Source organism: Corallococcus sp. AB011P (genome assembly GCF_003611605.1).
Classification (GTDB): Bacteria; Myxococcota; Myxococcia; order Myxococcales; family Myxococcaceae; genus Corallococcus; species Corallococcus coralloides.
Map to the genome: position 1 here is coordinate 1 of NZ_RAVX01000009.1, position 56,372 is coordinate 56,372.

Below are 56,372 nucleotides of genomic sequence, written 5' to 3' on the forward strand. Positions count from 1 at the left end.
ATTCGCGCCAACGCCCAGAAGGTGGGGATGAAGCCCGTTATCCATCCCCATCCCAGCCGGAAGCAGCCTCCTCCTCTGGACCGCACCCTCTATCGGCTTCGCTACCGGGTGGAGTGCTTCTTCCACGACCTCAAACGCTTTCGCGCCGCGGCCACCCGTTACGACAAGACAGCGACCTGCTACCTCGCCGTCCTGCACGTCGCCTCCATGCTTCTCTGGCTGCGTTAATCAGGGACAGCCCCTAGGGCAGCATGGTGATGCGATTGAGCGCGGGGGCGGGCAAGGGGCTCGCCTGGCTGCTGTGTGCCTTCAGGTATGCCTCCAGCGCGTCGCTGTCCACGGCGCCACCCAGCCGGTTCGTCCCCTCGGCGAACCCCTGGAAGCCATCACCCCCACTCGCGATGTAGTTGTTCGCGGTGACGCGGTAGTTCGCCGCCGGGTCCACCGTCACGCCGTTGATCCGGATAGACGCCGGGTCGACGCGGCTTCCGACGGGCGCCGACGCGCTGAACGCATAGGTGAAGCCCGCCGACGGAAGCAGCATGAGGGTGGCTCCCGACGGCCGCCACTGCTGCTCCAGCAGTTGCTCGATTTGCGCGCCCGTCAGCGTCAGGGTGACCAGGCTGTTGCCGAACGGCTGCGTGGTGAAGGCCTCGCCGTAGGTGACCTCGCCCTGGGCGATGTCCGCGCGCATGCCGCCCGGGTTCATGAAGGCCACCTGCGCCCCACCCAGGTTCGCGGGCTTCGTCGCCTCCAGCTGCGAGTCCGCGATGACGAAGCCCAGGGTGGACTGGCCCACGGAGTCCGACTGTGTCCTGAGCGTCTGCGACACCCAGCCGATGACCCGGTTGGCCCTCGGCGTGACGAGTTCCTGGTACTTCGTCACCAGCTCCTTCACCGCGCCGACCTCCTGCACGTCGCGAGTGACGATGATGTTGTTCGCTCGCGCCTCCACGACGTCGCCCGTCGCCTTGCTCAACGTCAGGTCGATGTCCGTGACGAGCCGCCCCATCGACGAGGCACTCGTGACGACCTTGCCATCGATGACGCAGTTGTAGGCCTGATGCGTGTGGCCGCTGACGATGACATCCACCGCGTCGTTGAGGCCCTTGGCCACGCCCACGATGGCACCTGAGATGAGGCCGTCCGCACCCGCGCCCTTGCATTCGTTCACCAGCGAGCCCGAGGTCGGAATTCCGCCCTGGTGCACCACCACGATGATGGCTTCGATGCCCTGCCGCCGCAGCTCCGGCACCAGCGCGTTCACCGTCTGCACTTCGTCCTTGAAGGTGAGCCCCGCCACGCCCGTGGGCGTGACGCTTTCCGGCGTGGCCTCCAACGTCATGCCGATGAAGGCCACCTTCACGCCCTCGAACTCGCGCACGTCGTAGCGGGGGAACAGCGTGCGGTCCACGCTCGTGGCCACGTTGGCCGCCAGGAACTTGAACTTCGCTCCCGGGAAGCCATCCCCGTCCAGGCAGCCATCCACCGGGTGGCAGCCGCCCGACTGCATGCGCAACAACTCCGTGCTGCCCTCGTCGAACTCGTGGTTGCCCACCGCGACCAGGTCCAGGCCAATCAGGTTCATCGCCTCGACGGTGGGCTCGTCGTGGAAGAGCCCCGACAGCAGCGGGGAGGCGCCGATGAGGTCTCCCGCCGCGACCACCACCGTGTTCGGATTGGCGGCCCGCAGGGCCGCGATGTGCCGGGCGAAGTACGTCACGCCGCCCGCGTTCACCCGCACCGGTCCACCGTCGGGGGCCACGCCCGTCAGAATCTGGCCCGTGGGCTCCTCGAGCTGCCCGTGGAAGTCATTGAACGCAAGCACCTGCACGCTCACCGTGGTGGGACCCGAGTCGGGAGTCCCCGCGTCGAATCTCCCCGCGTCGGGCGTCCCCGCGTCCGTGCCGGAATCCGGGGGCGGCAGCTGGACGGAATGCTGCTCACAGCGCTTGTCCTCGCAGATCCACTCCGTGTTCGAAGCCGGCAGTCCCTTGTCTTCACGGCAGTCGGCGGCGTCCTGGCACTCGTCACCTCCGCAGCCGCCCTGGGCGAAGAGGAACATGCCGGTGACGAACGCTCCGGCGAGCAGGAAGACGCTGGGACGCGCTTCCAGAAGTGACGAGCGCGGTGTGGCTTGTGGCATCGACGGAACTCCACCGAACAGGGAGGGAGAACCTACTCTGGTTCGTGGACGATGGCGCGACTTCATGGCGGCACGGTGAAGCTCGCGCCCCGACTTCGTCTCGACACGGGTCTGCGGCTGCCGCCCGTACTCATGGCGCGGATGGCGGCGCTTCGTTGCCACACAGCAGCAACTCCGCGGGACCTCCGGTGCGACCCACCAGGACGGCCACCTGACCGTGCGCGCGGCCTCCCTGCTCCACATGCTCTCCGACGACTTGTCGAGCTGAGAGAAGTCTGCGGGGGCTCGACGCGTACTCACTCCCTGTTGTTCGCCGTGCTAGCGACCCTGCATGGATTCGACCCTGTCAAAGAGGGGCGCCAGCGCGCGTTCCATGGCGTTGGCGGTCGCATCGCCGCTCTGGTTGGTGATGATGAACACCCCCAACTGATACTTCGGCACGAGGTAGAGATAGCATTGCGCGCGAGGCACGCCGCCGTGATGCACGTAGTGGGTACCCAACTGGCTGCTCTGGCCGATGTTCCAGAAATAGCCAATGCTGAAGTCCTCCGCGAAGCGCACCAGCGGCTTGTGTGACTCTGTCACCGCGGGATGGTTGCTCAACTGCAAGCGCAAGTACTTCACCATCTCCGGCATCGTCGCCTTCAAGGCTCCCGCCGCGCCCCAGGGCAGGAGTGGCATCGGCGTGGTGCCGACCGGGTTGTCGCTGTGGTAGCCAGGAGCCAAGCGGTTGGCGTCCTGGGCACGCAGGCGCAGCCACGTGTCGTGCATACCTGCTTCCCGCGCCAGGAACTCCGCGAGCAACGACTCGTAGGGAGCCCCGTGGATCTTCTCCAGGGTGTGCGCGACCAACTCGGTGCCGGCGCTCGAGTAAGCATAGTCCTTGCCGAGCGGGCCCTTGATGCTGACGGTGTGCAGGTCCTGCCAGAACTGCGGCTGCCCGTAGTCCGCATAGGCGGCATTGAGCTTTGCCGGAGTGGCATGCGCAGTGAAGTCCCTCAACACCTCATTCACTTGAAGTGGCAACATCCCCGGCATGCCGCTGGTGTGTGTGACCAGATGGCGCAGACGGATCGGCCCGCCGTCTGACTGAAGGTTCGGATAGGCGGACGGCAGATACTTTTGTATCGGGTCGTCGAGGGTCGCCTTGCCTTCGAGGACAGCGTTTGCCAACAGCAGGCCGACGAAGGTCTTGCTGACCGACCCTATCTCATAGAGGGTCGAATCATCGGGCGGATTGGACTTGCCGGTCTCCAGCTCACCCCGATGCAGGATGAACTCCTCGCCGCGATAGACCACTGCGATCGACGTTGCGTGCAGCAGTCGTGACTGCAGCAGGGTCGTCGCGGCTTGGTTCATTGCCGTGGGGATATCGCGAGCGGGTGCAGGGCCCGTCGTCTTGCAAGCGGCCAGCACCAGCATCATTCCAGCAATGGCTACGGAGAGTTTGTTCATCAGGCGCATCGTCCAAAGGGGTTGGGCACTCTCGCACGCCCCCCAGGTCGGAGCCAGACACGCGAGGCCCCATGCCCAACAGCAGGGCCACTTCGCGCGCACCCGTCCCCATTCGGTGCAACCGCACCAACTCGCTCAACCTGTCCATGTCGACTCTCCGGTAGCTCATCCTCCACCTCCCAGCCGCGTTTCTTCCAACTGTCTTCAGCGTGGAACGGACCGCCGTCCCGATTGCTCCAGCTCAAGGTCCGCTTGGCCGACCCCAGGGCGATCCGCTTGGCCGACCCCGCTACGAACAGCTTGGGTGACCCGCCTGCGATCCATTACCCCGGTCCGTTACAGCCGCTGGCGGCGCTTCCTGGCGGACCGCCTGTGCCTACCCAAACTTCGGTCGCGGAGTCATGCGGACGTCAAAAGCGAGTGAGCGCGACGCGTAGGGGACCAGCCATCGAGCGCCTGTAGCGGCGAAGGGAGAGGTGGAGCACCGGGGGGCGGCAACGGGGCGTACCAGTCTGCTGCTGCGCGCGGCCTTGGCTCGACACCGCCTACGAAGGCCTGCCCTCGCAGGCCGTGGACCGCTGCCGGGCGGGCCGCGGTTGACCACGGGAGCTCCAGGCCAAGGCCCTCGCGCATCCCAGGTCCCGCGCTCGCCTCGAAGCATGCGATTTTCACCTACCTCAGCGCGTCGCCCGCGAACTCACGCGCGTCGCCGCCACACACTCCTTGTGAAGCGGGCGTCGCGAGGATCAACACCCTGGATGGGAGGTCACCCACCGTGTAGTTTGCGGACATTCAATCGGCCCCCGATGGAAGGGCTTGCCCCTACCCCTCTTTGAGAACACTGGATATCACTCGGTTTTCGGCCCGCAGAGAGTTTGAGTCCTCTCAGAGAAACACAGAGAACGAGTTCGCGCAGGGCCTCACTCGGGGAGCAAAAAAAGAAGGCCCTGCCCTAAACCGGCAGGGCCTTTTTGCTTTTCCACGGCCCTCGCGATGAACATCGCGGGGCCTTCGTGCTCAAGCCCCTGAAGCACAGACGATTTTGGCTCGCGGTGCTGATGAGGGCGCTCTCGGCTCTCTCTACCCCGTAGAGCGGGATGCCCCCCTGTTCTCCGCCGCCGGTTGGCCTCCTGAGAGCGCCGTGATGCTTGCGGCAGTCGAGGCAGTGGCACACGCCGACGCGGCACGGCCGTCCCGACGCGACGATGCGGACGCTGCCGCACAGGCAGCCGCCGGTGAAGCACTCGGATCATTCCACGCTCATCCCGCTTTGCGACGGAAGTGGAGCGCCTGCACGCCGGACTTGAACCGCTGCGTCGAGAGGAGCTCGAGATGCCGCGCGCTCGACAGGCCATGAAACAACGTCGGCCCGCGGCCACTGATGATGGGATGAACGACGAGGCGGTACTCGTCGATGAGCCCCAACTCCTCGAGCGCAGCCGCGAGCTTGGGCGCTCCGACGAGGACACCCCGCTCGGTCTTCGCTTTCAGCGCCGAGATCGCCTCGCGAAGGTCACCCTCCACCTTGATCGTGTTCTGCCACGGAAAGTCGCTCCGCGAGCCTGACACGACGTACTTCGCCTTCGCCTCGAGCTTCTGTGCCCACTCGCGCATCGCGCGCGGCGCCTTTTCGTCGCGTGCCACCGCGGGCCAGGCTCCCTCCATCAGCTCGTAGGTGTTGCGCCCGAAGAGCATCGCCCCGCTCTGCTCCATGAGCTGCGTCCAATAGTCGTGCAGCTCGTCGTCCACGATCCCCTGGGTGTGATCGATGCACCCGTCCAAAGTCACATTGAGACCGAAAGTGAGGAGGCCCATGGCGTGGGATTCTACGAAAAGCGCGCCCAGCGCGCAGCAGCCCGAGCCATCGACGCAATGCCCCATCCCCGGTGGGTATCGGCGCGCAGAAACTCGATACCCTCCAATCCATCACCCGGATCTGCTGCGCACCGCGCGCAGAAACCAGACCCCATCGCGGGCGATACTCCACGCGATTCGTCGAACGGGTACGGACTTCCAGCAGCAGGCAGCGACCGCTGTCTGGCAGGAGCGCCGCCGGCATCGGCATCGAACCACCCGTTCATCGTGTTCGCCTCGGCTGCTCGGCCGGGATGACCACGCCCTGGGGGCGAGAGCAGGCAGGACGCAGTGTCGTACACGGATGGATTCAAGTCCCAGAGGGTGAAGCGGAGTTACGCGCGGCCATGAGTCGCGCCGTCCAATCTCAGCGGAGGGCCTTCTCCAGCTCCTCGCGGCTGAAGTCCCTGGAGAGGTTGTTCGGGTCCCAGAGGGCGGCCAGCTCGACGATGGCCGGCAGCAGGGCCTGGATGCGGTCCTTGAGCCTGGCGCGCACGTGCTCCTTGAACCGCTGGTTCTTCATGCGGGCCAGCTCGCGCACCTCTTCCGGGACGCGGTTGACCAGGTCGTCGAGGGGACGCAGGCCCCGCTCGAGCGCGCTGTCAACCTCGCTCTGGAGGTTGCCCGGCAGGGCCTTGAGCCTGCCGGTGGCGTCCTTGCGAGTGATTTCCTCGATGTGCTGACGGAAGAGGTAGGACTCCGCGAGCTGCTCGATGGTCTCGCTGCCCAGGGACTGGACGAAGATGCCCTTGAACTTGTCGCGGAACTTGTTGTCGAGCTCCTCGGTGAGCCTCCAGTCGGTGTCGATGGCCGAGCACACCTTGTCCTTGAAGCTGGAGGCCTCGCTTCGCTGGGCCGAGCTGGGCACGCGTGAGGCCCAGTCGGAGAGGTAGCCCTTGGCCTGGTCGAGCATGACCTTCGCCTTCCCCAGGTCGTTCTTGTCACGGTACGTGTCGACCTCCGCCCGCGTCGCGTTGAAGAGCAGCAGGACGCTGCCCTTCTCCGCCTGCACCAGGCTTTGGTAGGCCGACACCAGGTTGCGGTAGTGGCCTTTCTGCACCTGGTAGACTTCGGAGCCACCCTGCACGGCGTCCAGCAGGTTGCGGTCGATTTCGTCGGGGATGTCGACATCGAACAGCGAGGCGACGAGCTTGGCCAGATCCACGCCCTTGCCGCCCAGGAGCTTGTCATCGAACTTGAGGGCCACGTCGAGCGACTTCGCGGTGGCGCGCGAGACGCCCTCGCTGGTGCGCTTGAGCACGCCCGGGGCGAGCTCGTCGACGATGGACTGCGCCATCCGTGAGACTTGCTGCACCACCTGACGCTGGTCGTTCTCGAAGATGACGTCCTTGGACAGCAGGAAGGTCCACTTGTCCCACAGCTCGCCCAGCATCTTGTTGAGCAGGTCCTGGTGGACGAGCAGGTCGTCGTGGAGCTGGGGCGTCTGCACCTTGGCCAGGGAGTCGAAGAAGGCCATCTCGTGCTCCAGCGCCTGGTACCAGAAGAACTGGAGGGCGGGCGAGAGCATGTTGTCCTTGGCGGCATCACCAAAGGCGCGGCTGATGTCGGCCGTGGCCGTGGCGCAGCGCTCCTGCCACTTGCGCTGCGTCCCCAGATTGCCGGCGCTGGTGCGCTCGCTGGCGTCGAGCATGGCCGAGAGGGCTTGATCGGCCGCGTTTCCAACCTTCACGATGGCGTCGCTCAAAGCCCGCTTCACCGTGTCGGGGGCGCCCTCCGCGGCGCGGTTCAACCGTTCGTTGAGTTCAGAGACGCGGCTTGAATACCAGCCCATGGAGTGCTCCTTACAGGCTCTGCTCGCTGGTGATGCGCCAGGGGCCACCGTTGCGGCGTTGGACCGTCCAGCGCCGACGCACGTCGACTGAGTTGAAGGTGCGGGTCTGGCCTTCGAAGAGGCCGACGTGGTCCAGCTCCAACTCGACCTCCTCGACGCGCGGCAGGCCCGGGGCCTCGTCGCCCCGGATGACGACCCGCACCTCGCCAATCCAGCGCACCCGCGCGTCGAGCACCTTGTCGAGGATGAGGCGCCGCGCGCGCACCCACTCGCTGTCGCGGCCGTTCCAGGTCCACACCGGGTAGTAGATGGGCCGGTCGGCGTCTGGCACGGCGCGCCAGTCCGCGAAGAGGCCGTTCCAGGTCTCCTGGTCACCGCGCTTCACGGCCGAAATCATCGCGGTGAGGACCTCGCGCGGGCTCGCGTCGTCGGCCGGAACGCCAAAGCTCTCCTGGCTGAGCGTCTCCTCTCCGGCGAAGCGCGGTGCGCCCTCGCTCGGGTCGCTGACATCGACGCAGACCACGCCGCCGACCAGAGCGGCGACGGGCTCCACCTCCAGGCCGGCGGCGGTGCGGCCCGAGCCCGCGAGCAGGCGGGGATCCGGAAGGATGCGGCCGAGCACGGCGATGTCGAGCCTCACCGACGGGGCAACGCGCTTCTGGTAGCGCTGCATGGCGGAGAAGACCTTGTTCATGGCCGGGGTGGTGGCGGGGCAGAAGACCCAGGCGCCGGACTGGTTCCAGGCCAGGTAGCCCTTACCTATGTCGACCAGCCACTCCCGTTGCGTCAGCGTCGGCAGTGAGACCAGCTTGCCGGTCACCGCCGAGCGGTCACCCCGGAAGGGGTCGACGACGGGGAAGGCGCCAAGTGTCTCCCCTGCACGCGCCTCCAGCAGGACCTTCCACGCCGCCGCGGCCTGGAGGCCGATGGCCTTCACCTGCTCCTCGCCCCGGGTGCGGAACTCAAGGGCATCCGCCGGGAGCGTGACGAGGTCTCCATCGAGACAGGCACGCACCGTCTCCCAGTCCTCGCGCATCGCCGTCGCGAAGGGGCCGGGATGATGCTCGACGAGGAAGTCGACGCGGGCCTTGTGTCCGAGGTGATTCGCGAGCTCCGCGCGCGTCCCTCGCGAGGTGCGCCAGGCGCCGAAGGAGCTATCGAGCAGGCGCTCCCAGTCGAAGACGCGCTTCTCGAGCCATGACATCCAGGCTTCGTCGAAGCCGTCGCGACCCATGCGCTCGGGTCCTCCCGGTCCGATGATCTGCCGCGTCGTATCGGCGATGCTCCAGGTGCGTTCATGGAGCAGGGCGCCGCTGAACTCGTGCTCCTCCCAGCCCTCGCCGGGCTCGCGCCGGCGAACGATTCGCACCTGGACCTTGTCACCCTCCTTTCGCCCCTGTTTGTCCCAGGTCTGGTTCTCGGCGTACTGGCCGAGCATGAAGGGCACGGTGCGCTGCGTGGTGGCCAGGTCGGGTGGCTTGACGACAGGCTGCCCGTCGATGGCGATGACCCGGTCGCCCACGCGCAGTCCCGAACCGCGGAAGCCGCTGTCCCAGGAGATCCACGCCACGTGGAGGTGGGGCGTCAGGGCGTCGAAGCGCGCGTCGAGCTTGAGGCCGCTGCGCAGGCCATCTTGGAGGTATTCCTTCTCGGCGCCACGTGGGTTCATGAAGGCGTTCCTGCCCTGAATCCCCGCCCCCTGCGGAGATGAGGCGTCATTCTCTATCTCGCGGGCCTCGGCGCTTCAAGGAAGGGGGACGCCGGAGCACCTTCGCCCGCTGTGCCTACCCAAAAATCGGCCGCTGCGTCATGAGTGCGTCAAAGATGCGTCAAAACGCGCGTCATGACGTGAGCGATTCGCATGACGAGCCGTGGGGCCTCCCTTCCAGTTGATAGAGGTCGGAATTACGCCCGGCGCAGACGCCTCAACACCTCACTCTGCCTGCGTGTGGACACTCCCTGCCCTTCCTGCGAACGCAGGTAGGCTGAGTGCAGCACGTGCGGGTCTACGAGGGTGTTGTTGGAAGGACCGAGACTCTACGCAGCGCGGCGCTCGTACCGGTGGTGGAGCCCGAAGACTTCCCGTAGCTCTATCACTTTGGCTCCGCGCTCCGGGCCCTGCACCTCACGCGTCTCGGGCGCATCCTTCCCGAGCGACAGGTGCGTCCGGCTCGCGTTGTAGTAGCGCTGGTACTCGCGCAGCAGGCGCCGAGCGTGGGCTTCGTTCAGGACGACGACAGGGTCCAGCAGCTCCCTACGTATCGAGCCGATGACTCTCTCCGCATAGGGATTCTGCCACGGACACCGTGCTGCACTCGGCACCTCGCGAATCCCCAAATGGGTAAGGGTGGCGCGAACGCCCTCGGAGTGGAGCTTGTCCCTATCTCGATGCAAGTACCTTGGAGCACTGGCCCAGGGAAAGCCCTCTCGCACCTGCTGCTTCGTCCATTCTTCCGTCGGGTGCGCTGTCACATTGAGGTGGAGGATTCGCCTGTCCCGGTGGCTCACAACCACAAATCCCAACAACACTCCAAACGTCGCAGTCGGAATGACAAAGAAGTCCATCCCCGCGGACTCCGCCAGATGCAAGCGCAAGAAGTTCCGCCATGTTGGTGATGGTTTCGGCGCTCCCCTTCTCGGTCTGGACATGTAACGAGCGACCGTTGTCTGACCTACCTCCATCCCCAACTTCAGCAACTCCCCGTGAATGCGCGGGGCACCCCACGTCGGGTTGGCATCGGCCATGCGCCGAATCAATGCGCGCGGTTCCGGAGTTGCCCGAGGCCGCCCCACCCGGCTCCGGGACTTCCAGCGCCAGAAGAGCCGAAAGCCCATCCGATGCCACTTCACCACAGTCGCCGGCTGAACCAGGCACAGTGGCCTGCGCCAACCCTGCCAGAGACGCTGGAGAACGACCCAGAAGACCCGGTCACGCCGGGCAAGCCTCGGGGTCCGAACGGCTCCGCAGGACCGAGCGCATCGACTCGACCAGCGCCTTCAAGAAGACCCGCATTTTGCCATTCCTGCCGACCGTAGCTGGCAGGTCAGAACTCGGCCACGCCCTGTCACGCGCCGCCTGGCGCAATATAGACAGCCCCGCACGCTCACCCACTTTCACCCCGTCTGTCTCCCATGCATTGGGTCCCTGAACTCATGGGGGCCATTCAAAGGACCGTGCATGAAATGACGCGTTCGCTAACGCACGCGTGGCACTGGACCCGAATTTCCGGTAGCCACAACGGCTGGCTGCTGTTCGGCGTCGTCGTGCGGTTGGGGTAGTCGTTCGTGGTGCCATCGCCCCGCTGGCCATAGAGGTTCTGTCCAAGGGTCCAGACGCGGCCCTGGACGTCGAGCGCGACGCTCTGGAAACCGCCGCCCGCCACGTCCTTGAAACGCAGCTCCGCGGGCAGGGCGATGTCGACGGGCGGGACCTGGTTGTACGGATTGGCGTGGCCGACGCCGAGCTGTCCGGCGCGGTTGGAGCCGATGCCCAACACCCGACCGTTCACCAGGTAGAACAACTGGTACTCGGCGCTGGCGATGCGGGTCAGCCCCGCGAGGCTGTCACCCGCGTCGGTGGCCCCCCCCGCGTCGGGCGGGCCCGCATCCTGAGTCCCCGCGTCGGGCGGGCCCGAATCAGCGGACGACGCGGAGCACCCCATGAGGACCACGGCGAGCGTGACGAAGAGCGTACGAAAGTGACATGTGGCTCTTGTCACTTAATTGCCGCAACGAAGGGAAGTCAGGTGGGGTGGACTCCGTCTGGATAGAGACGCTCGGGTGCGAGCGCGCGGATGTCCCGCACGTAGGACTCGAACCAATCGAGGAAGGTGTCGAACACGTGGCTGGGAGCGTGCCCTCGCTGTTCCCAGACGAAGCGGCGCGTGTCCTGGAAGCAGGCCCAGGCCAGCTCTCCCATGTGATTGAGCACGAGGGTGGGGGCCTTCAGGTCACCGCCGCTCGTGGCGATGCACCACTGGATGTCCCGGGGCAACAGGTAGGCCGCCGCGAAGGGGACCAGATGCGACGTGGTGATAGGGCGGTTGTCAAGGGTGACGCCCGACGGAATCCGCACCAGGGCGAGGGACTCCAGCACTTCGTCCGGTGAGTACACGCGGAAGTTGGCGGGCAGCGCCGTCCACACCGCTTGCTCGCCCTCCTCGGCGCGCGGCACCTCGACACGCGCGAAGGCGTGCAGCCGCCAGAACTCGCGCAGCCCGGGGGCAAGCGCGGAGCCTCCCGCTGGAGGTGGGCCCCCCAGGAGCTCCGGGAGCAGCTCCAGGTCTTCTTCCGACACGGGCGGGCCCAGCACGAGCCTTCCTCCAAATCCCTTCGCCCACTGCTCGACATCCGCCAATAGCGCCCGGTAGCGGGGCTGCACTGATTGCTCACTCATGCTCGCGAGCTTACCTGTCAGAGGGGAGACCTGAGGGTAGCCCAGTTCCGTGGCTCTCTCACACTTCGTGTGGTTCCCCTCGAAGGCGAAAGGGAGACACGGCGAGCTGCCGACCAGACTCATCCAGCAGGGAGGTCTGGTCTTGGGTCTGTCGTCATCCACGCCCCAGTGACGCTCCCCTCGGAGAGCGAGCGGCAGAACGGCCATTCGCGCAGCTTCCTCCTCGGGACACCCTCCACACAAAGTGCGGGAGCGCCACGAGAACGGATCAAGCCCACCCGGGCGAAGGCTCAGTACGGCTTCTTCCGGGTGTAGTTCTCGCCCAGGCGACAGACGCTCTCGAACATCGCGTGCGTCTTGCGCTGGGTGAGGATGACGATGGCCCGCTCCTGCTCCGTCAAGGGCCGGCCCTCGGCCTTGGCCGTCGCGTCGATGGTGTCCAGGAGCCCGTAGAGCGCGAAGACCTCGTTGTCGCCGGTGAAGAGCTCCCGGCGCATGTCCTCGGTCTGCTGGATGAACTCGTCCTCGCTCACTCTCTCGGAGTCGTCTGCCCACAGACACTTGTGCATGGAGTCCACCCCGGGGATGAACAGGCCCGTGGCCCAGTCCAGCTTGAGGATCTGTAGGCCCCCGTCCTCGAGCGGCACCCACTTCACGGTGCGGTTGCCGACGATGAAGTACCGCGTCGAGTCGTCCCCCCTCTTCGAATCCGTCATGTCCCCCCTCGTCGGGTTCCAGCCTCTCGCGTCGGGGCGGCGGGGAGGCCGTCTCCGCCTACCGCGCCTCGAGACGCGAGCGGCTGAGCCTAACCCCAAACTCGGTCGCTGCGTCACAGGGGCATCAAGGCGCGTGCGCGGCGCGCGGGACTGTTGAGTTCCTGCGCCGACGAGGCGTAGGCGGGGTCGCCAACGGCACAGGGCAACATTGAGGCTTGGGTTCCTGCTGTCCGCTACCCGTGAGAACTTCCGAAACCCTGCTGCGGTCGAGAGACTGCGTCCCAAGCCGCGTCAGTTCGTTCCAACCACGGCGCAGGGGTACCCTCGACCTGCCGACAGTGGAACAGCCCGCGATATCGCCGCTGGCGGCATAACGTTCCGCACAGGGCCAACAGCGCGGGCCTCAAGCAAGGCCCCCCATCGGAAGGTGGGAGCGTGAAGGCCATGAGGAATTGGCGTCTGTTCTTTTCCCTTCGGCACGGAGCCTTGCCTGCGTAGGGCGCCATCGAAACGCGTCCGCGGATCCACGGGACGGCTACCTCTTCGGCTCCGTGATCAATGTGCGGTGAATCCGCCATCGACCGGCAGGCAGACGCCGACCACGAAACTCGCGCCCGGACTGCACAGCCACAACACGGCGGCTGCAACCTCGTCAGCCCGACCGAGCCGTCCAATCGACTGCTCCTTCAAGATCCCCTCCATCGCGTCTGCCTGGCCCTTCAGCATGTCCTGCACCATCGGCGTGTCGATGGTACCGGGGCAGACCGCGTTGATGCGGATGCCGCGTGGCGCGTACTCAACGCCCGCGCTCTTGGTCATGCCGAGCACGGCGTGCTTGGAGCCATGGTACGCCGCGCGCTGCGGGAGTCCGACCAGGCCGCCCAGCGACGAGTTGTTCACAACCGTGCCAGTCCCCTGCTTACGCATGACGCGCAGCTCGTGCTTCATGCTCGCCCAAACACCGAACTGGTTGACCGCCGTAACACGATGAAAATTCTCCGCCGACTCCTCCGCGGCGTCACTCGGGGGGACCTGAATGCCAGCATTGTTGAACGCCATGTCGAGCCGGCCATACTCCGTCACTGCCCGATCGACCGCGGCGGCGACCTGCGCCTCGTCGGTGACGTCACAGGCCACACCGATGGCGATACCGCCTTCTTCGACGATCTTCGCTGCTTCCTTCGCGGCAAGATCCCCATCACGATCTGCCAGCACTACAGATGCTCCGCTCTGTGCGAAGGCTCGCGCCGTGGCGAGGCCCATTCCCATTGCAGCGCCGGTCACCAGGGCCACCTGCCCCTTGAAGTCATACGTCGGATTCATGTCTCATTCTCCAGATTGATATTGAAATACAGACCGAGAGGGAGGCCCTCGCGAACCTGCGGCCGCACGGCTACCAGGCGTAGGCTTCGGGCGCCTGGACTCCCGGCCCCGGCCAGATTCCATCCAGCCTCGTCATCGTTTCGCTGCCTTCCGGACTCAACATGTGCCCAACGCCCTTGATGCAAAAGGGCCCAGAAATGGATGCCTTGGTAACCTGAACTTGACAATCAAGGCCGCACGCGCCGAAGCAAGGGCATGGACGACATCCCGTTCACGCAGCTCCAGGCATTCCTGGCGGTCGCCCGCGCCAACAGCTTCATCGGCGCCGCTCGCGAGCTCAGCATCTCGCGCTCGGCTGTTAGCCAGTCCGTGCAGCAGCTCGAGGAGCGCCTGCGGGTGGTACTCGTTCAGCGCACGACGCGGAGCGTCTCTCTTACGGACGCTGGGCGCCGCCTCGTCGAACGTGTCGGCCCCGTTTTTGCCCAGACCGCCGCCGCGCTCGCGGAGGTCTCCGCGAAGCCCGGTGAGGTCGTCGGGCGACTCCGGCTCTCAGTGCCGCATGCGGCGGTGTCGCTCATCCTTGAACCCGTGCTGCCAACGTTCCGCGAGAGATACCCTCGTGTCGAGATCGAGCTCGTTCTCGACGAGCGCTTCGTGGACATCGTCGCAGGCGGCTACGACGCCGGCGTTCGCCTCAGCGAGAGCATTGAGCGTGACATGGTGCAAGTGCGACTCACAGAGCCGTTCCGCTTCGTCGTGGTCGGCTCACCCGGCTACCTGGCCAGGCACGGCCGTCCGCGGCGCCCCGAGGACCTGCTCAAGCATGAGTGCATCACGTTCCGGTCGCCGACAACTGGCGCGCTGTACGCGTGGGAACTGGAGCGGGGTCGCAAGTCCTGGCGCGTTCCGGTGCGCGGCGGCATTGCAACCAACGACGGACTCCTGTGCTCGACGCTTGCGAAGCGAGGGCTCGGCCTCGCGTACTCGCCGGAAGCCTGGATTCGCGATGAATTGCGTCGGGGAGAACTCGAGGTCGTGCTCGAAGAGTATGCCCCTGGTGTGCCGGGGTACTTTCTCTACTATCCAAGTCGCAACCAGCAGTCGGCGCCCCTGCGCCTCTTCGTGGAAACCGCGAAGGGACTGCTGTTGGGGCGGTAACTGTCGGACAGGTTGGCCGAGCCCGCTGCTCAGGCCATTACCAATCCACGATCATTGGCACCTTGCTCTCCCGTGAGTCCATGAGAGCAGCGCGGAGGCTTTCGGCCGCGGCCTCAGCTCTTGCGAATCCCGAGGAACGACCACCAACATGGAGATGACGCTGGCGCGGCGAGCAGGCGCCGCCGGGCCGCCGAATGGCTGACCTTCAGGGAGATGCCTGGCACCTTCCGGTCCGATGATGGAGTACGGGACACCGCTCTCCCACGCGGAGCGCATCGCCGGCGTGATGAAATCGCCGACGATGTAGCAACTGATGGGCATGCTCATGAAGTCGATTGCCATGAAGGCCTTGGATACTAGCCGAGGCGCTCTCGGCCAGGGCGAATGGGACATCCCGGAAGGAACCGACACGTCAAAGCGGATGGCTGACACGTCATTCCCCGGGCAAAGCCGCCTCCTGTCGAAGGCCCTGGGAGTCATTCCCGCCATTTGAAGTGCTGGCACATCCCCTGCATTTCCCACCGAGTCGTTTCCACGCCGAACCGGAGGAACCCCATGTCCACCCTCACCCCTGTCCTCAATCTCTGTCAGAAAGCCTTTCTCCTCACCCGGGAATCCAACCGGGTGGGTGACATGCAAGGCGATACCCGGACGCTGGCCAAGGCCCTGCAAACCCAGTTGAGCTCCTTCCTGGCCCTGCCGGACGTCCAGAAAGCCATGGGGGGACAATGGTCGCTGGTGTGGGGGCCGGCGGTCTTCGAGACCCAGGAGAGCGCGACGAGCTACGCGGACAATGTGATGTACGTCGCGGCGAGCCCTGACCAGTCCACCTATGTCGTCGCCATCGCGGGGACCAACATGCATTCCGACTACGACAAGGACCAGGAGGACAACGGCGTCAACACCACGAAGCTCTGGACGGATGCGTTCCCAGGCCTGCCGTCCTACGGCGTGCCCCTGGGCATCAACCCCTGGCCCGTTGTCTCGACGGGGACCGCGTTGGGGGTCAACAACCTGCTGGGCATGACCGACACGCTGACGACCCAGAAGAGCCTGCTGGACTTCCTGCGCTCGCTCAGCGGGACCAAGACCCAGACGCTCATCTTCGGTGGCCACAGCCTGGGCGGCGCGCTGGCGCCGACGCTCGCCCTGGCCCTGTTCAATCCCTCGGGTGGGCCCCTCCACACCAGGGACTGGAACCATGTCCACGTGCTCCCCGTGGCCGGCCCCACGCCTGGCAACAAGGGCCTCTCCGAGTTCTTCCAGAAGGTGTTCCCGCCGGTCGGCACGGACGCGTTCCAGCCCCCCAACGCCTGGAACCAGAACATCTGGAACAGACTCGACGCCGTGCCACACGCATGGGTCGTCGACATGCTCAAGCGGATTCCCACCCTCTATCCCGCGAAGTGGGAAGGTGACCAGGTGCCCTCGGACATCACGAAGGCGGTCAACGGCGCGGTCCTGGCCTCGAACCTTGGCGGCGCCCTGCCCGGCCCCTACACGCAGCTCCCCAACATCCAGGCGCAGGGCACCCTCCATGGCCCCATGCCCATCACGACCGAAGAGCAGTTCTTCGCCCAGGTCGCGTACCAGCACCTGGATGCCTACGAGATCCTCTTCGAGGTCCAGTCCCTGGTCTCCGAAGGCACCCGGTCCGCGCTCCAGAAGAACCTCAAGCGGTGGTGGGACTCCCTGCCGAGAATGGCGCCCCGGGACGCGACCCGCGCCGCGTCCGGGAGCTGACGGGTCCCACCGCGGAACCTGCGAAACCTGGACTCAGGGCGCTTCGCTGTCCGGCGGCACCTGGAGCGCCAACTCCTGGCAGCTCGCGGGCATCAGGCCCTTCGCCATGGCACTCTGGCGATACTGTCTGCGGAGCTTCAAGCTTCGACTTTCCGAACCCCCACCCTCGTGATTGGGCTCATCAAGCGCCTGATCGAGCGAGCAACCGTACACCTCACCTTCGACCCGGTGGGGCATGGAGGGCGAGTCCCCCGTCCGCGGCGAATGTGGCGCGCACGTCGGCAGCGTCTCCTTCAGGCTCCACCGGGTGTACTGCCGCGACACCAACTCCAAGCGAGGCGGGATGTACTCGCTGCGGAACTGATACTCAAAGCGCGTCACGGTACGCATCATGGGCACGTGACCGCATTTCTGACGGTGCTCGAAGCGCGTCACCATTCGCGTGCGCGGCACGGAGCGGGTCGTCTTCGAGGACGGGTCATAGTGACTTTCGTAGTAGGTCTCCGAGACGGTGCGTGGCTCCGTGACGGACTGACATTGGAACTGGCTTTCAAAAACAGTCTTTGTGACAGGAACCATGTGATGCCGCATCTCGGTACGCCCCGGCGTACTTTGAAGCATCCGGCCAGTCTCAACTGAAGACTCCGGCACGATCTCCGTCCGGCACTCCACCGGCTCCCCATCCTGGTCACTCGCCAGCACGATGTGCACGTCGCTGACGTAGCGCCCCCCTGCGGCTTCCGCGCGTTTCATGAAGTCGAGCAGCAACTGGGTACCATCCTGCCTGGCACCGAAGGCAACCGACAGCTTCCACGGCTTGAAGCCGGAGGCCGCGGCCTCTTCCCTCGTTGTCAGGGTCACCCCGTTCGCCTGGTACCCCTGAGGCGTATGCATGCACCCAGCAGCAACGAGAAACACCCACGCAAAGCTCGCAACCCGTCTCAAGAGACCACCCCCTCCTATCGACCGCGCGTGCTTCATAGCAGAAGACCGGACTGACACGGAGTGGATGGCAGCCCCCCGCCTTCAGGCCGTGGGGACCGTCCCGCCATCGATGACGAACTCCGTCCCCGTCACCGAGCCCGCGCGCGGAGATGCGACGAAGGCGATGAGGTCGGCCACCTCGCGAGGTTTCACCGGACGCCCGATGGGAATGCCACCCAGCGACTGCATGATGATCTGCTTGCCGCCCTCGTAGTCAGTGCCCGTCTGCTTCGCCAGGCGCTCGGCGAGGTGCACGGCGGCCTCTGTCTCGACCCACCCTGGCGAGACGCGCACCACGCGCACGCCTTTGGGAGTCACCTCTTTCGACAGCGCCTTGCTGTACGTGGAGAGCGCCGCCTTCGCCGCCGCGTACGCCGTCGTGGATTCGGGCAAAGGCAGCTCATGCTGAATCGAGGTGACGTGGACGATGACGCCGGAGCCCTGCGCGAGCATCGCCGGCAACAGCGCGCGGTCGAGCCGCACGGCGGGCATGAGGTTCAGGTTCAGCTCTTTCTGCCATTCGTCATCCGTGAGTGCCGCGAAGCCGCCGCCCGGGGCGGTGGAGCCTCCCAGCACATTCACGAGGATGTCGATGCCACCGAGGCGCGCCATGGCCTGCCGGGCGACCTCAGCGCTGCCCTCCGCCGTCGTCACGTCGGCCGCGACATAGTGGACGTCCTTCGTGTCGCTCGGCACCGTGCGCGCCGTGGCGACGACGCGTACGCCAGCCTCGACCAGCGCCGCGACGACAGCCGCCCCGACGCCTTTGGTCCCGCCCGTGACGAGCGCCCGTCGGCCCTTCAATCCGAGATCGAAGCTCATGAGCCGATCTCCAGGCGCGTGAAGAAGCTCGCGATGGGCGCGGGCAGTTTCAAGGAAGCAGCGTGGTTCGTTGTCATGGCCATCTCAGTAATGGCGCGGTATCTCTTCCACAAGAACGCACGAAAAAGTGGGGTACATACTTTTGGGTAAGCATGACCATCACACGCCCATGACTGCGGCCAGCGGCATCGAGGGCGCCATCCAGATGCTCGAAGGCCGCTGGAAGCTGGTCATCCTCTTCCATCTCTTCGGCGGGAATACGCTGCGTTTCTCCGACCTCGAGCGCGCCATTCCCGCCGTCTCGCAGAAGATGCTCAGCCAGCAGCTCCGGCAGCTGGAGCAGGACGGCATCGTCGCGCGCACCGTGCACGCCCAGGTCCCACCGAAGGTCGAGTACCACCTGACCGACTGGGGCCAGTCCCTATGCCCGGCCCTTGACGAGTTGCTGGCCTGGGCAGAGCGACGGCCCATGCCGGAACGTGAAGAGGAGCCCTCAAAGACATAGGCGTCACTGCTCGAAATGCCGTCGTTCAGCTCAACTCGCCCCCCAGTTGCCCAGAAAGTCGCCCATGGTGAGTCGCACGCCTTGGTTGCGCAAGATGCCGTAGGCGGTGGTCACGTGATAGAAGAAGTGGGGGATCGCGAATGCGATCAGAAACTGGCGGCCACTGGAGCGCATCGAGCCACGGCGGTGCTCGATCACGATCTCTCGCTCGAGGCCGGCTTCGAGGTCGCCTGGCGCGATATCTCGGAGATACGCAATCGTCGCATCGAGCCGCTGGTGTAGATCCGCGAAGCTCTTTGCATCATTCGCGGCTGGCACCCGTGGCGCACCCAGCAACTGCGCGATCGCCAACCTGGCTCCCTCCGCGGCCCAGTGGACTTGAGCGGCAAGCGTGTACATGTGCAGGTCAGCTGGCGCGTCACTCGCAACGCCGCGCATGCGCCCATCCGCAGCGAGTTGCGCATCCAGCAACGCCGCTTCACCGCTGCCACTGGCAGCGGCATGGTCTTCGGCCTTCATCAACTGCGTTTTCAAGTTGGTCAGCCCGCGGACGAACAGACCAGCAGATAGCTCGTAGGCATTCAAAGACATGGCACGTCCTTCACCGCGTCATGCGCCAGCGCCAACCGGTCCCTACCGGCGCGTATTGAGGTGGAGCCCGAAGACCTCTCGTAACTCTATCACCTTGGCTCCGTGCTCCGGGCCCTGCCCCCACAGCGTCCGCTATATCCGCAACGACAATACCTTGGGGGGCAAGGTTGACCATGGCACGTGCGCCGGCTCCAGAACATGGGCCGGCCCTTCAGAGGTACTTCGCGCACTCAGCCCAGTTGGCCATGTAGCACTCACCCTTGTGGATGCGACCTATGTCGTCAGGGCACTGCCCCGGCTCCGAGGACTGCACCTTCACCCAGCACTTCGGGCGCCGCTTCAGGTCGGCGGCAAAGTCGTCGTCTGGCTCTGATGCGATGGATTGCCCCTCCACGGTGCGGCCTCGAAGCACCACCACGGCTGCTGTCCCTCCGGCAAGGAGGACAGCAACTGCAATCGCCAACACCCTCATCCGCTTCATGACGGCTATCGGAGAGTCAGCCCTGCGGCCTCAGGCCCCCGTCACCGGGGCCGGCGTCTCGCCGCGCGGCAGGACGCCCTGCATCACCAGGCTCAGCACCACCACCAGCGCACAGCCGATGACGTTGAACCAGAGGTAGCCCACGTCGGAGAGGAAGAAGAGGACAATCACCGTCGCCTGGGAAATGACGGCCGCCGCGAACACGGCATGGCCGCGCACGCGTTTCACGAAGAAGGCCACCAGGAAGAGGCCCAGCACCGTGCCGTAGAAGATGGAGCCCAGGATGTTGATGGCCTGGATGAGGTTGTCCAGCAGCGAAGCGAAGGTCGCGAAGGCCACCGCGACCAGCCCCCAGAACACGGTGAACAGCTTGGACGCCACCAGGACATGCCGGTCCGAGGCGCCGGGCCGGAACACCCGCCGGTAGAAGTCCACCGTCGTGGTGGTCCCCAACGCCGCCAGCTCGCTGGAGATGGAGCTCATGGCCGCGGACAGGATGACGGCGATGAGCAACCCGAACAGCCCGCTGGGCAACCAGCGCTTCACGAAGGCGATGAAGATGTAGTCCGAGTCCTTCGTCTCCGCGCCCGGAAGCGCGCGCGCCACCATGGCCTTGGCCTCCTTGCGGACCTCGCTCGCCTGCTGCTGCGCGCCCTGGAGCAGCGCCCGTGACGCCTCGCCGGCCGCCACGTCGCCCGACTCGACGGCCGACAGGTAGCGCTCCACCTCCGCGCGCTTGCCGGACTGGACCTGCTCCCACTTCGCTTCAAGCTCGGCGTATTCGGCCGCCTGCGCCGTGCCCTGCACGCGGGTGCGCAGCGCGTCGTTGAAGAGCAGCGGCGGCGTGCTGAACTGGTAGAAGACGAAGACGAGAATCCCGACGAAGAGGATGAAGAACTGCATCGGGATCTTCAGCACGCCGTTGAAGAGCAGCCCCAGCCGGCTCTCGGAGATGGAGCGGCCCGTCAGGTAGCGGCCCACCTGGGACTGGTCCGTGCCGAAGTACGACAGTGACAGGAACAGACCTCCCGTGATGCCGGACCAGAAGTTGTAGCGGTCCTGCATGTCGAAGTCGAAGCTCACCACGTTCATCCGGCCGAACGCGCCGGCGACGTCCACCGCCTTGCCGAACGATATGTGCTCCGGCAGGCGCCAGAGGATGACCGCGGCGGCCACCACCATGCCGCCCATCATCACCACCATCTGCTGCTTCTGCGTCTGGCTCACCGCCCTGGAGCCTCCCGTCACCGTGTAGAGGATGACGAGCGCGCCCATGACGATGACCGTGGGCTCCAGCGGCCAACCGAGGATGGTGGAGAGGATGATGGCCGGCGCGTAGATGGTGATGCCCGCGGCCAGCCCGCGCTGGATGAGGAAGAGAAAGGCGCCCAAGAGCCGCGTCTTCAGGTCGAATCGCGACTCCAGGTACTCGTACGCGGTGATGACGTTCAGCCGGTAGTAGATGGGCACGAAGACAGCGCTGATGATGACCATCGCGATCGGCAGGCCGAAGTAGAACTGCACGAAGCGCATCCCGTCCTCGTAGGCCTGCCCGGGGACGGAGAGGAAGGTGACGGCGCTTGCCTGCGTGGCCATGACGGCCAGGCCAATGGTGGGCCACCGCAGCTCACGGCCTCCACGCATGTACTCGTCGCTGGTGGCCTTTCCTCGGGACTTCCAGAGGCCCCACACCACGATGAACGCAATCGTCCCGCCCAGGACCAGCCAGTCGAGCCCCGTCACGCGTACGCCTCGGTGAGCCCCCAGAACACGGCGACGAACAGCACGAAGGCGCCCAGCACCAGGATGTAGATGTTGCGCCAGGAGCCCAGCAGCGGCGGCGCGTCATCGAGCTCCGGCCGGCGCGCGGGGGCGGCTTCGGCGGGCTCACGAGGGGTCAGTTGGGGAGCGGTGTTCATTGAGAAAGGATGTTGGCCAACAGGCGGTAGGCGCCGGGAACCCCGGCGGGGAGCTGACGGAAGAAGGCGAGGCCCGTGTAGATGAAGGTGCCCTTGCCATGACGAGCGACCAGCAGCGCGCCCTGGAGCGGCGCCTCGCCGGCGTCGTGCATGGCGAAGACGGGCTGATAGCGAGCGTCCCACGACGACGCGAAGTAGAGGCCACGCTCCTGCACCCAGCCCTCGAAGTCCGCGGCCGTCAGCGCATTGGGCGCGCGCAGCAGCGGTTCATTGGCGCGCAGCGGCGTCATCACCGCCGTCTCATCCGTCACCCGGTCGCGGCCAATCTCCAGCGGATAGGGCCCGACGAAGGACGTCAGCGGCCCCACGCGGCTGTTGGTGTTGTACTGCACCACCAGCCGCCCGCCGCCTTCCACGTACTGGAGCAGCCGCTCCCGGTGGACGGCCAGGTGCGTGTTGGCGTTGAAGGCGCGCACGCCCACGAGGATGGCGTCGAAGCGCTCCAGCTTCTCCCGGTCCAGCCGCTCCTCGGGAAGCAGCGTCACCTCGTAGCCCACCGCGCTCAGGCTCTCCGCGACGCGGTCGCCCGGGCCGGGGATGTAGCCAATGCGCTTGCCCTTCATGGCCAACGAGAACGGCACCACCTTGGCCGTGGAGGGCTGGCGCACCGTCAACGGCGGGATGTGGGGATGGGACACGGAGAGGGCACTCCACGACCAGGCGCGGTCCCCCACGTCGACCTCCACGGAGAGGACTCCCTCCTGCGTCGAGCCCGGGGGCGGCGTCACCTGGAAGGTGACGGTGCGCTCGTCTCCGTGTGCCGCGAGCTTGAACTCGATCGACGCGGGCTCCACACGCCAGCCGGGAGGCGCCACCATCCGCACCGTGCCCGGCACCGGGTCCATCCCCGCGGCCAGCACCACCGGCACGGCACGGGATTCGCCGTTGGGGAACATCAGCACGTCCTGCGCCAGCGTGGCGGTAACGGGCGGGACGACCTCGAAGTCACGGTAGAGCTCGCCGCGCACCGGATCCGTCCAGGCGTGGACCACCGGGCGCACCGCGCGGAAGCGCCGGCCCGCGACCTGGTACTCGAACGCCACCGACAGCGCGGGAACGCCCTCCGGCTGGCCGGTTAGCGCGCGGTCCTCGCCCTTGAGCGTGTAGAGCCCTCCGGTGACCGGCTCCCGGAGCCAGTAGGGCGTGGAGATGGGCGCCGTCGCCGGCAGCGTCACCGTGCGCGACAGCTTCAGGGGCACGTTCGCGCCCAGCGCCTTCCCCACGGCCTCGGGTTTCTCGCCGGGCAGCGTCAGCCCCACCCACTCGACGGCGGCGGGCGAGCGGTTCAGCGCCACCACGTCCAGCGCCACGGGCAGCCCCGGGATGCCGGTGGGCGCGGCGGCACGCACCTCCAGGAACAGCCCCGCGCAGTTGGCGATGAGCGCCTCCACCTCACGCAGCTTGGGCGCCTTCCAGGGGTGGGTGTCCGGCAGCGCGGTCAGCGCCTCGTGGACGCGGACGAGCGCGGGCAGGGAGCGGTGGGGGGCACGCGCATCGAAAGACTTCGTCGCGGCGGCCACCGCGCGGGACACGGCCTCCGAGCCCGTCCAACGCTTCCAGGAGAAGTCGAGCCCCTCGAACACGTCGCGCTTCGGAAGCGTCCCCGCCAGCGGCGTGAAGTACTCGGCGCTGGGACCCCGGTCCGCGGCCTGGCCGAAGCCCTGGCTCTTGTGCTGGCTGCGGCTCTCCGCGGCCACCTCGCCCCACGAACGCCCGAGCAACGCGTCGTAGCCGCCCACCTCCAGCTTCACGTAGCGGGACAGGTCCTCACCGGGCTTGAACGACCACGAGGAGGCGTTCTGCAGCAGGCGGTCCGCCTTCCACGGCTTCACCTCGGACAACTGCTCGGGAAAGCGCTTCGGGTCGGCGGCGGCGATGAAGGCCTCCGCCGCCAGCAGCGCGGAGGCCGTGTGGTGGCCGTGGTTCGGCGGCTCCGTGGTGAAGCGGGTGATGATGACGTCCGGCTGGAAGCGCCGGATGGCGAGCACCACATCCGCCAGCACCGCTTCATGTCCCCAGATGCGCAGCGCCTCTTCCGCGCTCTTCGAATAACCGAAGTCCCGCGCCCGCGTGAACAACTGCTCCGCGCCATCCACGCTCCGCGCGGCGAGCAGCTCGTGCGTGCGGATGAGTCCGAGCAGGGCGCCCTGCTCCGTGCCGATGAGGTTCTGCCCACCATCCCCGCGCGTCACGGACAGGTAACCCGTGCGCAGGCCGCGTTCTCCCACCAGCCACGCGAGCAGGCGCGTGTTCTCGTCGTCCGGGTGGGCCGCGACATAGAGCACACTGCCCGTCACTCCGAGCCGCTTCAGGCCCGCCGCGATTTCACCCGCGTGGAGCTGCCGAGCAGGCCGCGCCACCGCCGTCGACCCGAATCCAAGGCTCATGGCCAGCATCATTCCGAGGAGCAGGTTCCGCATCCGGACGGACCCTATACCAACCCGCGCGGTCCGCATTCATTCCGGGATGACGCCCGCCGTCACGTCCGGACGCGACGTGCGAGCACGCACTTCCGGTGGCGGGCCCGCCACGACCTGTTATCACCGCAAGCCGTGACGTCCTCGTTCTCGACCGCGTGGCTTCGCGGAGATGCGTCCGCGCTCTCCTTCCTTTCGGATGACTATCGGCACCGTGAAGCGCGCGCCCGGGCCGTGGCCGCCGCCGCGTCGCGCACGGTGTCGCCCGCGCTGCTGGACGTCCTCGCCGCGCAGAACGCGCGCCTCGCGCCGAGTCCCGCTCGGGAGCAAAACCTCGCGCAGCTCGCGCGGCCCGGCACCGTGGTGGTGGTGACGGGCCAGCAGATGGGCCTCTTCCTGGGCCCGCTGTACACGCTCTACAAAGCCGCGTCCGCCATCGTCACGGCGCGCGCGCTCCGGGAAGAAACCGGCCGGCCCTGTGTTCCCATCTTCTGGCTCCAGACGGAGGACCACGACCTGCCGGAGATTGACCACTGTGTCATCCCACGTCCGGGCGGAGGGCCCTGTCGCCTGGCGCTCGAGCTTCCGGATGCGGCAACGTCTCGAGCGCCCATCGCCCACCGCCACCTGGGCCCGAGCGTCCTCCCCGCCCTGGCCACCCTCCGCGCCGAGCTGGGAGCAGAACCCCACGCGGCGGAGTTCCTCTCCCTGCTGGAGCAGGCCTACCGTCCCGAGGCCACGCTCGCGCAAGCCTTCACCGACGTGCTGTCGTCCCTCTTCGCCGACGAGGGCCTGGTCTTCCTCGACCCGAGAGACGCACGTCTGGCGCCACTGGCCGCGCCCGTGCATCGCTTCGCCCTCCAGGAAGCGGGGACACTCTCCGCGGCGCTCGCGGCCCGTGCGGAGGCGCTCACCCGCGCGGGCTACGCGGTGCAGGTCCATGTCCGCCCCGGCGCGCCGCTCAGCTTCTTCTCACCGGATGCGCTCGATGGCCCGCGCTACCGGCTGGACCCGGCGGAAGCAGGCGCCTGGAGTCTGGTGGGCCACCCGGAAGGCAGCGCCATCCCCCAGGACGCGCTGCACGCCGCCCTGGAGCGTGAACCGCTGCGCTTCACCACGTCCGCGCTGCTGCGCCCCCTCCTCCAGGACACCTGGCTCCCCACCGCGGCATATGTCGGCGGCCCGGGCGAGCTGGCCTACTTCGCGCAGCTGGCGCCGCTCTACGCCCACGCGGGCCAGCCGATGCCGCTCGCCATTCCCCGGGCCCGCTTCCGCGTGCTCGATGACCGCGCGCGCCGGTGGCTGGGCAAGGTGGGGCTCCAGCCGGATGAGGTGAACGCGCCACGCGACACGCTGCTCACGCGGCTGGCCACGCGCAATGCCCCGGAGTCGCTGGAGACGCCCGAGTCCCTGGAGGCCCGCCTCTTCGGCGCCTTCTCCTCCGAGTTGGAGCGCGTCGCCGGACAGGTGTCGGCGGTGGACGCGAGCCTCCAGGACGCGCTGCGCCGCACCCAGGGCACGGTGCGGGTCGCGGTGTCCCGCCTGACGGGCCGCTACCGCCGCGCGCTCGCCCGGCGCGATGCCACGGCGGCCGAACAGGTGGACCGCCTGCGCACGCTCCTCTTCCCGGAGGACGCGCCCCAGGAGCGTGTCCTGGGGCTGCCCTACTTCGCCTGCCGCATCGGGATGCGTGCCTTCACGAAGCAGGTGCTGGACGCGTGTGTCCCCTTCTCCGGAGACTCGAAGGACCTGACGCCATGAGCGCGACCGGCACCGCCTACAACATCGACGTCCTCGCCTTTGGCCCCCACCCGGATGACGTGGAGCTGTTCTGCGGCGGGCTGATGGCGAGCATGGCCGCCCGCGGCTACCGCACCGGCATCGTCGACCTGACGCGCGGCGAGAAGAGCTCGCGCGGCACGCCGCAGTCCCGCGCGGAGGAGACAGAAGCCGCCACCCGCGCGCTGGGGCTGGCCCACCGGGAGAACCTGGAGCTGCCCGACGGCTGGCTCAATCCGTGGGCGGGCTTCGACACGCCCGAGCCCGAGCGCGCCCGCACCGCCGCCGTGGTCCGCGTGGTGGAGGCGCTGCGCCGCCTGCGTCCGGAGCTGGTCGTCGTGCCCTGGGAGCAGGAGCGACACCCGGACCACGAGGCGGCCAGCGCGCTGGTGACGCGCGCCCTCTTCTTCGCGGGCGTGCGCAAGTTCGACGCGCAACCCGCCGCGGAGCCCTTCACGCCTCGGCAGGTCCTCTACTACCCGCTGCGGCACCTGGCCGAGCCTGGCGTCATCATCGACGTCTCCGCCGTCTACGAGCGAAAGCTGGCGGCGGTGCACTGCTACGCCAGCCAGGTGATGCCCCGCCCGGACGCCCCGCCCACGCTGGTGGGCTCACCGCTGTCACTGTCCTCGCTGGAAGCCCGGGACCGCTTCCATGGCGCGCAGATTGGCGTCACCCACGGCGAGCCCTACATCCTCCGCGAGGCGCTGGGACTGGCCGACCCGCTCGACCACTTCCGCAGGAATAGCTTCGCCCGGCCCCTGTTCTTCCCGGCACGCAAATGAACGCCCCGCTCAACGTGGCCATCACCTGCTTTCCGACCTTCGGTGGCAGCGGCATGGTCGCCACGGAGATTGGCCTCGCGATGGCGGACCGGGGCCACCGCGTCCACTTCATCGCCCGGGACCTGCCGGTCCGGCTCCATGGCACGAACCGGAAGGTCGTCTTCCACGAGGTGACGGAGAGCGACTACCCGGCGCTCCAGCAGTCCAGCACCTATCCCATCGCGCTGGCCTCCAAGATGATTGAAGTCGCCAGCTACGAGCGCCTGGACATCCTGCACGTCCACTACGCGGTGCCGCACGCCACCGCCGCGTGGATGGCGCGCGAGGTGCTGGGCCCCAGGGCGCCGCGCGTCGTCACCACGCTGCACGGGACGGACACCACGCTGGTGGGAATCGACCCCAGCTACCTGCCGATTACGCGCTTCTCCATCATGCGCAGCGACGCGGTGACGGTGCCGTCGGCCTACCTGCGCCGCGCGACGTGGCAGGGCTTCGACATCCCCGAGAGCGTCCCCATCGACGTCATCGCCAACTTCGCGGACACCGCGCGCTACGCCCCGGTGCGAGACCGCGCCTGCCTGCGCGCGCTCTTCCCGGACCTGCACGACCCCGAGCCGGTGCTCATCCACGTCTCCAACTTCCGGCCGGTGAAGCGCATCGCCGACGTGGTCGCCATCTTCACCGAGGTCCACCGCCGCCGTCCCTGCCGGTTGGTGATGGTGGGAGACGGTCCGGAGCGCTCGCCCGCGGAGCGGATGCTGCGGGAGATGGGCCTGGAGGGCCGCGTCGCGTTCCTCGGCAAGCAGGACCGCTTCGAGGAGCTGGTCGCCGCCTCCGACGTCTTCCTGCTCCCCAGCGAGCAGGAGAGCTTCGGGCTGGCCGCGCTGGAGGCGCTGAGCTGCGGCATTCCCGTGGTGGCCAGTGACCTGGGCGGAATCCCAGAGCTCGTCACGCACGGAGAGACGGGCCTCCTGGCGCCGCTGGGGGATGTCCCCGCCATGGTCCGGCACGTGCTCACGCTGGTCGAGGACACGAAGCGCTGGCAGGGCTTTTCACGCCGCGCGCGGGCGCGGGTCCTGGAGCACTTCCAGATGGAACCCGCCATCGACCGCTACGAGGCGCTCTACCGCCGGCTCCTGACGGGGCCCCTCCGTCGCTGAGGAGCCCCGGGAGCGAAAGCGGGCTACTTCTTGTTCTTCCACTCCGCCAGGGCCTTGGAGACCTGGTCCCGGGAGAAGAAGTTCTTGTCCTTCTGCCCCAGGTCCCACGCGGTCTGCGCGGCCTTGCGGGCCTCGGCGTACCGGCCCATCTGCGACAGGACGCTCGCGCGAGTCCAGTGGGCGTACCACGTGGGGTTGGCGGCCACGGCCGCGTCGGCGTGCTTCAGCGCGGCGGCAGGGTCCTTGGCGGTGCCCGCCAGGTAGTTGGCCGCGCTCGTGTGCATGCTGGCCGCGTCCTTCTCCGCCTGCTCGATGTTGGCCTTCGCGAAGGCGGCGGTGTCCACCGTGATGGGCACGGAGACGCGCAGCTTCTCCCACTCCAGGTCCAGCCGCGTGCCGGTGTCCGTGGTGTCGGTGAAGAGGTACGTCAGGCGCTCGCGCGCCGGAATCTCCGTGGTGGTGGCGCTCACCGAAGCCACGTCCTTGGAGGCGTCATAGGGCGCGCCGCCCCGCCACAGGCCCAGGTCCGTATTCAGCATCACCTTCCAGCCCTTCTGCGAGGGCAGGCTGACGATGGTGTAGGAACCGGCCGGGACGGCCTTGTCGCCGAAGGTGACCGGGTGGCTGAAGGTAATCTTCGTCGCCGCGTTGGCGCCGCTGCGCCATGCCTTGTCATTGGGGACCAGCTCTCCCCAGACCTTCCGGCCCTTCACGCCAGGGCTGGAATATTCGACGGAGATTTCGGAGACACCGACCGCCTGCGACACCTTCGCCGCGGGGCTGGGGGCCGGCAGTTGGAGCTGGGCCAGCGCGGGCGTCGCCGCCAGGGTCATGAGCGCGGAGGCCATACAGCCGAAGAGCGGGTTCCTCATGGTCTTCACTTCGTCCTTTCCGACCCGAGAAGGGTCGCAGAGCCCGCGGAGTGTAGAGACGCGCAGTCCGATGTCCACCACCGCCACCCGCCGTAACGCGCCCTTCCCAGTCGACCCAAAGAACGCGATGTTCTGTTCTTCCTCCTTTTCCCCCTCTGGAGTGAGTCGCATGCGCATCCTGACAACGTCCCTCATCGTCGCCACCCTCCTGGTCGGCTGCCAGGAGGATCCAGAACCCACGTCACCGGACTCAGGCACCCAGCTGCAGGACTCGGGCATCCCTGAGAATGATTCGGGTGTCCCGGAGAATGACGCAGGCGTCCCTGAAGACGACGCGGGCATCCCGGAAGATCCGCTCCCCAGCGGCCCCCCGGTTCCGCAGGGCCCGCCCAACGTGCCCGAGTTCAATCCGGCCTTCCCCGGGCAGACGCGCGTCCCCGCCATCCAGACGAAGACGCCCCTCCAGACCACGGAGATTGCCTCGGGCTTCAGGAACCCCTGGGCCATCGCCTTCCTGCCTGACCAGCGCATGCTGGTGACGGAGAAGGCCACCGGCTCGCTCTACATCGTCACGCAGCAGGGCGCGAAGTCCCCCGCCGTCAGCGGCCTGCCCGCCGTGGACGCACGCGGTCAGGGCGGCCTGCTCGACGTGGAGGTGGGCCCGGACTACGCCCAGAGCCAGCTCATCTACTGGACCTATTCCGAGCCCCGTCAGGGCGGCAACGGGCTGGCGGTGGCGCGCGCGCGGCTCGTGGACGGAGCGAAGCCTCGCGTGGAGAACGTCCAGGTCATCTTCCGCATGATGCCCACGCTCGAGTCGACGCTGCACTCCGGGGGCCGGATGGTGTTCACCCCGGACGGCAAGCTGTTCGTCACGCTCGGGGAGCGCTCCATCCTCGCGGGCCGTGTCCAGGCCCAGGACGTGAAGAGCCACTTCGGCAAGGTGGTCCGCATCAACCCCGACGGCTCCGTGCCCCAGGACAACCCGTACCTGAACAACCCGGAGGCGAAGCCGGAGATCTGGTCGGTGGGTCACCGCAACGTCCTGTCCGCGGCGCTCGACAGCCAGAACCGGCTGTGGACGGTGGAGATGGGACCGCAGGGAGGTGATGAAGTGAACCGCCCCGAGGCAGGCAAGGACTACGGCTGGCCCACCATCGGGTATGGCGAGGAGTACTCCGGCGCGCCCATCCACCAGAGCACCCAGGCTCCGGGCATGGAGCAGCCCGTGTACTACTGGGACCCGGTGATTGCCCCCTCGGGGATGACCATCTACTCCGGGACCCTGTTCCCCGAGTGGAAGAACGACATGTTCATCGGCGGCCTGGCCGCCAAGGCGCTGGTGCGGCTCATGGTGCGCAACGACCGCGTGGTGGGCGAGGAGCACCTCCTCAAGGACCTGGACTCGCGCATCCGCGAGGTGGTGCAGGGCCCCGACGGCGCCCTCTACCTGCTCACCGACGCCACCAACGGCAAGGTGCTCAAGGTCACGCCGAAGTGAAGCATCCGTAGGCCACGGCGCGCTCCCCACTCCCCGAGAGAATCAAACCTCGGGGAGCGCGGGGGCGCGGTGGCTACTCCGCAGGCATCCAGGCCAGACCCAGGTTCCTGGCGCTGCCAGAGTTCACGGTCTGGATATCTCCGCCGTCCGCCAGATTGGCGCTCCGGACCACGGTCCCCAGCCAATCCGCCCAATACAGCCGCCCAGCCGTGACATCGATGGCAATCCCATGCACCGTGCCCCCCGGGTGGGTCACCAGGGCGGTGGGGCTGGCGCCGTCCAGGTTGGTGACATAGAGGCTGTCGCCGCGGGACGAGTAGTACACCTTCCCGCTGCTCGAATCGATCGCCAGGCCCACGCCCTGTCCGCCCAGGCTTGAAGCGACGGTCTCCACGTTGGTGCCATCCAGATTGAACCGCACGATCCGGGTGTTGTTGTAGGTAATGACATACGCCTTGCCGTTCGGAACATCGAACGCGATGGCGGACGGACTATCGATTCCGCCAGCGATCTGCGTGGGATTGCTGCCGTCCAGCTCGGCGCGCATGACCCGCTTGCCGTTGAAGTCGGACCAGTACAGCTTGCGGTTCGTCGAATCGACCGCCAGCCCGCTGGGATAACCTCCGTTCGCCACGACATCGACTGCGTTCGCCCCATCACCGTCCACTCGAACGATTGCGCTGTCGCGCGTGTAGAAGACGGAACGGGTGACCGGGTCGGTTGCGACAGAAGACGCCCCGCTGATGCCGGTCTTGAGTTCAATGGCATTCGCGCTGTTCACGTCGACCCGCCACAGCGAGCCGGCGGCGGTCATCCAGTAGAGGCTCGCAGGACGGGTGACGTCGACCGTGAAGGTGGTGGAGGTGGTGGCGGAGCCATCGCTCACCGCGAGGGTGATGGTGGTGGAGCCGCTGGCGTTGGCGGCGGGAACCACCTTGAGGGTGCGGCTGGCGCCGGAGCCTCCGAAGACGAGGTTCACGGGGGCGTTGGGCACCAGGTCGGGATTGGAGGACGTGGCGATGACCGTGAGGCCGTCGGCGGCGGTCTCCACGTCGCCCACGGTGAAGGCCAGGTCGCCGGTCGCGCTGCCAGAAGGGATGCGCTGGTCAGCCACTGGGGAAAGGGTGGGAACGTCGTTCACCGCGGTGACGTCGACCGTGAAGGTGGTGGAGGTGGTGGCGGAGCCATCGCTCACCGAGAGGGTGATGGTGGTGGAGCCGCTGGCGTTGGGGGCGGGAACCACCTTGAGGGTGCGGCCGGTGCTGGAGCCTCCGAAGATGAGGTTCGCGGGGGTGTTGGGCACCAGGTTGGTATTGGAGGACGTCGCGGTGACCGTAAGGCCGTCGGCGAGGGTTTCCACGTCGTCCAGGGTGAAGGCCAGGTCACCGGTCGAGCTGTCCTCGGCGAGGGTCTGGGCGGCCACCGTGGAGAGCGTGGGCGCGTCATTCACCGAGGTGATGGTCAGGGTCACCGTGCCCTGGGCGCTCTGGCCCTGGCTGTTGGTGGCGCGAAAGACGAGCGCATCTTCGCCATTGTAGTCGGCGCTGGGGGTGTAGGTAATGGAGCCATTGGCGCTGATCTCACTCACCGTGCCGTGGTCCGGTGCATCGACGAGGGTGAAGGTGAGTGCCCCGTTGCCGCTGGCCGGCAGGTCCACCTCGAGGGGCGTGTCTTCCACCGTCTCGAGGGTGACGTTGCGGGCTACTGGCGGGTTGCTGGGCGTCGGGTCTTTGGGCGGAGGGTCGTCGCCGCGACATGCGCCGAGGGTGCTGGCGGCCAGTCCAACCACCAATCCGGCGCGCAATGCGGCGGCCCATCGTGAAGACAGAGATGACATGAACTTTCCTCGTGGGGAGCCCGACACGGGTGCGGTCGACATGAAGCGCCGGGATGTGGATTCGGTGCAACCTTGTTTTCGCGCACGGACATGGCTCGTCGGTGGCGTGCGAAGAGTTGATGGCAAGCCCAACCCCGCTGGGACGGGTTGAAAGCAAGACACGGCCACCCTGACTCGATCACGGGCTCGATTTCGCCTCGGCAGCCCTCTTCGCTCTTTCCACAGCCAGCAAATGCCAGACCCCGGGTGTTGCCGCAAGCCCCCCCAGCCATGCTCCACCATCGCCCGTTTCGATCCAGGAGCGGGAGGCCGGGAAATGCACGCGGACAGGGTGACGCAGCACGCAGTGGTGATTGCGGGAGGGGGCCCGACCGGGCTGATGCTGGCGGCGGAGCTGGCGTTGGCGCAGGTGGACGTGGCCATCGTCGAACGGCGCGCCAGTCAGGAGGTCGCCGGCTCGCGCTCGCGCGGCCTGCACGCGCGCAGTCTGGAGGTGCTCGACCAACGCGGGATCGTCGAGCGCTTCACCTCGCAAGGGCAAGCGGTCCAGAACGTCGCGTTCGGGCAGGCGCCTCTGGACCTCAGCGACTTCCCGACGCGTCACAACCATGGGCTCGCGCTCTTGCAGGAGCGCTTCGAGCGCATCCTGGCGGAGTGGGTGGGCGAGCTGGCGGTGCCCATCTACCGTGGGTGCGAGGTGACGGGCTTCGCGCAGGACGACACCGGCGTCGGCGTCGCGCTGTCCGACGGTCGTGCGTTGCGGGCGAAGTACCTCGTCGGGTGCGACGGGGGTCGCAGCCTCGTCCGCAAGGCGGCAGGCATCGGGTTCCCGGGGTGGGACGCGTCCATCAGCTACCTCATCGCCGAGGTCGAGATGACTGGAGCGCCGGAGTTCGGCATCCGCCGGGACGAGAAGGGCACCTACGCCATGGGCAAGCTGGAGGACGGACGCGTGGGCCTCGTGCTGAGAGAGGAGCAGGTCAGCACCGGGGACGCGCCGACCCTTGATGCTCTGCGCGAGGGACTCGTCGCGCTCTACGGGACGGACTACGGCCTCTCCAGCGCCACGTCCCTCTCACGATTCACCGACATGACGCGGCAGGCGGCGTCCTACCGGGACGGGCGGGTGCTCCTGGCCGGAGACGCGGCCCACGTGCACTCACCCATGGGTGGACAGGGGCTCAACCTCGGCGTGCAGGATGCCGTGAACCTGGGGTGGAAGCTGGCCCAGGTCGTGCGCGGCGTCTCGCCGGAGAACCTGCTCGACACGTACCAGGCCGAGCGGCACCCCGTCGCGGCCCGTGCGCTGCGGAAGACGATGGCGCAGACCGCGCTGAGCCGCGGTGACGCGCGGATGGACGCCGTGCGCGAGACGCTGACGGAGTTGCTGCGGATGGACGGGCCACGCAAGCAGTACGCAGCGATGATGTCGGGGCTGGACGTCCACTACGACCTGGGAAGCGGACACCCGCTGCTCGGGCGCCGCATGCCGGACCTCGACCTGGTCACCGCCGACGGCCCCCGGCGCGTGTTCCACTTGTTGCACGCCGCGCGGCCCGTGCTGCTCGACCTGGGCGAGCCCGGCACTCTCGACATCACGCCCTGGGCGGACCGGGTTCAGCGGGTCGCGGCTCGCTACACAGGGGAGTGGGAGCTCCCGGCGCTCGGCGCGGTCACGGCGCCCATCGCGGTGCTGATTCGCCCGGACGGACACGTCGCGTGGGTCGGAGAGGGCACGGACCAGGGTCTGCATGAGGCCCTGACCCGATGGTTCGGCCCGCCGCGTGCGATGTAACGCGATTCGATTGCCGGGAGTCGGAGCAGACCGGCGTCAGAAGTGGCAGGTCCAATCCGAGCCGCAGTAGCCCGCGACGCCGTTGCAGCTGCACTCCCAGTTCTCGGTGCAGAACTGCTCGGCGCAGAACGGACCGCCACCGCCACCGCCCGTGTAGGTGAACTCGCAGGTGTTCTGGACGCAGGTGGCGGTGCGAGCGCTGGAGCAGGAGTTCCAGCAGTCCTGGTCCGTCTCGCAAATGCTCTCATGACAGATGGGGCCGAGCATGGCCTGACTGGAGGAGGCTTCCTCGTAGCTCGCGTTCGGGGCTTCCGCGGAGGCCACGGAGGCGGCGCGCCCGGCGTCCTCGACTCAACGTTTATACCAGTCTAGCAGACAATCCCGATTATGAAGAACCATGGGCAATTACACCAACGCGTCTGGCTGTTCCGGACGCTTGGCTGAAGCTTCGCGATGCGCAGGGGGCGCACGCAGGCCATCCGACCCAATCCACAGAAAGATTCCAGAATGAATCACAACAAGACTCGGGCATGGCGCTTGTACAAGATGGCGGTCCTGGGACTGCTGGCATCCAGCATAACGGCATGCGGTCCAGGCCTGGAGGAGAACGAGTCCTCAGCCAAGGAGCATGGAGAGGCTGCACTCACCGGCTCCGACGATTCACAGTCCCAAACCCAGCAGGAGCTGGAGGAGTCCAACAAGAACTGGAGTCCGCCCCCGGCCCCAAGTGGTTGCGGTCGCATGAACGCCAACCAGGGGCTCGGTTTTGGTCAGCGCCTCTATTCTTGTGATGGACGCTTCTGGCTTGCCATGCAGGGCGACGGAAACCTGGTGCTCCGCCAAGGCGCGGCGGTACTCTGGCACTCCAACACCTACGGGACAGCGGCCGTGGGGGCTGTCATGCAGGGCGACGGGAACTTCGTAATCTATACCGCGGCGCCACGGGCCCTCTGGCATAGCAACACCTATGGATACAATGGCGCGTATCTTTCCGTCCAGAATGACGGGAATGTGGTCATCCGGACTTCGCGCGGCGGAGCCATCTGGAACACCCAGACCGGCGGACGTTGAAGTGAACAGATGAGGGAGTCGCGGCTTTCACCGGTCTCTCTTTCATGCTGCAGCGAACGCCGTTGTGCCTGTGCCCATCCAAATCCTGGCAAGCGCCTACGCGCCATCAGCGCGCGTCGGTGCTGGACCGCGAAGCCCTGGCGTGGTGGCGCTGCACGGCCGAGACATCACCGGCCACGTCGGCGATACTCACCTCCAGGAGCTCTCGGGCTGGAGGATGTGCCGAGAATGTCAGCTCCACGGCGTCGACTTGATGAAGTCAATGAACGTGCGAAGCGGCACCGGCAGGTGCTTCCGACCCGAGTAGTAGAGGAAGGGCCCCGAGAAGCTCGGCCACCACCGTTCGAGCACGGGCTCCAGTTCTCCCCGGTCGAGGTAGGGGCGCAGCCAATCCTCCAACAGATAGACGATTCCACCGCCCGCGACCGCGGACTCCACGGCGAGGTCGGTGCTCGTGTTGAGGCTGAAGAGCAGCGGTCCTTTGGTTTCGACATGGATCGTCTCTCCACGACGTTCAAACTCCCACGCAGGCACCGGTCCGCTCAGCAAGCGCCCGCGCAAGCAGTCGTGTTCGAGCAGCTCGCGAGGATGCTTCGGCCGGCCCCGGCGATCGAGGTATGCGGGCGATGCGGCCGCCGCGTAGCGCTGCGTGCGCGGCCCGATGGGCACCACCACCATGTCCTGCTCGAGGCGCTCCTCGTAACGGATTCCGGCGTCATAGCCTTCCGCGACCACGTCGATGAGACGCTCTTCAGCGGTCACCTCCAGGGAGATGTCGGGGTACTTCGCGAGGAACGGCTGCACGATGCGAGGGAGGATGAGGCGCACGGCAGCGATGGGCACATTGAGCCTCAAGCGCCCCGCGGGTCGGTCACGGAAGGTATTCACCACGTCCAGGGCCGACCGCACTTCACCCAGCGCCGGTGCGAGCCGTTCGAGCAAGCGCGCCCCCGCGTCCGTCGGCGTCACGCTGCGCGTGTTCCGGTGGAGCAAGCGAACACCCAGACGGGCTTCGAGGCGGCGGATCGCATCCCCCAAACGGGAGGCGCTCGTGCCCGACGCGCGAGCAGCGCTGCGGAACCCGCCCTCGCGGGCGACCGTCAGGAACGCCGTGAGATCAGAGAGGTCATCCATCGGTGTGCGGATTTTCGCACGACCTGTGCGGATTGCCACCGGTAGTCGCGCAGTGATTCCTTTCGTAGATGAGGTGGGCAACCTCGCTCAACCCAGGACTCTCACCGTGACCCACCGTCCCATCTCAGGCAGCTATCGCATCGGCACACACACCGTTCGCCGCGTGGGTTACGGCGCGATGCAGCTCGCCGGCCCCGGCGTCTTCGGCCCGCCCAGGGACCGCAAGGCGGCGGTCGCGGTGCTGCGAGAGGCCATCGCCCAGGGAGTCGACCATCTGGACACCAGTGACATCTACGGCCCCCACGTGACCAATCAGCTCATCCGGGAGGCGCTGCACCCGTATCGCGACGGTCTGATGATCGCCACGAAGGTCGGCGCGGTGCGCGGTCCCAACGGTTCGTGGGAGCCTGCGTTCTCCCCCGCGGACCTCGAGCGCTCGGTCCACGACAACCTGCGCAATCTCGGGCTCGAGGTGCTCGATGTCGTGAACTTCCGGGCGATGTTCAGCGCCGCAGGCCCGGTGGAAGGCTCCATTGAGGCGCCGCTCACCGCGCTCGCGGAGCTTCAGCAGCGCGGCCTCATCCGCCACATCGGCTTGAGCAACGTCACGCCGACGCAGGTCGCCGAGGGTCGCAAGATCGCCGAGATCGTCTGCGTACAGAACCACTACAACCTGACGCACCGGAGTGATGACGCCCTGATCGACCAGCTCGCCGCCAGCGGTACGGCCTACGTGCCATTCTACCCGCTGGGCGGGTTCACGCCGCTGCAGTCCAGTGCGCTGAACGCCATGGCCGCGCGGCTGGGCGCGACACCGATGCAGGTTGCGCTGGCCTGGCTCCTGCACCGGTCCCCCAACGTGCTGCTCATCCCGGGCACGTCCTCAATCACACACCTCCGGGAGAACCTCGCCAGTGCCTCGCTCACCCTGAGCGCCGCGGACATGGACACCCTGAACCGTCTTGCCGAGCGGACCTGACCTCACCGGCATGCGAGCAAGCCCCCATTCCGCCTATCCTGGGCCAGCGGACTCGAAGCGCGCATGGGGGGAAGCATGGACAAGCACCGGCTGGAAGCGTTCAGCGACGGCGTCATCGCCATCATCATCACCATCATGGTGCTGGAGCTCAAGGTACCGCACGGCAGCGAGCTGGCCGACCTGCGGCCACTGATCCCCGTCTTCCTCAGCTATGTGCTCAGCTTCGTCTACATTGGCATCTACTGGAACAACCACCACCATCTCCTGCACACCATCAACCATGTCACCGGCGGCGTGCTGTGGGCGAACCTGCACTTGTTGTTCTGGCTGTCGCTGATCCCCTTTGCCACCGGCTGGATGGGCGAAAACCATTTCTCGTCCGTGCCGCTGGCGCTCTACGGCTTCGTGCTCCTGATGTGCGCCTTCGCCTGGACGTTGTTGCAAAGCCGCCTGGTGGCGATGCAAGGCCCAAAGTCGACACTGGCGCTGGCGGTCGGGCGCGATCTCAAGGGCAGGATTTCACCGCTCTTCTACCTGGTCGGAATCGTCAGCGCCTTTTTCAACGGGTATTTTTCCGAGGCGATCTATGTGCTGGCCGCGCTGATGTGGCTGGTGCCGGATCGCCGCTTCGAGAAAGCAACGCATGCAAGTTAGTCCTCGTCCCGAGGAGTAGGGCCGCCGAGCCATGCCCGCTACCGGCTCAGCGTCACGTGCTCTCCGAGCCGGCCCATCTTGTGCGGGTTGCGCATGGCATAGATCCGGGTGATCCGGCCGCTCTCGACGACGACGCTGATGGCTGTGTCGAGGTTGCCAGCGATGTCGACCCGGAGCGAGGGCGCTCCGTTGAACCATGCGGTCGAGATCCGAGCGCCAGGGGCGAGCGTGGGGAAGCGGGACAGGAGCCCGGCCACGCGATCGCCGCCGACAATCGGGCGCCGGACCGCCGACACCACGCCGCCGCCGTCGGCGACCAGCACCACGTCGGGGGCGAGCACGTCGAGCAGGCATTTCAAATCGCCGGAGTTGACCGCGACCAGGAACCGCTCCAGGACCGCCTCTTGCTCCGCCCGGCCGACCTGCATCCGGGGCCGACGCGCGGCCACGTGCTCCCGCGCCCGGTGGGCGATCTGCCGGACGGCGGCGGGCGTCTTGTCGAGCGCCGGAGCGATCTCGTCGTACGGCATGTCGAAGACCTCCCGAAGCACGAACACCACCCGCTCGGCCGGAGTGAGGGTCTCCAGCACGGTGAGCATCGCGATCGAGACGCTCTCCGCGAGCGCGAGGTCCTCGGCGACGTCGGGGCTGGTGAGCAGCGGCTCGGGCAGCCATTCACCGACGTACTCCTCCTTGCGACGGGTGAGCGTGCGCAGCCTGTTGAGCGCCTGACGGGTGACGATCCGGACCAGGTAGCTGCGCGGGTCCCGCACCTCCGCCCGCCCTGCGTCACCGATGTCCGCCCACCGCAGCCAGGTCTCCTGCACGACGTCCTCGGCGTCGGCCGCGGAGCCGAGCATCTCGTACGCGATCGTGAAGAGCAGGCTGCGCTGGGTGACGAAGAGGTCCTCCGAGCCTGGCGGAGCGCGGACCGCATCGGGCGGGGCCGTCATGACGCGGACGCCTCCCCCAGCCTTGCACTCGGCTGGGCCATCGGCTTCAGCCCACACGAAGCGGCGAAGCCCTCCGACTCGATGCCCAGGGCGGTGTTGGAGCGGGTCGTCAGGTTGGCGAACCCGATCACCGTGGTGAGCTCGATGAGCGCCGCGTCCCCCAGCTGCGCCCTCAGGCTCGCGACCCTCTCGTCGGTCACCGTGGGGGGCGTCTGGCTCACCGCCTCGGCATACTCCAGCACCTCCCGCTCCAGGGAGGTGAACACGTCCGACTCCCGCCACCGCGGGATCTCCCGCGCCTTGGCCACGTCCAACCCATGGTTGTGGGCCATGAAATAGTTGAAGTCCAGACAGAACGAGCAGCCCACCAGCGAAGCCACCGCCATGTGCGCGTACGACTTCAGGCTCTCGTCGCACTGGTCCCACTTCTGGAGCTTCTGCCCGAAGCCCATGCTGGCCTTGAGCACCGGCAGGTGGTGCCACATCACGCCAAGCGACTTGGGGACGCGGCCGAACATCCTGCCGGCGAACATCTTCACCATGGCGCCGTAGAGTCCGGTGAGCTCCTTCGGGGGAATCCTGGTCCAGGTCATGTCTTCTCCGGGTGTCGGCATCGGGTGCCGTCGGCCTGAAGACACCGGTCGTCCGCGGGATGTGACATCCCCGAAGAGGTTTCCACCATCGAGGCGAACCTGCCTCAACCCCTGGAAATAACGCTGCTTTCTGCGTCATCGCTCCCGGCTGCTCAATGCCCGCAGATGCTCAACCGTAGCCGTGACGCCACCGCAGACGATCACCGCGATGCGTGACGCGGCGGCAAGTGCCGACGACGCCGTGTCGAGCGCGGCCAGTGCGGCCCCGCACGCGGGCTCCACCAGGATCCGGTGTTCGTCGAGAAACCGCAGTGAGGCCGCCACTGCTGCCGCATCCGACACAACGATGCTATCGACCGCGTGGCGCGTCGACCACTCAACCGCCGCGTCGCAAGGCCGCTTCGCGCCGAGCGACGTGGCGATGCTCGCAATCTCTGACAATTCGACGGGCCGCCCCTGGGCAACCGAACGCGCATAGCAGTCCGCGCCTTGGGTCTCGGCAGCGACGACCGGCACATCGCACCAACCGTTGCGCGCCAGCCCTTCGAGCACGCCGCACAGCAACCCGCCGCCGCCAACCGCCAGCACGACTGCGTCCGGTTTCGGTCCGGCTGCCGCCATCTCGTCGACCATCGTTGAATGGCCCTGCCACAGCACTGGATCGTCGAACGGATGCACGAACGCGTCGTGCGGGCCGATCACGGATTGCGCGAACGTGTTCGCCTCCGCCCAAGACGCTCCGTGGACAATCAACTCCGCGCCTTCGAGACGGATCAGGTCGCGTGCGCGCGCGGAGGTGCTCTCCGGAACAACGACGAGCACGGGCACGCCGAGTTCGCGACCAGAATAGGCGACCGCAATGCCCGCGTTGCCGCCCGAAGAAGACACGAAACGACGGGCGCCTGCCGCGCGCCGCGCGTCGCATACCGCACCGACGCCGCGCAGCTTGAACGAGCCGGACGGCTGCATCGCCTCGATCTTGAGAAGGACGTCCTTGCCGAGCCGGCGGGACGCGGCTTGCGAACGGAGGTAGGGAGTCTGGATATGGAGTGGCATGTGAAGAAGTGCGGCAAACGTCCGCGACGCGCGGACGGTCGTCATGACGCCGGCCAACCTAAACCGGGCCACACATACCTCCCAATACCATTCAAGGCAGTGTGCTATGCCTTCCAGGTATATCGACGGAACGGACAGGCACTGCATGCGACAGGTCGAATTGCGCCATCTACGCTACTTCGTGGCGGTCGCCGAGGCCGGCAGCATGATGGCCGGCGCCCGCGCAATCGGGATTGTACAACCCGCGCTTTCCCGGCAGATCCGCGAGCTTGAGGAAGCGATCGGCACCCCGCTGTTGATCCGCCGCTCGACCGGCATCGCGCTCACCGCGGCCGGCGCGAGCTTCCTGCAGGACGCCACGCGCATGCTCGCCGAGCTGCAGGGCAGCCGCGAACGCGCGCTCCGCAGCGCGGCCGGCCAAACTGGCGAGCTGCGTCTTGGCGTGCTGCCGAACTATTTCCCGTTGCCTGTGGTGTCGAACGTTCTCAAGGCCTTTCGGAACGCCTGCCCGGACGTGATGCTGTCTATCGTGCCAATGCTGTCGGCCGAGCAGGCGACTGCGATCGCACGCGGAGAGCTCGATGGCGGAATCATGGCGTGGCGGCAGGACGAGGCGCCGCATCTGTCAGGCATGCGGCTGCTACGCGACCGGTTCGTGCTCGCGATGCTGTCCACGCCGGGCCAGCGCTTCCGCGCGCCCCGTCAACTCGCCGAACTCGCAGGCGCGCCGTTCGTCTGGTTCGACCCGCTCCGGTCCGCCGCGCATCACCGGTTCTTGATCGAGCAGTGCCGGCGGGCCGGCTTCACGCCTCGCATCGCGCAGGTCGGCAGCGACATCCCGACGCTCATCGGGCTCGTCGCAGCCGGAATGGGCTACGCGTTCGTGCCGGAAAGCACTTCACCTACGTGCCCGCGCACGGTGCGGCTGGTCGCGATTGACGAGCTCGACGGCCGCTTCGACGTCGAATTCGTGTACGACGGCCAAGCGGGCTCGCCGGTCGTGCAACAATTCCTCGCGGCGCTGCGCGCGACCGCTAACGCATGAGCGGGGCCGCGCCGGAGGTCGCAGCGCCGACAACAAGTGCGGGGCGCTGTCTGCCTTCCTCCACCAGGACGTGCAATGCAAACGCCTGGGCCGGTGTGTCGCGGATGGCGTTCAGCCGCCCTATCCCGTCTTCCGCGACAGGAAGTAGAGGTTCCCACCTGGGTCCGTGTGCGTTGCTTCCAGCGTGAGCCCGTGCGCACGCAGCAGGTCGCGATACCCGTCGACGCTGTACGAGTGATAGCGGAACGGCACGCCATTCATCGGCGCGCCGTCGATGGAGCCGTGGGCGTCGCCCGAGGTGAAGAGGAACGCGGCGCCAGGTTTCAATGCCCTCGCGATATTGGCGATCGCCTGTTCCTGCTCTTCGTGGCGCAGGTGGAACAAGACGCCCCACGCGAGCGCGGCATCGAACGCCCGCTCCTGAAGCTCACACGACTGGATGGGCGCGCACCTCACCGGCACGTGGGGGAAGTTCGCTTGAAATCGCGCCAGCAACTCGCGGGAGCTGTCCACGCCCATCACGTGGCAGCCGTGCTCCAGCAGTACCCGCGTCAGCGGCAGTCCCGTGCCGCAGCCGGCGTCCAGCACCGAGGCACCGGCTGGAAGTGAGGCCGCGAGCGCCGTCACTTCCGGGACGCCCCTGGGGCCTGCGCGGTGGGCTGCATACCAGTCCGCGATCAAATCGTACTCGTGCACGCGTCAGCCTCCTCCATCAGAACCGAAGTCGCGGGCCACATGTGCCCTCAGGATTCGCGCGAAGCTCTCACGCTGCCTCGCACCGGAACGACATAGGGAGTCCTGCTCGGCAATCCAAAAAGAATCGAGCCGCCTCGAATCCTCGCTCACCACCTCGACGAGCGCATCGAGGAAGTGCCGGACACGTTCCGGCTCCAGTCGTGCGGAGGGTGGCACGGCATTCCACTCCTGTTCCTCCACCTGGGTGAGCACTTCCTCTTCAAAGGTGACCACCCGGAACGTGATCGAGAGGGAGTGGTCTGGACACTGCTGGGTGTCCACCCAGCGGTCGTGCTTCCGGGAGTGCCCGCCCCGTCAACCGGGCACAATCGGCGAGGTGGACGATCAAGGTCGTGGCCTCGGACGTACTGGCCCCGGCCCGCACGGCCTCCTCCCCTGCCCTGATGAGCACGCGGATGATTTCGGTCTGCGCCTCGGGCGTTTCCTGGAAGAGCTCTATCAGCGCCTCGCAGAGCCCGTAGGCCGCTTTGCGTGTCGGACGCGCAAGCAGCCTCGCCTCTATCGGCGCGAGTATCTCCATCCCGCGCTGGACCAGCTCGTGGACGATGTGGAGCAGCGCCCATTCGCCGAGTGGCTGGAGGTCGAGCGCGTCCAGGAGTTCCTCGAGCGGAGCCTGCTCTGCGTTCCTTCGCGCGAACGCCCCCTGGTCATCCGCGCTGAGGCCTATCAGCCGTTCCGGAAGTCTCATCGAGGACTCGCGGGCGCGGGGTTGACGGTGCTGACCTCGCGCGGCGCCATGAGCGCGGGAGGTGACGCGGTCAACGAGCCCAGGTAGAGCCGGCCGTGGAATCCGTCAGGCTGCTGGGACGTGAAGAGCTTCAGGCCCGCGGCCTGCTTGGAAGACTGCCATGCCTCGAGCGCCGGGCTGATACCGAAGACGTTGCACTCCACCCCCGCAGTCCAGACGTTGTAGCGGCAGGCGAACTGGGTGCCGCGCTGGAAGCCCACGTCCAGGACACGCACCGAGGGCAGGGCATTGGCCACGCGAGCGCCCATGGGCTTGAAGTCGCCATCCCAGCTCACCTCCTGGGTGCGCGCGTGGACACTGCCCGTGAGCACCAGCGTCCAGGCCTGGGGGCGCTTCGACTGGGCGTTCAGCAGGTGCTGGGCCATCTGCGCCTCGCGCTCATTGCCGTGGGCCTTGTCGGCGTCGATGGCGACCACGGCGACATCCTTCCCGGAGACACGCAAGCGGCGGGCCTGCTCGACGAGCCACAGCATGGCGCGGCTGCTGCGTCCGTCCTGGTAGACCCGTCGCCAGAAAGCGCTCTCGGAAAGGAGCTGCTGAACGGCCGCGGAATCACCGTCGCTGGACAGGTAGCGCTCGAGGAGCGGCTGCTCCGCGGCGGGAATGGACAGCGCCAGCGTCACAGGCAGCTCCCGGGCCGTGGCCTCGCACACCATCCGCAGCGCCGCGGACGGCACCTCCTGCGTGCCCAGGGGGTCCGCCAGGAGCAGGACGCCTCCCGCGGAGAACAGGGACGAGGCGTCCTCCACGGGCACACCACACGCGGGAGCGGCGGAAGTGGCCGGGGTCACAGCCTTCTCGCCCGGGCTCCCCATCACCACCGAGTCCAGGGGAACGGGGGGATTGCCGCCCACCAGCTCCAGCGCGGGAGCCATCTCCAGCAGCTCCAGGAGCTTCTGCTCGATGGCCATGTCGCGGTAGCCATGCGCTGGCCGGTAACCCTCCAGCCCGGGAACATTGCTGAAGGCCTCCAGTTGGGGGACCTGCGCGCTGGGCTTACCGGGTTCCTCCGTAGCGTAGACCCCCTCCTGTGTGTACCTGAGGCGAAAGACACGAACGAGTGCCTGCCGGGGCCCAAGCCGCTCTCCCTGGATGTAGTAGCGCTCAGGGGGAATGACGTCCGGGATGAAGGAGGTGAACATCTCCAGTCCCCCCTCCTTCTCCATCACGGAATGGCGGTTCTTCTCCAGGACATACCGGGCCGTCATCATCGCGTCCTCGATGGGCACTTGATAGACGAGCTCGTGCGTGGGCGCCTCGTACTTGCCCGTCTCCGGGTTGTACCGGGTGAAGATACCTCGCGTGGCGGTCGCGCAGCCTACGCACCCCAGGAGTCCCAGCATCAGTCCAAGTCGTCGCATCACCCACTGGAACGATTGACGTGCGTGGACATACCGACCTCGCCCCGTTGACGGCCGAGCGCCCCTTCTGGCCCTGCCCTCATGTGTCGCACTATCGTGGGTGGATGGCGTTCTTTTGGTACCTGATGGTCACGCTGCTCGGCGCACTGGGAACCCTCGCTTCGCTGCGCGTGCTCGAGCGGCTCGTGTTCGGCGGCGGCAGCGGCTCCCTCCTCGTGCAGGCCGGCATGGGGATCGGCTGCCTGATGCTGGCGAAAAAGGCGTTGGGCAAGGCGCGCGGGCGAGGACGCCCGGCCCCGCCCACTGGGAGCGATGAGCCGAATCACTCTTAGAGCGGGTCGTGTCACCACCGCTACGGCGCGTACGAAAACCGTCCGAACGCCGCGAACCAGGTGCGCAGGCACACGACAGACTCGGACCCAAGGAGGCAGCGCTACCATCAGCGCAGCTTCAGCCTCGCCCCCAGGCCAGGGATGCCGAGGATCCATCGGGCCATCCCTTGGTTGCGAGGGTCCCGTGGCTCAGGCTGAAACTGCGCTTCGTAGTATCGCTGCTAGGGGTCCAGCCTGGCCTTGTGATTGTCGACGTGCCGGAACACCCACTCCGAGAAAGAGAGCGGAGGCCCGCGCTTGTCTTCGTAGGGCTCATCTTCAAAGCCCCAGAATACGAGGGGGTCCTCCTCACCCAGGCGGACCGCGCAGATCATCCCGCTATGCCCATGGAATGCGATGGCCAGGTGAGGACGCCCCCACCAATTCACCACCTGTGGAGGTTCCCCGTCGGCAACATAGGGGTCCTTCAAGAACACCTCTCCATCCATGCTCGCTTCCAGGAAGCACGCCAGCTGGGGACAGGCGTAATACTCACGAAGCGCACCCGGCACGGGAAGTCCGATCCGCGCTTCGAGCTTCGCCAGGCCGTCTTCATGGGCCAAGGCGCGGAGCCATTCCGGCACCTCTTCTTGTAACCGCAGCAACTCGGGGGCGTTGAAATAGCCCCGCTCCTCGGCCACAGCCAGAGCACGCTGTAGGTATTTCATGAAATCAGCATACCCCGTCTCGATGGCACACGGGCATGGACACTCCGTCCCACCAGAAGCGTGGTCCCGGGGCAAAGTGTCACACGCCATGGCCTCCCAGCCGGGCTCCGAGAGTGTCGACTCGTGGCACACACGTTGCTACGCCTCTCAGCCGGGAGACACACATGACGCGATTGCAGTGCGGGATGGGGCTTGTCTGTCTGTTGTTGGGAGCGAGCGCGAGTGCAACGGAGCCAGATATTCGTGCCAGATTCAAAACCGATTACCGGGCACAGGGCTTCGAACAGATCAGCGCCGACAGTGCCTATGCCCGGGATGAGCTCCCAGCCGAAGGGGCACTGGCCGGTCCCTACCTCCGGCTGCTCGGCGATGTCACTCAGACCCGGAACAACTTCAAGTTCGCCAGCTGGGTGCTCTGCGTGTCCCCCACCAGCGAGGAAGATGGCACCGTCCTCCTCATCGACTCCGTCAACTTGATAAAGGAGCCCGAGCAGAATGGTCCGGAGATGATCGTCTCCTACCGGCGGGTGAAGACCCCTGGCAATCCCAAGAGCCGGGGCTGGCCCTATGCCCTCCTGATCGTACGGGGATGGCATGAGAAGGTCCGCTGCGTCTCCACCGGGTGACGCAGCGTGCGCTCGAGCTCCTTTGAAGCCTGTGCAGACCCTGCTCAACGCGTTGCATTGAACGCGGTCGCGAGCACAAGCAATGGAGCCTTGGACAGCGCTGCGAGCGCACGCGCGATGTCCAGACCCTCGTTTCGGCCGCACGGCTCCCTGCATCCACGACAACAGCGCGGTGGCGCTCCACTCACGGTGATTCCGTCAGGGCTTGTATCCACCGGGGGAGCAGTTCCTCCGCGCGCTCCGGGATGACTTCGATGCCGGGCACCCGCGAGGTGCCCGAGGGGTCGATGCTCAAGACCTCCGCCTCGCGCAGGAGCGCGATGTTGCTCACCCGGTCCGTCACGCCAACGGAGAACGACGTCCCGATGAAGAGGACCAGCGGGCGCGGAACGACATCTGCTGGGGTGTCTTCACCGGGTGACGCAGGTCCAACACCTCACGCCTTGGCGACACATCGAGGGTCGGCGGAACTGGCCTCGATTGAAGCCGGCCCACTCCGCGGCGACACTCCATTGCTCGTTTGGGCAGTGCCCTTCCGTAGCTTGGAGTGCTTCGTCCACGAAACCCTCCAACCCGTCGATGCTCTCTGCCCGTCGAATCCAATGCGGTCCGCCATGAGCAGTGACCCGGGCCTCCCAACTCGTTGAAACGACGCTCGCGGCGGTGGCCGCCATCACGAGCACATCGAATCGCTAGGCCCTCGGAGGGATTGTGTCGAACTGCCGCACTCCATCCGCGACCTCGTAGTAGTCGCCCTTGTCGGCCATGTAGATGTGGACCGCGATGCGGGTGTGGGTCGGCGTGTCGAAGGCGCCCATCGCGATTCCAATCCAATCGCGTTGGAGCGGGTCCCAGAACAGCGACGAGCCGCAGACGGAGCAGAACCCGCGACGCGCCTTCTCGGACGACTGGAACCAGCCGACCTTGTCCGCGCCCTCGATGGTGACGGCTGAGCGCGGCACGTCGGTCGAGACGAAGTAGTGGCCCGAGTGCTTGCGACACTTGCAGCAGTGGCAGGCGTCCGGGGCGGGCAGGTCGCCCTCCACGGTGAAGCGGACCGCGCCGCACAAGCAGGAACCGCGATGCATGGACGACCTCCTCACGACGTCAGCGAACGTCCTCTGGCCACCTGCGCTCCACGCCGGTGGGGTTCTGATTGTACAGCTCCGCGAGCCGGGCCTTCACCTCCTCCAGGGTGCCGACGATGACGTAGCTCTGCGTCTTGATGTCAGCGGGCACGTTCTCCGACATGCCGAAGGTGACGCTGAGCTTGGAGCAGTTCTGCTCGGGGTCGTTGAGGTCGAACTGGTGCAGGCGGTACTGGAGGTCTGAGCGCTTCTCGTCCGGCGACCAGATGGCCATGGCATGCTCGCCCCCCTCCGTGGCGACGATGAGCGGCACGTTGCCCGCCTCGTCCACGAAGCCGCCCTCCTCCGGGGGCCTCGGTTTCTCCGAGTGCACCCGGGGGTACAAGCGCGACTCACCCGTCGCCGGGTCGAAGCGGTAGTGCTTCTCGAACTCGCCGTTGACGTAGGTGGTGGGAGCCTCGACGTAGATGGTGTCGTGGGGGGCGGCGAGGTGGATGTGGCTGTCGTATTGGATGACGTTGTCGTGACCGCCCACGCCGACGGTGATGTCCTTGGTGATGGTGTCCTCGGAAACCAGGGTCGTGTTGATGGCTTTGGGAACGCTGTTGTACTTGCCTGCATCCTCTCCCGGCTCCAGCCAGTAGGCGGGGTGCACGGTGCTGGTCATGCGGCCGGGCTGCGCGCCGTAGCCCACCACCTGCGTCGTGGACGTGGGGTTCGTACCGTTCCGGTTGCTCCCCGCCTCGGTGGGCATCAGGGCCTCGCCGTAGCCGTCCAGGGAGAAGGCCACCTGCATCTGCCGGCCATGGTCGTAGTTGTTGATGTACTCCGTGCCGCCGTAGAAGAGGCTGGTGACAGCGCCGCCGTGGCTCGCGGAGGTGCCCATCTGCACTGTCGCGTTGCCGAAGGAGGTGTCCCCGATCAACGGGCCCGTGGTGCCGTAGGGGCCCGTAGGCTTCTGGACGTCCCCTGGGCCCTGCGTCGCCGTCGTGGTCATGTCCCCGCCGGGCCACGCGGTGCCCAGGGGCTTTCCATCCTTGGAGAAGGCCTGCACCTTGCCGCCAAGGTCGGCGAGGTAGCCGTTCTGGAACTCCTGGAAGGGCACCATGTCGGGCTTGCCGGCGGCGACCCGGGCGTCACGGAACGCCTTCACCATCGGGTCATCGAGGAAGGGCGGCCGGGCCTTCACGCCGTCCTCGAGGCCGGAGTTGGGGTAACCCAGGAGCGAGTTGGTGCCCTGTCGGCCGTGGGTGAAGGTGTTGTCCGAGTAGGCCTTGCAGATGTCGCCGTGCACCTCGAAGGACACCCACTGGTTGCGGTCCGTGGGGTCCAGGGCCTGTCCCGGAGGCGGGCGGCAGAAGGTGTAGAGCTGCATCTGCCGCTCGCCGGTGGCGGGGAAGTCCTGGAAGAAGGCGGGGACGTTCTCGTTGCCGGGCACGGTGGAGCGGCCCGCGGCATACATGGGCGAGCGGGAGCCATGCATGGTCTGGTCGGCCGCGACGTCCGGCAGGGTGGTGCCGCGCTTGCGGTTGAGCTCGGCTTCGGCATTGCCTTTGAACTGCTCGCACCAGGCCTGCCAATCGCTGACGGACGGGTTGGACACGTCCGGAGGAGGCGTGGTCTGGGACAGGGCCCTGAAGGGCGCGGCCGTCGAGGGACGGGACTGCGGCTCGAAGCTGCTGTGGGAGAACAGCTCTCGGAGCGTGCGCTCAGCGGTGGAGTCCTGAGACGTCGCTGACTGCGCGGCCGTGTCCGAGACCGAAGACGTCCGGACACCCTTCAGACCCGATGAGAAACGAGAAATTCCGTCCATGTAAGCCTCCCCCCTGAGGCGTGCCACGAGATTCGCTGCACTTATTACGATGGTCGGGGGAATCCATTGCCGAATGGCTGAATCGGCTCCAGTCGAACAGGCTTTCAGTGTAAAAGCGGGAATACCCCCCACGTTCGACCAGGAGCAGCAGCGATGCCAGGAACGAGTGTCCGAGCGGAGTCTCCCTTACCGCTCTTCGTCGTGTGCGCGGTCTTCTCCCTCCTCGTGGGCTGCTCGACGCAGTCACCCCCGGAGCTGGCGGTCACGCGAGCGGGCGCGGTCGTTCAAGACGCCAACTTCGCCGACTCGGTCTTCGTCGGTGGCCTCCAGGGCCCCACCACCATGACCTTCGCGCCCGACGGGCGCCTGTTCATCTCGGAGAAGAATGGCGCCCTGCGTGTCGTCGTGAACGGCCAGCTCCTGGCGACTCCGTTCATGACGCTCGCCGTGGACAACGACAACGAGCGCGGGCTGATGGGCGTCGCGTTCGATCCCAACTTCGACAGCAACCACTATCTGTATGTCTATTACACGTCGGTCGCCGGCAGCATCCACAACCGGGTCAGCCGCTTCACCGCCAATGGCAATGTGGTGGTTCCCGGAAGTGAGCTGGTGCTCGCCGACTTTCCGACGCTCGACGCCGCCAACCACAACGGCGGCGCGGTCCGCTTCGGACTCGACGGCAAGCTCTATGTCTCGGTCGGAGAGAACGCGGTCTCCTCCAATTCACAGAGCCTGAACACGCCGCTCGGCAAGCTGCTGCGCTTCAACCCGGACGGCAGCATCCCCACCGACAATCCGTTCTATGCGACCGCCACCGGGCTCGCCAAGGCGACCTGGGCGATGGGGCTGCGCAACCCCTTCACCTTCGACGTTCAGCCCGGCACGGGAATCCTGTTCATCAACGACGTGGGCGAAGGCGGCTGGGAGGAGATCAACCGCGGCCAGGCCGGTGCCAACTACGGCTGGCCGATGACGGAAGGCTATTTCACGAACCGCCCGGAGCTCACGCAGCCGTTCTACGCGTACCCGCATGGCTCTGGCACGGCCGCCGGCAACTGCATCGCGGGCGGTGCCTTCTACAATCCGCCCGTCACGGCCTTTCCCAGCGCCTATGTCGGTCAGTACTTCTTCGCGGACTACACCAACAATTGGATTGCGCGCATCGACCCGAACACCGGTGCGCATTCGCTGTTCGCGACGGCCGCCGCGGGGCCCGTGGACCTCGATGTCGGGCCCGATGGCGCGCTCTACTACCTGTCGCGTGGCGCGGGCCAGGTGGGCCGCATCGCCTACACGGCCTCGCTGCCGCCGAGCATCGCGCAGCAACCGGCGAGCACGTTGGTATCGGTCGGCTATCCGGCGGCCTTCACGGTGTCGGCGAGCGGAGAGCCGCCTCTCACCTACCGGTGGCAGCGCAACGGCGTGGACATCGCGGGCGCGACCTCGCCGGGCTACGAGCTGACCGCCGCGCAGCTCTCCGACAGCGGCGCGCGCTTCCGCGTGGTCGTGACCAACGGGCTGGGTTCGACCACCAGCACCGAGGCCGTGCTGACGGTGACGTCCAACAAGCCGCCGGTGGCCACGATTGTGACGCCGGCCACGGGCGCGACCTACATCGCCTCCACCAACCTGACGTTCTCCGGCTCGGCCAGCGACCTGGAGGATGGCGCGCTGCCTCCGAGCGCGATGACCTGGAACATCACCTTCCATCACGACACCCACACGCACCCGGCCATGGCCGATGCCACCGGCATCGCGAGCGGGAGCTGGCCCATCCCGAGCATCGGCGAGAGCTCGGCCAATGTCTGGTATCGCCTGCGGCTCACGGTGCGCGACTCGATTGGCCTCACCCACACGACGTATCGCGACATCCACCCCGTCACGGTCCCGCTCACGGTGACCAGCGTGCCGAGCGGACTGCAGGTCCTGATGGACGGGCGGCCGGTTCCGGCGCCGCACGACACGACCGGCGTGGTCGGTGTCGTCCGCTCCGTGGGTGTCGAGTCGCCGCAGTATGCGAACGGCAAGTTCTGGGCGTTCTCGTCGTGGTCGGACGGCGGCGCGCAATCCCACACCTTCATCACGCCTGGCAGCGCGGCCACCTACACCGCCCAGTTCGTCGAGACCTCGGGCGGGAGCTGCTATCAGATTCAAAGCGAGCGCAGCGACAAGTGGCTCACCGTCAACACCGCGGGCAAGGTCATCGCCGGCAGCACGACTCAAGCTGGCGGGCAGGTCTTCCAGCTCGTACCGAACGGCACCCAGTACAAGCTCAAGGGCTCGGGCGACGCGTTCCTGACGGTGGTGGCGAACCAGCTCACGATGGGCGCCAACTTCACCAGCGGAGAGTCATTCACCCAGCTTGCCTGCGGCTACGGCGGGCGCACCCGCGTCGGCTTCCGGGCCTCCGTGGGGAGCGCGCCCCATTGGAAGGAGACCGCGCCGGGCGAGCCCATCCAGAGTGGTGACGGCGGCAATGGTGGCGCCTGCAATCCGGCCGATGGCGGCGCCTGGGAGGCCTTCTACCTCGAACCAGTGGCCTGCCCGGGCGGCAGCACCGGCCCCGTGTGCGGCAACGGCACGGTCGAGAGCGGCGAGCAATGCGACGATGGCAACACCCAGCCGGGCGATGGCTGCGATGCGACCTGCCATACCGAGGCCAGCGGCAGCGCGGGCTGCTTCCGCATCCAGAGCGAGCGCTCCGACCAGTGGCTCACCGTCGACGGCGCTGGCAAGGTGGCCGCGCTCGGCACGACGCAGACCGGTGGTGAGGTCTTCGAGCTCGTCACCAGCGGCGCGAAATACAAGCTCAAGGGAGCGAGCGGCGCGTACGTGGCGGTGGTCGCGGATCAGCTCACCGTGAATGCCTCGCTCGGCACGGCGGAGGCGTTCACCCGCCACGCTTGTGGCGTCTTCGGCGGCCGCAATCGCTATGGCTTCGAAGCGACGACAGGCACCGCGCGCAACTGGAAGGAGAACACCCTCGGCGCTCCCATCCAGAGCGGCAATGGCGGCAACGGGGGCATCTGCAATCCCACCGACACGGGCTCGTGGGAGGCCTTCTACCTCGAGCCCGCGACCTGCCCCCAATCCGGTCCGTAGTCGAAGCGCTCCATCACGACCTTCTGGAGCGCCGTGAACGGCAGGCCCACGAAGGCCTCCAGCGCCGCCTTCTGGGCTTCGCGCTGGGGGCCTGGGTTTGCCTGCTCCCCCAGGACTCGCTCTCCCTCGACGTCGGAGGAGCCATGCTCCTCGCGGCGGAAACGGGCCCGCTCGCCATCGCGGAAGACCGAAGAACATCTTCATCACGCAAGGTCTAAAGCGGCCTTGGGATGCCCTCAGCGCCGGATGCCGGTGAGCGCGAGGCGCAGCACCCGGCGCGCGGTGAGCGGATCGTTTTCGTTCGCGACGGCGATCGCGTTCGCCAGCATCATCAGGTCCTCCGGCGTGGCGCCCGCGTGAAGCGCCCCCACGGATGACGCCCGCTCCACCAGAACCTGCAGCACCTTGAGCAGCATGTCCGTGCAGCAGATGTCTTCGGCGGAAAGGCCCTCCGGGCCGGCCAGCAGTGCGGCGGCGAGCCCGCGGTGGGTCGCGGTGTAGACCGTCACCTCCTCCAGCCAGTCCGCCAGCTCGGCGGCGGGCGCCTTGCCCGGTTTCGCGGCGGCCCGCGCACAGAGCTGCGCGACGCCATCGCGGAAGACCACCTCCAGCAGCGCCTGCCGCGACGGGAAGTGCCGGTGCAGGGTCGCCGAACCTACCCCCGCCCGCCGTGCGATCTCCTCGAGCGACACCTGCGCGCCCTCCCTGGCGACCAGTTCCGCGGCGACTTCGACAATCCGCTCCCGGTTGCGTCGCCCATCCGCGCGCAACCGCTTCACCTGCTCCACGGCGCACTCCTCTTCACGAGACCCTTCTCTTTGACAAACGGGGTCCCCCTCCGTATTTAACCACGACAATAAACGGTGGGGTCCCCCACTTGTAAAGGAGCCGCCGATGAGTCGCAGCGAAGCCGTGCTCGTCACCGCCGCCACAGGACGCCAGGGTGGCGCCACCGCCCGGGCATTGCTGGCCGAGGGCCGCACAAAGGTGCGCGTCCTGGTGCGCAATCCGGAGGCGGCGAACGCCAGGGCCCTCGCGGCGGCGGGCGCGGAGGTGGTCGTCGGGGACCTGGACGATCCGGCGTCGTTGCGCGCCGCCTGCGCCGGGACGCGGGCGGTCTTCTCGATGCAGTCCCCCATCGTCTCCGCGACCGGCATCGACTTCAGCAAGGAGCGTCAGCAGGGGAGGAACCTCGTCGAGGCCGCGCTCGCCGAGGGCGTCGAGACGTTCGTGCACACGGCGACGTCCGGCGTCGGCGCCCACCGCGACGTCGAGGGTTGGGCGGAGGGGCGCTGGAAGTTCCACGAGGAGTACTGGGAGAACAAGCTGGCCACGTGCGACCTCGTCCGCACCGCGGGCTTCAAGCACTGGACCGTCATCCTGCCCGCCACCTTCATGGACCACCCGATGTTGGATCCCGCCGGCTTCGTCGACGGGCGCAGGCTGCTCACGGTGGTCCGGGCCGACAAACCCATCGGGCTGATCGCGCCAGAGGACATCGGCAAGGCGGCCGCGGCGGCGATCAACGATCCCGCGAAGTTCCATGGAGTGACGCTGGAGCTCGCGGGTGACGTGCTCACGCTTCCTCAAGTCGCTGAGGTCCTCTCACGCGTCGACGGCAAGGAGTACGTCGCCTGGTCCTCCACGATCGAAGAGGCCGTCGCGGCTGGCCTGCATCCCGGCGTGGCTCAAGGCATGACGTACATGAACGTCGCCCCGCTGCTGGCTCGGCCCGAAATCGCGCGCTCCTACGGGCTTTCGCCCATGAGCTTCGAGGCCTGGGTACGTCAGCGTCGCGAGATGACCTGACGCGTCGACGACTCACCTTCGGCTCAAGTCAGACACGGTCGCATGCGTGTCTTTCTCTACCCATCTTCCGCGCGCCCATTTCTCGTGGTCTTGCAAGGGTGCCGTGACGTCAGACTTCTCCCCATGATGCGCGGTGCTGTTCCCCCCACTGAGAAATGGAGTTCGTGATGAAACACCTTCTCTTGAGCATGTTCGGGTTCGCGGGCGTTGTCGGCGCCGCGGGCATCCCCTCCGTCGCCGCGGCCCAGGTTCCGTCCCCCTCCTGGGTGGCCCAGCTCGGCGCCAACCTGGATGAGCAGGCCAGCGCCGTGGCCGTGTCGGGCGCGAGCGTCTACGTGGTGGGTCAGACGACGAGCCAGCTCGGCGCCGACCCGAAGGCCGGCGGTCAGGATGCGTTCATTGCCCGGTACGACACCGCCGGCAACCTTCAGTGGGTCCGCCAGCTCGGCACCCCCGGGGCGGACCGCGCCACCGCCGTGGCCACCGACGCGGACGGCAATGCGTACATCGCTGGCACCACCTACGGTGGCTTCGACTTCTATACCAATGCGGGCGGCTTCGACGTCTTCATCGCCAAGTACGACGCCGCCGGCAACCGCCTGTGGTTGCGCCAGAACGGCACGCAGATGGATGACTTCGCCACCGGCATCGCCGTCGGCGCGGACGACACCCTCTACTTCACCGGCTATACCGGCGGCAGCTTCGCCAACGGCGGCAACCCCAACCACTACGACATCATCGCCGGGCTCTATGACACGGCGGGCAACCCGTACTGGCTCCAGCAGTACGGCAGCTCCGCGAGCGACATGGCGCGCGGCATCGCCGTCACGCCCACGCACGAGGTCTACATCGTCGGGAACACCTACGGCAGCCTCGACGGCACCACCCCGGCGGTGAACAGCGACATCTTCCTGCTCAAGCTCAACATCCTGGGCGTCCAGCAGTGGGTCCGGCAGATCGACGCGGGCGACCTGGATGACGCCAAGAGCGTCGCCGTGGGCCCCGACGGCGGCGTCTACATCGCTGGCGAGACGTTCGGCAGCCTGGACGGCAACACCAACAACGGCACCATCGACGTGCTGCTCGCCCGCTACGACAGCGCCGGCAACCGCGACTGGAGCCGCATGCTCGGAGGCGGGCAGCCCGACTACGCGTTCGGCGTCGCCGTCACCCCGGGCAACGTCGTGCAGGTCGTCGGATACACCTCCGGGCTCGATGGCATCGCGTCCGCTGGTGGCTCCGATGCCTTCCTCACCCGCTACGACGCGCTCGGCACGAAGATGGGCAGCCGGCTCCTGGGCACCTCGCGCCAGGACATCGCCCGCGGAGTGGCCGTGGACGCCTCCGGTAACGCCTACGTCGCCGGACAGACGGCAGGGAGCCTCGGCGGCAACACCAGCGCTGGCGGCAATGACGCCTTCCTCGTCCGCTTCTGAGCAAGGCCTCTGACGAAACCCGGGCAGGGCCCGAACGCCCCACGGCGACATCCGCCGCCGCGTTCCGGGCCCTGCCGCGGTTCGCGCGTGACTAGCGCCGGTGCTTGGAGATGAGCGCGTTCGCCGCCTCCGGCTTGCCCTGGCACTCCAGCAGCGCGCGGAGCATCAGCGGGACGACGATGGTGGCGTCCGACTCGATGACGAACATCGGCGTCGTCTCCGTCAGCTTGTCCCAGGTGATCTTCTCGTTGGGCGTCGCGCCCGAGTACGAGCCGTAGGACGTCGTCGAGTCGCTGATCTGGCAGAAGTAGGCCCACGGCTTCACGGGCTTCTGCATGTCGTACTTCGTCGACGGCACGACGCAGATGGGGAAGTCACCGGCGATGCCGCCACCAATCTGGAAGAAGCCCACGCCCTTGCCCGCGGACAGCTCCTCGTAGCGGTCGTAGAAGTCGGCCATGTATTCGATGCCGGACTTCGCGATGCTCGCGTTGCAGTCGCCCGTCTTCACGTAGGACGCGAAGATGTTCCCGAACGTCGAGTCCTCGTAGCCCGGGACGACGATGGGCAGCTTGCGCTTCGCCGCCTCCATCAGCCAGCAGGCCTCCGGGTCGCCCTCGTACGCCGAGGGCTCCAGCACCTGGATGAGCTCGTAGAAGTACTCGTGCCAGAAGCGGCGCTCGCCCGTCGCGGAGGCGTTCTTCCACATGGGGACGACGATCTTCTCCACCGCCCGGAACGCCTCGTCCTCGGGGATGCTCGTGTCGGTGACCCGGCGCATCCGCTGCTCGAGGATGCGCGTGTCGTCCTGCTTGGTGAAGTAACGGTACTCGGGGAAGTCCCTGTACGCCGTGTGCGCGACGAGCCGGAAGAGCGACTCCTCCAGGTTGGCGCCCGTCACCGACAGGCCGTGAATCAGGCCCGAGCGGATGGCAGGCGCGAGCGTGATGCCGAGCTGCGCGGACGACATCGCGCCCGCGACGCTCCAGAACATCCGGCCGCCGCTCGACACATG

Annotated in this window: 51 protein-coding genes (1 of these 51 running past the window's edge); 18 read left to right on the plus strand and 33 right to left on the minus strand. The window is 67.1% G+C overall.

All coding sequences use genetic code 11. The annotated features are described in order from the left end of the window. Window positions 1-228: transposase (locus D7X30_RS22575; protein WP_233591717.1), on the plus strand; the 228-nt coding region annotated here is incomplete at its 5' end. Between the two features lie 13 nt (window positions 229-241). On the opposite strand, the gene D7X30_RS22580 is transcribed toward D7X30_RS22575, so the two are convergent. From D7X30_RS22580 to D7X30_RS22635, 10 genes are all read right to left on the minus strand, one after another. Next, complete coding sequence (locus tag D7X30_RS22580) at window positions 242-2,146, minus strand: bifunctional UDP-sugar hydrolase/5'-nucleotidase (RefSeq protein ID WP_120565015.1); 1,905 nt, start codon at window positions 2,144-2,146, stop codon at window positions 242-244. Between the two features lie 318 nt (window positions 2,147-2,464). Further along, window positions 2,465-3,601 carry a serine hydrolase gene (locus D7X30_RS22590; RefSeq protein ID WP_120565016.1) on the minus strand — a complete coding sequence of 379 codons (1,137 nt, stop codon included), beginning with the start codon at window positions 3,599-3,601 and terminating at the stop codon, window positions 2,465-2,467. Between the two features lie 1,260 nt (window positions 3,602-4,861). Further along, window positions 4,862-5,416 (minus strand): dihydrofolate reductase family protein, encoded by a 555-nt coding sequence (locus D7X30_RS22600; protein ID WP_120565260.1) that lies wholly within the window; start codon window positions 5,414-5,416, stop codon window positions 4,862-4,864. Window positions 5,417-5,822: 406 nt separating this feature from the next. Further along, the gene (locus D7X30_RS22605; RefSeq protein WP_147443272.1) at window positions 5,823-7,247 is read right to left on the minus strand and encodes a hypothetical protein; all 1,425 of its coding nucleotides are present in this window, start codon (window positions 7,245-7,247) and stop codon (window positions 5,823-5,825) included. 10 nt (window positions 7,248-7,257) lie between these two features. Beyond that, window positions 7,258-8,916, minus strand: coding sequence for a hypothetical protein (locus D7X30_RS22610; protein WP_120565018.1), 1,659 nt, complete (start codon window positions 8,914-8,916; stop codon window positions 7,258-7,260). Window positions 8,917-9,284: 368 nt separating this feature from the next. Continuing rightward, complete coding sequence (locus tag D7X30_RS22615) at window positions 9,285-9,812, minus strand: integrase core domain-containing protein (RefSeq protein WP_120565261.1); 528 nt, start codon at window positions 9,810-9,812, stop codon at window positions 9,285-9,287. Window positions 9,813-10,411: 599 nt separating this feature from the next. Further along, a complete protein-coding gene (locus D7X30_RS22620) occupies window positions 10,412-10,966 on the minus strand; it encodes a hypothetical protein (protein WP_120565019.1) in 555 nt (184 codons plus the stop codon). Window positions 10,967-10,989: 23 nt separating this feature from the next. After that, window positions 10,990-11,643 carry a hypothetical protein gene (locus tag D7X30_RS22625; protein ID WP_120565020.1) on the minus strand — a complete coding sequence of 218 codons (654 nt, stop codon included), beginning with the start codon at window positions 11,641-11,643 and terminating at the stop codon, window positions 10,990-10,992. Window positions 11,644-11,933: 290 nt separating this feature from the next. Beyond that, window positions 11,934-12,359, minus strand: coding sequence for a hypothetical protein (locus tag D7X30_RS22630; RefSeq protein WP_120565021.1), 426 nt, complete (start codon window positions 12,357-12,359; stop codon window positions 11,934-11,936). Window positions 12,360-12,914: 555 nt separating this feature from the next. After that, the gene (locus D7X30_RS22635; RefSeq protein WP_120565022.1) at window positions 12,915-13,682 is read right to left on the minus strand and encodes a glucose 1-dehydrogenase; all 768 of its coding nucleotides are present in this window, start codon (window positions 13,680-13,682) and stop codon (window positions 12,915-12,917) included. 255 nt (window positions 13,683-13,937) lie between these two features. On the opposite strand from D7X30_RS22635, the gene D7X30_RS22640 reads away from it, so the two are divergent. Together D7X30_RS22640 and D7X30_RS22650 are read left to right on the plus strand one after the other, a co-directional pair. Beyond that, entirely contained in the window at window positions 13,938-14,840 is a 903-nt protein-coding gene (locus D7X30_RS22640) for a LysR family transcriptional regulator (RefSeq protein ID WP_120565023.1), read from the plus strand. Between the two features lie 633 nt (window positions 14,841-15,473). Continuing rightward, window positions 15,474-16,583, plus strand: coding sequence for a hypothetical protein (locus D7X30_RS22650; RefSeq protein ID WP_233591718.1), 1,110 nt, complete (start codon window positions 15,474-15,476; stop codon window positions 16,581-16,583). 33 nt (window positions 16,584-16,616) lie between these two features. On the opposite strand, the gene D7X30_RS22655 is transcribed toward D7X30_RS22650, so the two are convergent. After that, window positions 16,617-17,444, minus strand: a complete 828-nt coding sequence (locus tag D7X30_RS22655) for a hypothetical protein (protein ID WP_147443274.1) — start codon at window positions 17,442-17,444, stop codon at window positions 16,617-16,619. 165 nt (window positions 17,445-17,609) lie between these two features. Further along, the gene (locus D7X30_RS22660) at window positions 17,610-18,389 is read right to left on the minus strand and encodes an SDR family oxidoreductase (RefSeq protein ID WP_120565027.1); all 780 of its coding nucleotides are present in this window, start codon (window positions 18,387-18,389) and stop codon (window positions 17,610-17,612) included. 169 nt (window positions 18,390-18,558) lie between these two features. Here D7X30_RS22660 and D7X30_RS22665 point away from each other — a divergent pair, with 169 nt between their 5' ends. Continuing rightward, window positions 18,559-18,894 carry a helix-turn-helix domain-containing protein gene (locus tag D7X30_RS22665; RefSeq protein ID WP_120565028.1) on the plus strand — a complete coding sequence of 112 codons (336 nt, stop codon included), beginning with the start codon at window positions 18,559-18,561 and terminating at the stop codon, window positions 18,892-18,894. A 30-nt stretch (window positions 18,895-18,924) separates the two neighbouring features. Here the strand turns inward: D7X30_RS22665 and D7X30_RS22670 are convergent, their stop codons facing one another. The 5 genes from D7X30_RS22670 to D7X30_RS22690 all read right to left on the minus strand — a co-directional run bounded on the left by D7X30_RS22670 (window position 18,925) and on the right by D7X30_RS22690 (window position 24,365). After that, window positions 18,925-19,485, minus strand: coding sequence for a DUF1993 domain-containing protein (locus D7X30_RS22670; RefSeq protein ID WP_120565029.1), 561 nt, complete (start codon window positions 19,483-19,485; stop codon window positions 18,925-18,927). A 211-nt stretch (window positions 19,486-19,696) separates the two neighbouring features. Further along, on the minus strand, window positions 19,697-19,903 hold the full coding sequence (locus tag D7X30_RS22675; RefSeq protein WP_147443275.1) for a hypothetical protein: 207 nt from the start codon (window positions 19,901-19,903) through the stop codon (window positions 19,697-19,699). Window positions 19,904-19,996: 93 nt separating this feature from the next. Next, window positions 19,997-21,709, minus strand: a complete 1,713-nt coding sequence (locus tag D7X30_RS22680; RefSeq protein ID WP_120565031.1) for a sodium:solute symporter — start codon at window positions 21,707-21,709, stop codon at window positions 19,997-19,999. Continuing rightward, window positions 21,706-21,885 carry a hypothetical protein gene (locus D7X30_RS22685; protein ID WP_120565032.1) on the minus strand — a complete coding sequence of 60 codons (180 nt, stop codon included), beginning with the start codon at window positions 21,883-21,885 and terminating at the stop codon, window positions 21,706-21,708. The genes D7X30_RS22680 and D7X30_RS22685 overlap by 4 nt, the downstream gene beginning before the upstream one ends. After that, on the minus strand, window positions 21,882-24,365 hold the full coding sequence (locus tag D7X30_RS22690; protein ID WP_120565033.1) for a PIG-L family deacetylase: 2,484 nt from the start codon (window positions 24,363-24,365) through the stop codon (window positions 21,882-21,884). The genes D7X30_RS22685 and D7X30_RS22690 overlap by 4 nt, the downstream gene beginning before the upstream one ends. A 132-nt stretch (window positions 24,366-24,497) precedes the next feature. Between D7X30_RS22690 and bshC the strand changes: the two genes are divergently transcribed. Genes bshC through bshA form a run of 3 tightly spaced genes read left to right on the plus strand, consistent with a single transcriptional unit; the run spans window position 24,498 to window position 28,086 of the window. Continuing rightward, on the plus strand, window positions 24,498-26,123 hold the full coding sequence (bshC, locus tag D7X30_RS22695) for a bacillithiol biosynthesis cysteine-adding enzyme BshC (RefSeq protein WP_120565034.1): 1,626 nt from the start codon (window positions 24,498-24,500) through the stop codon (window positions 26,121-26,123). Then, the gene (bshB1, locus tag D7X30_RS22700) at window positions 26,120-26,926 is read left to right on the plus strand and encodes a bacillithiol biosynthesis deacetylase BshB1 (protein WP_120565035.1); all 807 of its coding nucleotides are present in this window, start codon (window positions 26,120-26,122) and stop codon (window positions 26,924-26,926) included. Before bshC ends, bshB1 begins: the two co-directional genes overlap by 4 nt. After that, window positions 26,923-28,086 carry an N-acetyl-alpha-D-glucosaminyl L-malate synthase BshA gene (gene bshA / locus D7X30_RS22705; RefSeq protein ID WP_120565036.1) on the plus strand — a complete coding sequence of 388 codons (1,164 nt, stop codon included), beginning with the start codon at window positions 26,923-26,925 and terminating at the stop codon, window positions 28,084-28,086. Before bshB1 ends, bshA begins: the two co-directional genes overlap by 4 nt. 23 nt (window positions 28,087-28,109) lie before the next feature. Here bshA and D7X30_RS22710 read toward each other — a convergent pair whose 3' ends face one another. Continuing rightward, window positions 28,110-28,967, minus strand: a complete 858-nt coding sequence (locus D7X30_RS22710; protein ID WP_120565037.1) for a DUF2911 domain-containing protein — start codon at window positions 28,965-28,967, stop codon at window positions 28,110-28,112. A gap of 160 nt (window positions 28,968-29,127) precedes the next feature. Here D7X30_RS22710 and D7X30_RS22715 point away from each other — a divergent pair, with 160 nt between their 5' ends. Next, window positions 29,128-30,459 (plus strand): PQQ-dependent sugar dehydrogenase, encoded by a 1,332-nt coding sequence (locus tag D7X30_RS22715; RefSeq protein ID WP_120565038.1) that lies wholly within the window; start codon window positions 29,128-29,130, stop codon window positions 30,457-30,459. Between the two features lie 73 nt (window positions 30,460-30,532). Here the strand turns inward: D7X30_RS22715 and D7X30_RS22720 are convergent, their stop codons facing one another. Continuing rightward, window positions 30,533-32,296 (minus strand): Ig-like domain-containing protein, encoded by a 1,764-nt coding sequence (locus tag D7X30_RS22720; protein ID WP_120565039.1) that lies wholly within the window; start codon window positions 32,294-32,296, stop codon window positions 30,533-30,535. Window positions 32,297-32,612: 316 nt separating this feature from the next. On the opposite strand from D7X30_RS22720, the gene D7X30_RS22725 reads away from it, so the two are divergent. Beyond that, window positions 32,613-34,091 (plus strand): FAD-dependent monooxygenase, encoded by a 1,479-nt coding sequence (locus D7X30_RS22725; RefSeq protein WP_120565040.1) that lies wholly within the window; start codon window positions 32,613-32,615, stop codon window positions 34,089-34,091. 36 nt (window positions 34,092-34,127) lie between these two features. Here D7X30_RS22725 and D7X30_RS22730 read toward each other — a convergent pair whose 3' ends face one another. After that, entirely contained in the window at window positions 34,128-34,415 is a 288-nt protein-coding gene (locus D7X30_RS22730; RefSeq protein WP_120565041.1) for a hypothetical protein, read from the minus strand. 183 nt (window positions 34,416-34,598) lie between these two features. Between D7X30_RS22730 and D7X30_RS22735 the strand changes: the two genes are divergently transcribed. Continuing rightward, complete coding sequence (locus tag D7X30_RS22735; RefSeq protein WP_158619331.1) at window positions 34,599-35,162, plus strand: hypothetical protein; 564 nt, start codon at window positions 34,599-34,601, stop codon at window positions 35,160-35,162. Between the two features lie 231 nt (window positions 35,163-35,393). Here the strand turns inward: D7X30_RS22735 and D7X30_RS22740 are convergent, their stop codons facing one another. Next, window positions 35,394-36,296 (minus strand): LysR family transcriptional regulator, encoded by a 903-nt coding sequence (locus D7X30_RS22740; protein WP_120565043.1) that lies wholly within the window; start codon window positions 36,294-36,296, stop codon window positions 35,394-35,396. A gap of 106 nt (window positions 36,297-36,402) precedes the next feature. Here D7X30_RS22740 and D7X30_RS22745 point away from each other — a divergent pair, with 106 nt between their 5' ends. Both D7X30_RS22745 and D7X30_RS22750 read left to right on the plus strand, forming a co-directional pair. After that, the gene (locus D7X30_RS22745; RefSeq protein WP_120565044.1) at window positions 36,403-37,275 is read left to right on the plus strand and encodes an aldo/keto reductase family oxidoreductase; all 873 of its coding nucleotides are present in this window, start codon (window positions 36,403-36,405) and stop codon (window positions 37,273-37,275) included. Window positions 37,276-37,350: 75 nt separating this feature from the next. Next, window positions 37,351-37,929 (plus strand): TMEM175 family protein, encoded by a 579-nt coding sequence (locus D7X30_RS22750; RefSeq protein ID WP_233591722.1) that lies wholly within the window; start codon window positions 37,351-37,353, stop codon window positions 37,927-37,929. Between the two features lie 38 nt (window positions 37,930-37,967). Here the strand turns inward: D7X30_RS22750 and D7X30_RS22755 are convergent, their stop codons facing one another. The 3 genes from D7X30_RS22755 to D7X30_RS22765 all read right to left on the minus strand — a co-directional run bounded on the left by D7X30_RS22755 (window position 37,968) and on the right by D7X30_RS22765 (window position 40,576). Next, the gene (locus tag D7X30_RS22755) at window positions 37,968-38,882 is read right to left on the minus strand and encodes an RNA polymerase sigma-70 factor (protein WP_120565046.1); all 915 of its coding nucleotides are present in this window, start codon (window positions 38,880-38,882) and stop codon (window positions 37,968-37,970) included. After that, window positions 38,879-39,475 (minus strand): carboxymuconolactone decarboxylase family protein, encoded by a 597-nt coding sequence (locus tag D7X30_RS22760; protein WP_120565047.1) that lies wholly within the window; start codon window positions 39,473-39,475, stop codon window positions 38,879-38,881. Before D7X30_RS22760 ends, D7X30_RS22755 begins: the two co-directional genes overlap by 4 nt. A 135-nt stretch (window positions 39,476-39,610) precedes the next feature. Next, on the minus strand, window positions 39,611-40,576 hold the full coding sequence (locus D7X30_RS22765) for a pyridoxal-phosphate dependent enzyme (RefSeq protein WP_233591723.1): 966 nt from the start codon (window positions 40,574-40,576) through the stop codon (window positions 39,611-39,613). A 100-nt stretch (window positions 40,577-40,676) separates the two neighbouring features. Here D7X30_RS22765 and D7X30_RS22770 point away from each other — a divergent pair, with 100 nt between their 5' ends. Beyond that, on the plus strand, window positions 40,677-41,576 hold the full coding sequence (locus tag D7X30_RS22770; RefSeq protein ID WP_120565263.1) for a LysR family transcriptional regulator: 900 nt from the start codon (window positions 40,677-40,679) through the stop codon (window positions 41,574-41,576). A gap of 120 nt (window positions 41,577-41,696) precedes the next feature. On the opposite strand, the gene D7X30_RS22775 is transcribed toward D7X30_RS22770, so the two are convergent. From D7X30_RS22775 to D7X30_RS22790, 3 genes are all read right to left on the minus strand, one after another. Beyond that, window positions 41,697-42,272 (minus strand): class I SAM-dependent methyltransferase, encoded by a 576-nt coding sequence (locus D7X30_RS22775; protein WP_120565048.1) that lies wholly within the window; start codon window positions 42,270-42,272, stop codon window positions 41,697-41,699. 259 nt (window positions 42,273-42,531) lie between these two features. Next, complete coding sequence (locus D7X30_RS41705; protein ID WP_121710996.1) at window positions 42,532-43,020, minus strand: hypothetical protein; 489 nt, start codon at window positions 43,018-43,020, stop codon at window positions 42,532-42,534. Next, on the minus strand, window positions 43,017-44,441 hold the full coding sequence (locus D7X30_RS22790) for a hypothetical protein (protein WP_120565264.1): 1,425 nt from the start codon (window positions 44,439-44,441) through the stop codon (window positions 43,017-43,019). Before D7X30_RS22790 ends, D7X30_RS41705 begins: the two co-directional genes overlap by 4 nt. Window positions 44,442-44,566: 125 nt before the next feature. On the opposite strand from D7X30_RS22790, the gene D7X30_RS22795 reads away from it, so the two are divergent. Next, complete coding sequence (locus D7X30_RS22795; protein ID WP_147443276.1) at window positions 44,567-44,773, plus strand: hypothetical protein; 207 nt, start codon at window positions 44,567-44,569, stop codon at window positions 44,771-44,773. A gap of 221 nt (window positions 44,774-44,994) precedes the next feature. Here the strand turns inward: D7X30_RS22795 and D7X30_RS22800 are convergent, their stop codons facing one another. Beyond that, window positions 44,995-45,480, minus strand: coding sequence for a hypothetical protein (locus D7X30_RS22800; RefSeq protein WP_147443277.1), 486 nt, complete (start codon window positions 45,478-45,480; stop codon window positions 44,995-44,997). 164 nt (window positions 45,481-45,644) lie between these two features. Here D7X30_RS22800 and D7X30_RS22805 point away from each other — a divergent pair, with 164 nt between their 5' ends. Beyond that, the gene (locus D7X30_RS22805) at window positions 45,645-46,106 is read left to right on the plus strand and encodes a hypothetical protein (protein WP_120565052.1); all 462 of its coding nucleotides are present in this window, start codon (window positions 45,645-45,647) and stop codon (window positions 46,104-46,106) included. A 184-nt stretch (window positions 46,107-46,290) separates the two neighbouring features. On the opposite strand, the gene D7X30_RS42015 is transcribed toward D7X30_RS22805, so the two are convergent. The 3 genes from D7X30_RS42015 to D7X30_RS22815 form a co-directional block, all read right to left on the minus strand. Further along, a complete protein-coding gene (locus D7X30_RS42015) occupies window positions 46,291-46,437 on the minus strand; it encodes a hypothetical protein (protein WP_158619333.1) in 147 nt (48 codons plus the stop codon). Between the two features lie 361 nt (window positions 46,438-46,798). Next, window positions 46,799-47,194, minus strand: coding sequence for a GFA family protein (locus tag D7X30_RS22810; RefSeq protein WP_120565053.1), 396 nt, complete (start codon window positions 47,192-47,194; stop codon window positions 46,799-46,801). 19 nt (window positions 47,195-47,213) lie between these two features. Beyond that, window positions 47,214-49,007 (minus strand): hypothetical protein, encoded by a 1,794-nt coding sequence (locus D7X30_RS22815; RefSeq protein ID WP_120565054.1) that lies wholly within the window; start codon window positions 49,005-49,007, stop codon window positions 47,214-47,216. 153 nt (window positions 49,008-49,160) lie between these two features. Here D7X30_RS22815 and D7X30_RS22820 point away from each other — a divergent pair, with 153 nt between their 5' ends. After that, window positions 49,161-52,112 (plus strand): PQQ-dependent sugar dehydrogenase, encoded by a 2,952-nt coding sequence (locus D7X30_RS22820; protein WP_120565055.1) that lies wholly within the window; start codon window positions 49,161-49,163, stop codon window positions 52,110-52,112. A 236-nt stretch (window positions 52,113-52,348) separates the two neighbouring features. Here the strand turns inward: D7X30_RS22820 and D7X30_RS22825 are convergent, their stop codons facing one another. Beyond that, on the minus strand, window positions 52,349-52,900 hold the full coding sequence (locus D7X30_RS22825) for a TetR/AcrR family transcriptional regulator (protein WP_120565056.1): 552 nt from the start codon (window positions 52,898-52,900) through the stop codon (window positions 52,349-52,351). Window positions 52,901-53,006: 106 nt separating this feature from the next. Here D7X30_RS22825 and D7X30_RS22830 point away from each other — a divergent pair, with 106 nt between their 5' ends. Then, window positions 53,007-53,921, plus strand: a complete 915-nt coding sequence (locus D7X30_RS22830) for an NmrA family NAD(P)-binding protein (RefSeq protein ID WP_120565057.1) — start codon at window positions 53,007-53,009, stop codon at window positions 53,919-53,921. A gap of 167 nt (window positions 53,922-54,088) precedes the next feature. Next, window positions 54,089-55,357 carry an SBBP repeat-containing protein gene (locus D7X30_RS22835; RefSeq protein WP_233591725.1) on the plus strand — a complete coding sequence of 423 codons (1,269 nt, stop codon included), beginning with the start codon at window positions 54,089-54,091 and terminating at the stop codon, window positions 55,355-55,357. A gap of 91 nt (window positions 55,358-55,448) precedes the next feature. On the opposite strand, the gene D7X30_RS22840 is transcribed toward D7X30_RS22835, so the two are convergent. Further along, window positions 55,449-56,372, minus strand: partial view of a deoxyhypusine synthase family protein gene (locus D7X30_RS22840; RefSeq protein ID WP_120565058.1) — the 3' portion only. It continues 99 nt past the right edge of the window; 924 of the gene's 1,023 nt are visible here — the last part of the coding sequence; its start codon lies beyond the right edge, outside the window; its stop codon occupies window positions 55,449-55,451.

What these genes read in the sequence shown, in the direction of transcription:
- D7X30_RS22580 (WP_120565015.1), bottom strand. Translation starts at nt 2,146, where the DNA reads ATGCCACAAGCCACACCGCGCTCGTCACTTCTGGAAGCGCGTCCCAGC.
- D7X30_RS22590 (WP_120565016.1), bottom strand. Translation starts at nt 3,601, where the DNA reads ATGAACAAACTCTCCGTAGCCATTGCTGGAATGATGCTGGTGCTGGCC.
- D7X30_RS22600 (WP_120565260.1), bottom strand. Translation starts at nt 5,416, where the DNA reads ATGGGCCTCCTCACTTTCGGTCTCAATGTGACTTTGGACGGGTGCATC.
- D7X30_RS22605 (WP_147443272.1), bottom strand. Translation starts at nt 7,247, where the DNA reads ATGGGCTGGTATTCAAGCCGCGTCTCTGAACTCAACGAACGGTTGAAC.
- D7X30_RS22610 (WP_120565018.1), bottom strand. Translation starts at nt 8,916, where the DNA reads ATGAACCCACGTGGCGCCGAGAAGGAATACCTCCAAGATGGCCTGCGC.
- D7X30_RS22615 (WP_120565261.1), bottom strand. Translation starts at nt 9,812, where the DNA reads ATGGACTTCTTTGTCATTCCGACTGCGACGTTTGGAGTGTTGTTGGGA.
- D7X30_RS22625 (WP_120565020.1), bottom strand. Translation starts at nt 11,643, where the DNA reads ATGAGTGAGCAATCAGTGCAGCCCCGCTACCGGGCGCTATTGGCGGAT.
- D7X30_RS22630 (WP_120565021.1), bottom strand. Translation starts at nt 12,359, where the DNA reads ATGACGGATTCGAAGAGGGGGGACGACTCGACGCGGTACTTCATCGTC.
- D7X30_RS22635 (WP_120565022.1), bottom strand. Translation starts at nt 13,682, where the DNA reads ATGAATCCGACGTATGACTTCAAGGGGCAGGTGGCCCTGGTGACCGGC.
- D7X30_RS22640 (WP_120565023.1), top strand. Translation starts at nt 13,938, where the DNA reads ATGGACGACATCCCGTTCACGCAGCTCCAGGCATTCCTGGCGGTCGCC.
- D7X30_RS22650 (WP_233591718.1), top strand. Translation starts at nt 15,474, where the DNA reads ATGCAAGGCGATACCCGGACGCTGGCCAAGGCCCTGCAAACCCAGTTG.
- D7X30_RS22660 (WP_120565027.1), bottom strand. Translation starts at nt 18,389, where the DNA reads ATGAGCTTCGATCTCGGATTGAAGGGCCGACGGGCGCTCGTCACGGGC.
- D7X30_RS22665 (WP_120565028.1), top strand. Translation starts at nt 18,559, where the DNA reads ATGACTGCGGCCAGCGGCATCGAGGGCGCCATCCAGATGCTCGAAGGC.
- D7X30_RS22670 (WP_120565029.1), bottom strand. Translation starts at nt 19,485, where the DNA reads ATGTCTTTGAATGCCTACGAGCTATCTGCTGGTCTGTTCGTCCGCGGG.
- D7X30_RS22685 (WP_120565032.1), bottom strand. Translation starts at nt 21,885, where the DNA reads ATGAACACCGCTCCCCAACTGACCCCTCGTGAGCCCGCCGAAGCCGCC.
- D7X30_RS22690 (WP_120565033.1), bottom strand. Translation starts at nt 24,365, where the DNA reads ATGCGGAACCTGCTCCTCGGAATGATGCTGGCCATGAGCCTTGGATTC.
- bshB1 (WP_120565035.1), top strand. Translation starts at nt 26,120, where the DNA reads ATGAGCGCGACCGGCACCGCCTACAACATCGACGTCCTCGCCTTTGGC.
- bshA (WP_120565036.1), top strand. Translation starts at nt 26,923, where the DNA reads ATGAACGCCCCGCTCAACGTGGCCATCACCTGCTTTCCGACCTTCGGT.
- D7X30_RS22715 (WP_120565038.1), top strand. Translation starts at nt 29,128, where the DNA reads ATGCGCATCCTGACAACGTCCCTCATCGTCGCCACCCTCCTGGTCGGC.
- D7X30_RS22720 (WP_120565039.1), bottom strand. Translation starts at nt 32,296, where the DNA reads ATGTCATCTCTGTCTTCACGATGGGCCGCCGCATTGCGCGCCGGATTG.
- D7X30_RS22725 (WP_120565040.1), top strand. Translation starts at nt 32,613, where the DNA reads ATGCACGCGGACAGGGTGACGCAGCACGCAGTGGTGATTGCGGGAGGG.
- D7X30_RS22735 (WP_158619331.1), top strand. Translation starts at nt 34,599, where the DNA reads ATGAATCACAACAAGACTCGGGCATGGCGCTTGTACAAGATGGCGGTC.
- D7X30_RS22740 (WP_120565043.1), bottom strand. Translation starts at nt 36,296, where the DNA reads ATGGATGACCTCTCTGATCTCACGGCGTTCCTGACGGTCGCCCGCGAG.
- D7X30_RS22750 (WP_233591722.1), top strand. Translation starts at nt 37,351, where the DNA reads ATGGACAAGCACCGGCTGGAAGCGTTCAGCGACGGCGTCATCGCCATC.
- D7X30_RS22755 (WP_120565046.1), bottom strand. Translation starts at nt 38,882, where the DNA reads ATGACGGCCCCGCCCGATGCGGTCCGCGCTCCGCCAGGCTCGGAGGAC.
- D7X30_RS22760 (WP_120565047.1), bottom strand. Translation starts at nt 39,475, where the DNA reads ATGACCTGGACCAGGATTCCCCCGAAGGAGCTCACCGGACTCTACGGC.
- D7X30_RS22765 (WP_233591723.1), bottom strand. Translation starts at nt 40,576, where the DNA reads ATGACGACCGTCCGCGCGTCGCGGACGTTTGCCGCACTTCTTCACATG.
- D7X30_RS22770 (WP_120565263.1), top strand. Translation starts at nt 40,677, where the DNA reads ATGCGACAGGTCGAATTGCGCCATCTACGCTACTTCGTGGCGGTCGCC.
- D7X30_RS41705 (WP_121710996.1), bottom strand. Translation starts at nt 43,020, where the DNA reads ATGAGACTTCCGGAACGGCTGATAGGCCTCAGCGCGGATGACCAGGGG.
- D7X30_RS22790 (WP_120565264.1), bottom strand. Translation starts at nt 44,441, where the DNA reads ATGCGACGACTTGGACTGATGCTGGGACTCCTGGGGTGCGTAGGCTGC.
- D7X30_RS22795 (WP_147443276.1), top strand. Translation starts at nt 44,567, where the DNA reads ATGGTCACGCTGCTCGGCGCACTGGGAACCCTCGCTTCGCTGCGCGTG.
- D7X30_RS22800 (WP_147443277.1), bottom strand. Translation starts at nt 45,480, where the DNA reads ATGAAATACCTACAGCGTGCTCTGGCTGTGGCCGAGGAGCGGGGCTAT.
- D7X30_RS22805 (WP_120565052.1), top strand. Translation starts at nt 45,645, where the DNA reads ATGACGCGATTGCAGTGCGGGATGGGGCTTGTCTGTCTGTTGTTGGGA.
- D7X30_RS22810 (WP_120565053.1), bottom strand. Translation starts at nt 47,194, where the DNA reads ATGCATCGCGGTTCCTGCTTGTGCGGCGCGGTCCGCTTCACCGTGGAG.
- D7X30_RS22815 (WP_120565054.1), bottom strand. Translation starts at nt 49,007, where the DNA reads ATGGACGGAATTTCTCGTTTCTCATCGGGTCTGAAGGGTGTCCGGACG.
- D7X30_RS22820 (WP_120565055.1), top strand. Translation starts at nt 49,161, where the DNA reads ATGCCAGGAACGAGTGTCCGAGCGGAGTCTCCCTTACCGCTCTTCGTC.
- D7X30_RS22830 (WP_120565057.1), top strand. Translation starts at nt 53,007, where the DNA reads ATGAGTCGCAGCGAAGCCGTGCTCGTCACCGCCGCCACAGGACGCCAG.
- D7X30_RS22835 (WP_233591725.1), top strand. Translation starts at nt 54,089, where the DNA reads ATGAAACACCTTCTCTTGAGCATGTTCGGGTTCGCGGGCGTTGTCGGC.